The sequence below is a fragment of the Clostridium sp. OM05-6BH genome, assembly GCF_003481635.1.
In the GTDB taxonomy this organism is placed as follows: Bacteria; Bacillota; Clostridia; order Lachnospirales; family Lachnospiraceae; genus Butyribacter.
In genome coordinates, this window is record NZ_QULH01000002.1 from 230,686 (window position 1) to 288,356 (window position 57,671).

At 40.9% G+C, this 57,671-nt stretch carries 51 protein-coding genes and 1 other RNA gene (2 of these 52 only partly in view); 35 read left to right on the forward strand and 17 right to left on the reverse strand.

The genetic code is table 11. The features are described 5' to 3' along the window. Positions 1-2,382, forward strand: the 3' portion of a protein-coding gene (locus tag DXB73_RS03560) for an InlB B-repeat-containing protein (RefSeq protein WP_118690170.1). 1,959 nt of this gene lie to the left of the window's left edge; only the last 2,382 of its 4,341 coding nucleotides appear in the window; the start codon falls outside the window, past its left edge; the stop codon is at positions 2,380-2,382. 208 nt (positions 2,383-2,590) lie between these two features. On the opposite strand, the gene rpsT is transcribed toward DXB73_RS03560, so the two are convergent. Next, positions 2,591-2,854, reverse strand: a complete 264-nt coding sequence (gene rpsT / locus DXB73_RS03565) for a 30S ribosomal protein S20 (RefSeq protein WP_022026205.1) — start codon at positions 2,852-2,854, stop codon at positions 2,591-2,593. Between the two features lie 212 nt (positions 2,855-3,066). On the opposite strand from rpsT, the gene gpr reads away from it, so the two are divergent. From gpr to DXB73_RS03675, 22 genes are all read left to right on the forward strand, one after another. Next, positions 3,067-3,945 (forward strand): GPR endopeptidase, encoded by an 879-nt coding sequence (gene gpr / locus DXB73_RS03570; protein ID WP_182448188.1) that lies wholly within the window; start codon positions 3,067-3,069, stop codon positions 3,943-3,945. 64 nt (positions 3,946-4,009) lie between these two features. Further along, complete coding sequence (gene spoIIP, locus DXB73_RS03575; RefSeq protein ID WP_118690172.1) at positions 4,010-5,344, forward strand: stage II sporulation protein P; 1,335 nt, start codon at positions 4,010-4,012, stop codon at positions 5,342-5,344. A gap of 180 nt (positions 5,345-5,524) precedes the next feature. Beyond that, positions 5,525-7,339 carry a translation elongation factor 4 gene (lepA, locus tag DXB73_RS03580; protein ID WP_118690228.1) on the forward strand — a complete coding sequence of 605 codons (1,815 nt, stop codon included), beginning with the start codon at positions 5,525-5,527 and terminating at the stop codon, positions 7,337-7,339. A 52-nt stretch (positions 7,340-7,391) separates the two neighbouring features. Further along, the gene (hemW, locus tag DXB73_RS03585; protein WP_118690173.1) at positions 7,392-8,549 is read left to right on the forward strand and encodes a radical SAM family heme chaperone HemW; all 1,158 of its coding nucleotides are present in this window, start codon (positions 7,392-7,394) and stop codon (positions 8,547-8,549) included. A gap of 35 nt (positions 8,550-8,584) precedes the next feature. Beyond that, a complete protein-coding gene (purE, locus tag DXB73_RS03590; RefSeq protein ID WP_118506423.1) occupies positions 8,585-9,097 on the forward strand; it encodes a 5-(carboxyamino)imidazole ribonucleotide mutase in 513 nt (170 codons plus the stop codon). A 3-nt stretch (positions 9,098-9,100) separates the two neighbouring features. Then, positions 9,101-9,370 (forward strand): DUF1294 domain-containing protein, encoded by a 270-nt coding sequence (locus tag DXB73_RS03595; RefSeq protein WP_118690174.1) that lies wholly within the window; start codon positions 9,101-9,103, stop codon positions 9,368-9,370. Between the two features lie 112 nt (positions 9,371-9,482). After that, an RNA gene (gene rnpB, locus DXB73_RS03600) (RNase P RNA component class A) lies at positions 9,483-9,826 on the forward strand. A 99-nt stretch (positions 9,827-9,925) separates the two neighbouring features. After that, positions 9,926-12,613, forward strand: coding sequence for a DNA mismatch repair protein MutS (gene mutS / locus DXB73_RS03605; RefSeq protein WP_347559509.1), 2,688 nt, complete (start codon positions 9,926-9,928; stop codon positions 12,611-12,613). 7 nt (positions 12,614-12,620) lie between these two features. After that, positions 12,621-14,672, forward strand: coding sequence for a DNA mismatch repair endonuclease MutL (mutL, locus tag DXB73_RS03610; protein ID WP_118690175.1), 2,052 nt, complete (start codon positions 12,621-12,623; stop codon positions 14,670-14,672). A gap of 31 nt (positions 14,673-14,703) precedes the next feature. Next, complete coding sequence (miaA, locus tag DXB73_RS03615) at positions 14,704-15,681, forward strand: tRNA (adenosine(37)-N6)-dimethylallyltransferase MiaA (protein ID WP_118690176.1); 978 nt, start codon at positions 14,704-14,706, stop codon at positions 15,679-15,681. Positions 15,682-15,738: 57 nt separating this feature from the next. After that, positions 15,739-17,040, forward strand: a complete 1,302-nt coding sequence (locus tag DXB73_RS03620; protein WP_347474468.1) for a methionine gamma-lyase family protein — start codon at positions 15,739-15,741, stop codon at positions 17,038-17,040. A 153-nt stretch (positions 17,041-17,193) separates the two neighbouring features. Further along, on the forward strand, positions 17,194-17,901 hold the full coding sequence (gene radC, locus DXB73_RS03625; RefSeq protein WP_118690177.1) for a DNA repair protein RadC: 708 nt from the start codon (positions 17,194-17,196) through the stop codon (positions 17,899-17,901). A 23-nt stretch (positions 17,902-17,924) separates the two neighbouring features. Continuing rightward, entirely contained in the window at positions 17,925-18,932 is a 1,008-nt protein-coding gene (locus DXB73_RS03630; RefSeq protein WP_118690178.1) for a rod shape-determining protein, read from the forward strand. Positions 18,933-18,959: 27 nt separating this feature from the next. Further along, positions 18,960-19,826, forward strand: coding sequence for a rod shape-determining protein MreC (mreC, locus tag DXB73_RS03635; RefSeq protein ID WP_118506369.1), 867 nt, complete (start codon positions 18,960-18,962; stop codon positions 19,824-19,826). Beyond that, a complete protein-coding gene (gene mreD, locus DXB73_RS03640; protein ID WP_147354454.1) occupies positions 19,823-20,353 on the forward strand; it encodes a rod shape-determining protein MreD in 531 nt (176 codons plus the stop codon). Before mreC ends, mreD begins: the two co-directional genes overlap by 4 nt. A 16-nt stretch (positions 20,354-20,369) precedes the next feature. Then, positions 20,370-23,225, forward strand: a complete 2,856-nt coding sequence (locus tag DXB73_RS03645; protein ID WP_118690180.1) for a penicillin-binding transpeptidase domain-containing protein — start codon at positions 20,370-20,372, stop codon at positions 23,223-23,225. A 28-nt stretch (positions 23,226-23,253) separates the two neighbouring features. Next, a complete protein-coding gene (minC, locus tag DXB73_RS03650; protein WP_118690181.1) occupies positions 23,254-23,919 on the forward strand; it encodes a septum site-determining protein MinC in 666 nt (221 codons plus the stop codon). A 152-nt stretch (positions 23,920-24,071) separates the two neighbouring features. Beyond that, positions 24,072-24,860: a septum site-determining protein MinD gene (gene minD, locus DXB73_RS03655; protein WP_022024681.1), complete on the forward strand. Its 789-nt coding sequence runs from the start codon at positions 24,072-24,074 to the stop codon at positions 24,858-24,860. A 34-nt stretch (positions 24,861-24,894) separates the two neighbouring features. Further along, positions 24,895-25,170: a cell division topological specificity factor MinE gene (gene minE, locus DXB73_RS03660; protein ID WP_022024682.1), complete on the forward strand. Its 276-nt coding sequence runs from the start codon at positions 24,895-24,897 to the stop codon at positions 25,168-25,170. A 79-nt stretch (positions 25,171-25,249) separates the two neighbouring features. Then, the gene (locus tag DXB73_RS03665) at positions 25,250-26,470 is read left to right on the forward strand and encodes an FtsW/RodA/SpoVE family cell cycle protein (RefSeq protein ID WP_118690182.1); all 1,221 of its coding nucleotides are present in this window, start codon (positions 25,250-25,252) and stop codon (positions 26,468-26,470) included. 52 nt (positions 26,471-26,522) lie between these two features. Further along, positions 26,523-26,936, forward strand: a complete 414-nt coding sequence (gene mgsA, locus DXB73_RS03670) for a methylglyoxal synthase (RefSeq protein WP_022024684.1) — start codon at positions 26,523-26,525, stop codon at positions 26,934-26,936. Then, positions 26,933-27,919, forward strand: coding sequence for a D-alanyl-D-alanine carboxypeptidase (locus tag DXB73_RS03675; protein ID WP_118690183.1), 987 nt, complete (start codon positions 26,933-26,935; stop codon positions 27,917-27,919). Before mgsA ends, DXB73_RS03675 begins: the two co-directional genes overlap by 4 nt. 682 nt (positions 27,920-28,601) lie before the next feature. Here DXB73_RS03675 and DXB73_RS03685 read toward each other — a convergent pair. After that, the gene (locus tag DXB73_RS03685) at positions 28,602-28,802 is read right to left on the reverse strand and encodes a DUF378 domain-containing protein (protein WP_022024686.1); all 201 of its coding nucleotides are present in this window, start codon (positions 28,800-28,802) and stop codon (positions 28,602-28,604) included. Positions 28,803-29,009: 207 nt separating this feature from the next. On the opposite strand from DXB73_RS03685, the gene DXB73_RS03690 reads away from it, so the two are divergent. The 10 genes from DXB73_RS03690 (at position 29,010) to DXB73_RS03735 (ending at position 39,203) form a co-directional block, all read left to right on the forward strand. After that, positions 29,010-30,398 (forward strand): HlyD family efflux transporter periplasmic adaptor subunit, encoded by a 1,389-nt coding sequence (locus DXB73_RS03690; RefSeq protein ID WP_118690184.1) that lies wholly within the window; start codon positions 29,010-29,012, stop codon positions 30,396-30,398. A 16-nt stretch (positions 30,399-30,414) separates the two neighbouring features. Continuing rightward, a complete protein-coding gene (locus tag DXB73_RS03695; protein ID WP_118690185.1) occupies positions 30,415-31,107 on the forward strand; it encodes a YggS family pyridoxal phosphate-dependent enzyme in 693 nt (230 codons plus the stop codon). Between the two features lie 94 nt (positions 31,108-31,201). Then, positions 31,202-31,741 carry a cell division protein SepF gene (locus DXB73_RS03700; protein ID WP_022024690.1) on the forward strand — a complete coding sequence of 180 codons (540 nt, stop codon included), beginning with the start codon at positions 31,202-31,204 and terminating at the stop codon, positions 31,739-31,741. Positions 31,742-31,743: 2 nt separating this feature from the next. Beyond that, positions 31,744-32,553, forward strand: a complete 810-nt coding sequence (locus DXB73_RS03705) for a YlmH/Sll1252 family protein (protein WP_118690186.1) — start codon at positions 31,744-31,746, stop codon at positions 32,551-32,553. Positions 32,554-32,565: 12 nt separating this feature from the next. Continuing rightward, a complete protein-coding gene (locus DXB73_RS03710; RefSeq protein WP_182448189.1) occupies positions 32,566-34,290 on the forward strand; it encodes a DivIVA domain-containing protein in 1,725 nt (574 codons plus the stop codon). A 92-nt stretch (positions 34,291-34,382) separates the two neighbouring features. Continuing rightward, entirely contained in the window at positions 34,383-35,477 is a 1,095-nt protein-coding gene (gene aroB, locus DXB73_RS03715; RefSeq protein ID WP_182448190.1) for a 3-dehydroquinate synthase, read from the forward strand. A 176-nt stretch (positions 35,478-35,653) separates the two neighbouring features. After that, complete coding sequence (lspA, locus tag DXB73_RS03720) at positions 35,654-36,133, forward strand: signal peptidase II (RefSeq protein ID WP_118690189.1); 480 nt, start codon at positions 35,654-35,656, stop codon at positions 36,131-36,133. Positions 36,134-36,136: 3 nt separating this feature from the next. Further along, complete coding sequence (locus tag DXB73_RS03725) at positions 36,137-37,072, forward strand: RluA family pseudouridine synthase (protein ID WP_118690190.1); 936 nt, start codon at positions 36,137-36,139, stop codon at positions 37,070-37,072. Positions 37,073-37,282: 210 nt separating this feature from the next. After that, positions 37,283-37,651, forward strand: a complete 369-nt coding sequence (locus DXB73_RS03730; protein WP_243103971.1) for a BlaI/MecI/CopY family transcriptional regulator — start codon at positions 37,283-37,285, stop codon at positions 37,649-37,651. Positions 37,652-38,129: 478 nt separating this feature from the next. Then, positions 38,130-39,203 (forward strand): tyrosine-type recombinase/integrase, encoded by a 1,074-nt coding sequence (locus tag DXB73_RS03735; RefSeq protein WP_118690191.1) that lies wholly within the window; start codon positions 38,130-38,132, stop codon positions 39,201-39,203. A gap of 89 nt (positions 39,204-39,292) precedes the next feature. Here DXB73_RS03735 and DXB73_RS03740 read toward each other — a convergent pair whose 3' ends face one another. Further along, a complete protein-coding gene (locus DXB73_RS03740) occupies positions 39,293-41,005 on the reverse strand; it encodes a M56 family metallopeptidase (RefSeq protein WP_118690192.1) in 1,713 nt (570 codons plus the stop codon). A gap of 6 nt (positions 41,006-41,011) precedes the next feature. Continuing rightward, positions 41,012-41,410 carry a BlaI/MecI/CopY family transcriptional regulator gene (locus DXB73_RS03745; RefSeq protein ID WP_022026165.1) on the reverse strand — a complete coding sequence of 133 codons (399 nt, stop codon included), beginning with the start codon at positions 41,408-41,410 and terminating at the stop codon, positions 41,012-41,014. Positions 41,411-41,811: 401 nt separating this feature from the next. On the opposite strand from DXB73_RS03745, the gene DXB73_RS03750 reads away from it, so the two are divergent. Beyond that, complete coding sequence (locus DXB73_RS03750; RefSeq protein ID WP_182448191.1) at positions 41,812-42,939, forward strand: acyltransferase; 1,128 nt, start codon at positions 41,812-41,814, stop codon at positions 42,937-42,939. A gap of 28 nt (positions 42,940-42,967) precedes the next feature. Then, positions 42,968-43,723, forward strand: coding sequence for a hypothetical protein (locus DXB73_RS03755; protein ID WP_118690194.1), 756 nt, complete (start codon positions 42,968-42,970; stop codon positions 43,721-43,723). Here the strand turns inward: DXB73_RS03755 and DXB73_RS03760 are convergent. The 13 genes from DXB73_RS03760 to DXB73_RS03815 form a co-directional block, all read right to left on the reverse strand. Then, positions 43,720-44,031, reverse strand: a complete 312-nt coding sequence (locus tag DXB73_RS03760) for a LysM peptidoglycan-binding domain-containing protein (RefSeq protein ID WP_118690195.1) — start codon at positions 44,029-44,031, stop codon at positions 43,720-43,722. The genes DXB73_RS03755 and DXB73_RS03760 overlap by 4 nt on opposite strands. Before the next feature lie 216 nt (positions 44,032-44,247). Beyond that, a complete protein-coding gene (locus DXB73_RS03765) occupies positions 44,248-44,778 on the reverse strand; it encodes a DUF3877 family protein (RefSeq protein ID WP_118690196.1) in 531 nt (176 codons plus the stop codon). A gap of 109 nt (positions 44,779-44,887) precedes the next feature. After that, on the reverse strand, positions 44,888-45,898 hold the full coding sequence (locus DXB73_RS03770; RefSeq protein WP_022026170.1) for a GGGtGRT protein: 1,011 nt from the start codon (positions 45,896-45,898) through the stop codon (positions 44,888-44,890). Positions 45,899-45,919: 21 nt separating this feature from the next. Next, the gene (locus DXB73_RS03775) at positions 45,920-46,627 is read right to left on the reverse strand and encodes an iron-sulfur cluster assembly scaffold protein (protein WP_118690197.1); all 708 of its coding nucleotides are present in this window, start codon (positions 46,625-46,627) and stop codon (positions 45,920-45,922) included. A 163-nt stretch (positions 46,628-46,790) separates the two neighbouring features. Further along, entirely contained in the window at positions 46,791-47,462 is a 672-nt protein-coding gene (locus DXB73_RS03780; protein WP_022026172.1) for a hypothetical protein, read from the reverse strand. 10 nt (positions 47,463-47,472) lie between these two features. After that, the gene (locus DXB73_RS03785; protein WP_118690198.1) at positions 47,473-49,497 is read right to left on the reverse strand and encodes a DNA topoisomerase; all 2,025 of its coding nucleotides are present in this window, start codon (positions 49,495-49,497) and stop codon (positions 47,473-47,475) included. Between the two features lie 26 nt (positions 49,498-49,523). Continuing rightward, on the reverse strand, positions 49,524-49,655 hold the full coding sequence (locus tag DXB73_RS15060) for a hypothetical protein (RefSeq protein ID WP_022026174.1): 132 nt from the start codon (positions 49,653-49,655) through the stop codon (positions 49,524-49,526). A 46-nt stretch (positions 49,656-49,701) separates the two neighbouring features. Beyond that, the gene (locus tag DXB73_RS03790; protein ID WP_118690199.1) at positions 49,702-51,132 is read right to left on the reverse strand and encodes an SHOCT domain-containing protein; all 1,431 of its coding nucleotides are present in this window, start codon (positions 51,130-51,132) and stop codon (positions 49,702-49,704) included. A gap of 41 nt (positions 51,133-51,173) precedes the next feature. After that, positions 51,174-52,415 carry a serine hydroxymethyltransferase gene (gene glyA, locus DXB73_RS03795; RefSeq protein WP_118690200.1) on the reverse strand — a complete coding sequence of 414 codons (1,242 nt, stop codon included), beginning with the start codon at positions 52,413-52,415 and terminating at the stop codon, positions 51,174-51,176. A 15-nt stretch (positions 52,416-52,430) separates the two neighbouring features. Continuing rightward, positions 52,431-53,702, reverse strand: coding sequence for a phosphoribosylamine--glycine ligase (gene purD, locus DXB73_RS03800; RefSeq protein ID WP_022025384.1), 1,272 nt, complete (start codon positions 53,700-53,702; stop codon positions 52,431-52,433). 58 nt (positions 53,703-53,760) lie between these two features. Continuing rightward, positions 53,761-54,387 carry a phosphoribosylglycinamide formyltransferase gene (gene purN, locus DXB73_RS03805; RefSeq protein WP_022025383.1) on the reverse strand — a complete coding sequence of 209 codons (627 nt, stop codon included), beginning with the start codon at positions 54,385-54,387 and terminating at the stop codon, positions 53,761-53,763. A 26-nt stretch (positions 54,388-54,413) separates the two neighbouring features. Then, a complete protein-coding gene (gene purM / locus DXB73_RS03810; RefSeq protein ID WP_118690201.1) occupies positions 54,414-55,445 on the reverse strand; it encodes a phosphoribosylformylglycinamidine cyclo-ligase in 1,032 nt (343 codons plus the stop codon). A 183-nt stretch (positions 55,446-55,628) separates the two neighbouring features. Then, positions 55,629-57,671 carry the 3' portion of a DNA internalization-related competence protein ComEC/Rec2 gene (locus tag DXB73_RS03815; protein ID WP_118690202.1) on the reverse strand. Its footprint extends 336 nt past the window's final position, so only the last 2,043 of its 2,379 coding nucleotides appear in the window; its start codon lies beyond the right edge, outside the window — the gene reads right to left on this strand; its stop codon occupies positions 55,629-55,631.

Here is a 57,671-nt window from a genome sequence, read left to right on the forward strand (position 1 = left end):
CTGTCCGTATATTATCGTCGTAATTCCTATTCACTGCAGTTTCATTTGGAAGGTGGAAGCCTGCCGGCAGAATACAGGGAATTGAAAGGGAAATATGAAGAGACGATCACAATTCCTAAGGAAACACCGAAGAAAGAGCGTTGCGAATTTTTAGGATGGACAGCAGATCGCGGTAGTACACAAATATACATCAAGGCAGGAGAAACGTATCATATACCAAATCATGATCAGATTTTGTATGCGGTATGGAAACCGGATAGTTATAAGGTTAAGTATATGTTGGACGATCATTCCAATGAAGTTGTTATAGAAAAAGAATATGCATATGATGAAGAATTGGATATGCCGGAATGTACCAGTGACAAGAAAGGGTATCAGTTTGTTGGCTGGAAATTTATGGATAGAGAAGATGCAGGCTGTTACCAGGCGGGAGATCGATTAGAAAGCCTTTATCGGGTTAAAGATGAGGTGATCCGAATGTATGCTGTTTGGAGACCGGTACAAGGTAATATTATATTCGATGCCAATTTTGAGGAGGAAGAAGATGCAGTAAGCGGAACGATGAATCCCATTTTTTACCAATATGAAAGTGAATGCTTGATTCCAGACAATAAATATAAGTTGGCAGGTTATACGTTCGCGGGTTGGAGTATGAAGCGTGATGGAAGTGGCAAACGTTATCATACCGGAGATGACCTTAAGAATGTATTTGATACAGAAGGAGATCATACGTTATATGGAATGTGGAAAACAGCAACCGATACACCGTTTCGGATTCGGGTATGTAAAACAAATGTTGCAGGCGACAAAGAAATCGAAGAAGTGCTTCATCTGCGGGGAGAGACTAATTGTTCGGTCAGACAGGCTTTGTTTGACTTTTATGAAATGGATTCACTGGAGAAAGTATTTCATGGATTTAAGGTGGTTGATAGCAATGCTCTTAATACAACAATCCGACGGGATGGTTCCACAGAGGTGACCATTCATCTCCAAAGAAAAACATATCGTGTTATTGTTATGTCTGAAACTGAGAAACCATATTATGAGAAAGAGTGTATTTATGAAGAGGAGATTACTCTTCCTACAGAACTGGAAGGTGTAGGAAATGTTGCCAGATATTCCAGTGAAAACGGTATGAATTATTCTGGTGACCTCCCTTTTTCGGTGATGGATGATATGACACTAGTTCCTCAACATAGTGTATGTTATTGGTTAGATGGTCAGATTGAAGAACAATTTGTAACTCACGGCAAAGAAACAGAAGCGTTCACTCCGGAAGAAAAAGGATATTGCTTTGATGGCTGGTATACATCAAAAGAACTGGATGCGAGATTCTGTGATGCGGGAGAACGAATTTCTGTATCTGAAAATATGACGTTGTATGGAAAATGGACCACCAATAAAAAGAGTTATACGATCACATATGATTTTGGAGATTACGATGATGTTATTGCATTGGAAGAGTTGACGCCATGTTATACATATGGCGGGACAGTTCTGCTGCCGACAGCAGAGCAATTAGATATACCGGATCGTTATGAGTTTGTCGGATGGTACGAAAAGGGAGATGAGACACATAAAATAATCCGCCGTATAATCGGTTCTATGTACGGAGACAAAACATTTTGTCTATATTTACGTGAACGGACAGTTTTGCCAACGCCAACACTTCCATCAGCTTCTGAGATTCCGTCACCAAGTGTAGAGCCGATGGATCCTTCGACAACAGACGATCCGTCATCAAGTGATACACCGTTAGAACCATCTGTATCTGCTGCACCAATGCCAAGTAATGTTCCAAACAATTCAGCATCGAATCCGCCTCAGACACCGAATAAAACAATTATTCAGAATCCTCTTCAAGGATCGGATAAGAAGTTAGGAAAGGCGCAAAATGATACCTTTACCGTACGTAAGATCACGTATCGGGTTTTATCGGTGAAGAAGAAGACAGTAACGGTTACCGGAGCAGATAAATCTATATCGGTGTTGCGTATTCCGGCTAGTGTCACAAAGAATCGTGTGAAGTACCGTGTTGTGAAAGTCTCTTCCAAAGCTTTTTATAAACACAATAATCTTCGAAAAGTGATCATTGGTAAACATGTTACAGCTATCGGAAATAAAGCATTTGCTTATAACCGAAAGCTAAAATTTGCCTCATTGGGCAGATCGGTGACGAAGATCGGTACAAAATCTTTTTATGGAAATAAAAAGTTAAAGAAACTGGTGATTTCCGGTAAAAAATTGCGCACAGTTGGAACAAAAGCCTTTTCATCTGGCAAATCCGGAAAGATTATTGTTAAAGCGGTGAAAGGAAAACAGAAAAAATATTGTCGTTTATTGCGGAAAGCGGGCATGAAAAGTAAGATTCGAGTCTTGTGATCAAAGACAAAAAGTAAGATTCGTTTTTAAGGATTAAAAGTGTTGCAGATTAAAATTTAAGTTTGATAAGCCGGATCGTTCTTGATACATGGAGTAGTATAGTGAGAAAATAGGAACGAAAAAATAGTAGTAAGAAAACTGCAACGAAAAACGGAGAAAAACCATCCACACCATTGATGGCTTTTCTCCGTAATATTTCTAAAAAGAATTATGCAATTTTATTTACTGCAATTGTTAAGCGAGAGATTTTTCTGGAAGCATTCTTCTGATGATAAACACCTTTGCTTGCAGCTTTATTAATCTCAGAAATTGCAGCCGTTAAAGCTGTTGTTGCTGCAGCCTTATCGTTAGCAGCGATTGCAGCATCTACCTTTTTGATAGCAGTCTTAACTTTGGAGCGGATTGCTTTGTTACGCTCAGCATTTCTGCGCTCAACTAATATTCTCTTCTTTGCTGATTTAATGTTAGCCATTTCTTTTACACCTCCCAATCGTGAAATCTTTGTGTTTCATCAAACCGGACACGGTCGGCTTTGAGTAAACATACTCATATATAATAAAGAATATAGCAAGGAATGTCAATACATAAATTTCAAAAAAGTGGAAAAATTAAGAATAACTCAAACTTCCGGTATGGAAAGTTTGAGTAAGAATAATTATAGCATTGTTGTGAGGAGGAATGGCGTTGGATAACAGGGTAATGGCGAAACATACGGATCTGGCGATTGAAGTTCGAGAAAGTTTTCCGGAAGATTCCGTGGAGATTGATGGGGTATGCTTGGAAAAGCATACTTTGGCTGGTGGAGAACTTTTGGTGACACGTGTCATTATTAAAGATCAGCATGGGGCAGAACAAATGGGAAAACCGGTTGGAGATTATTTTACGCTGGAGTTTCAATCTTTGGAAGCACAGGAGACGATCCAAAAAGAAATATATGAAATTTTAGATTGTCTGCTGCCGGTGAAAGATCATTTATCAGTGTTAGTGACCGGTTTAGGAAATCGTTTCGCAACTCCGGATGCACTCGGCCCTTATGTTGTAGAACACATTCAAGTAAATCGTCATCTGGAAACAGACCCTGCTGTTATGTTCAGTGCAGTGATTCCAGGGGTTATGGCACAGACCGGAATTGAGAGTGGTGAAATACTAGGTGGTATTATTAACACGGTCAAACCCGATGTGCTGCTTGTCGTTGATGCTCTGGCCACCAGCAGTGTGCGTAGATTATGCCATACGATACAGATTACGGACACCGGAATTTCGCCGGGAGCAGGTATTGGAAATCATCGTTTTCCGGTAAATCAGGAGACAATGGGAATACCTGTAATCGCAATTGGCGTACCTACGGTGGTTGATGCTAATACTATTGTTATTAACACAATGGAAGAATTTCTCCAAAAAGAAGGTCTGGCTGAGCAGGATATAGATACGTTTCTAAGGGATATTAGTAAACAGTCCATTCAAGATCTTTTTGTTACACCTAAAGATATTGAAATGCAGATCCGTGAGATCGGAAAACTGATCGCCGGAGGGATTGATCAATTCCAGTCGGGGATGGAATAGTTTCTTATGTTGCATCATAAGCTAGGATAGAAACCCTTGGAAACTTGCATAGAAAAGAGGAAACATGGATCGGACGAGTTGGCAGACCATTAAATGCGGGATTAAACTTACCATACTTTTGTCGATTCTGCTTTGGAGCGGGATTTTGGTCGTTGGACTGCATAGACAGTATCAATTGCTTGCCAAAGCTAAGGATCAGGTGGAAAAGGATTTAGTTGGATTTGGCTTTTCCGGCAGTAAGATGGCCGAAAAACAGTCCGGTAGTTCGCTGCTTACAGGACAGACGGCGCTATTACACTATCTGCAGGATCAAAGGAATGGAGAGGATAATGCGGCAACAGTGGCAGCATGGAAACAGCAAAAAGCGGGGAAAAGCTCATTAGTTAAGATGAAAAATACGAAGACATCATCACAGAAAATATCTGCGTCCAAAGCCGGTGCCACAGGGAAAGTATTATATGTATTTAATAATAAAAGCAATGACATTACAAAGTATAACAGAGCAGTCTCACCGTCAAGGCAGACTGCCGTCAATAGTACATCAAAAGCACCAAAACGCAGGGAAGTACAAAAGAAAGAGTTGTTCACTGCTTATAAGGGAAACAAAACGTCAGAACAAAAAAAGGTTTCTAAACTATACCAAAATATGGACCTGAAGTATCTGTTGAAGAATTTTTATATTATCGATTCTTCGACTTCCGTAGATAAGAAGATATTTCAACCAAAAACACTATTAAAGATGTCGATGCAAATAAAGAAAAAAAAGACACCACAAATATTGATCTATCATACGCATGCGGCATCGGAACGATTTGCAAATAGCCGTGCAAATAAAGATGAAGACAGCATTGTGGGAGTTGGGGAAGAGCTGGCACAGATATTAACGCGTAAATACGGATATCATGTGATTCATGATGAAACAAAATATGATATGGTGAAAGGAAGTATTGATCGCAATAAGGCGTATAATCAGTCTGGCGATGGAGTGAAGAGATTGCTTCAAAAATATCCGGATATACAGGTGATCATTGATCTTCACCGGGATGGTGTGGGCAATAAAGTGCACAGATTAACGTCTATTAGAGGAAAACGCACCGCACAGGTCATGTTTTTTAATGGATTGTCCCGTAATCAAAAGGGAAACATCGCATATTTACATAATGATAATCTACAGGCAAATCTAGCCTTTAGTCTTCAAATGAAGATTGCCTGTATGAAAACATACCCGGGTTTTGCAAAGCCGATCTATCTGAAAAATTATCGCTACAATCTACATATGAAGCAGCGATCTCTATTGATAGAGCTTGGTAATGAAAATAATACCGTGGAAGAAGCCAAAAATGCAATGACACCGTTAGCAGATGTGCTGCATCAGGTGCTTTCCGGAAAAAACAAATAACGGTTCCCATTTTTTGACAGAGAAAACGGTATTTTCACTAATTTATGGGTACAAAAGGAAATGGAAGCCGCTTTTTGCAATTTTGTTTGCGGGAAACAGGGTAACTGTGCTATACTTTATGCGCAAAAGAAAATACAGAAAGCACATGTTACAAAGCTTTCCGGCAGAATGGAGATAATAATGGAGAGAACGAATCAATCACATATTAGAAATTTTTGTATCGTTGCGCATATCGATCATGGGAAAAGCACATTGGCAGACCGGATTATTGAGCGTACAGGACTTTTGACCAGCCGAGAGATGCAGGCTCAGGTGTTAGACAATATGGATCTGGAGCGGGAGCGTGGAATTACGATCAAGGCGCAGACGGTTCGCATTGTTTATAAGGCGAAAAATGGCGAGGAGTATATTTTTAACTTGATCGATACACCGGGACATGTAGATTTTAATTACGAAGTTTCACGTAGTCTTGCGGCATGCGAAGGTGCGATCTTAATCGTGGATGCAGCGCAGGGAATTGAGGCGCAGACGCTTGCTAACTGTTATTTGGCACTGGATCACGACCTGGAGATCATGCCGGTCATTAATAAAATTGATCTGCCGAGTGCAGAACCGGAGCGGGTAAAAGAAGAAATTGAAGATATTATTGGTTTGGATGCATCAGATGCACCATTGATCTCAGCAAAAATGGGAACGAATATCGATGAAGTGCTGGAGCAGATCATTTCAAAGATCCCTGCACCGAATGGTGATCCGGACGCTTCATTACAGGCTTTGATCTTTGACTCTATTTATGATGCGTATAAAGGTGTTATTATTTTTTGCCGCATTTTTGATGGAACCGTTCGAAAAGGGCAGCAGATATTAATGATGGCAACAGGTGCCAAGGCAGAAGTGGTAGAAGTTGGTATTTTTGGTGCCGGTCAGTTTATCCCAACAGACGAATTGTCGGCGGGAATGGTTGGATACATTACAGCCAGTCTGAAAAATGTACAGGATACAAGAGTGGGCGATACGGTTACGCTTGCCAGTGACCCTTGCAAAGAGGCGCTTCCGGGATATAAAAAGGTTCAGCCAATGGTTTATTGCGGACTTTACCCATCCGATGGAGCGAAATACCCGGATCTTCGGGATGCTCTAGAGAAACTTCAGCTTAACGATGCTGCATTGCAATTTGAAGCAGAGACTTCCGTGGCATTGGGATTTGGATTCCGCTGTGGATTTTTAGGACTGTTACATTTGGAAATTGTACAGGAACGTTTGGAACGTGAATATAATCTGGACCTTGTGACGACAGCACCGGGTGTTATCTATCACGTATATAAAACCAATGGCGAGATGATCGAAGTGACCAATCCGTCTAATCTCCCGGATCCTTCTGAGATTGAACATATGGAGGAACCGGTTGTGACAGCAGAGATCATGGTTACGACAGAATATGTTGGAGCGATCATGAATCTTTGTCAGGAACGTCGAGGTGTTTATCTTGGAATGGAATATTTGGAGGAGACTCGTGCGGTCTTAAAATATGAGCTGCCGTTAAACGAGATTATTTATGATTTTTTTGACGCACTGAAATCCCGTTCCAGAGGCTATGCATCGTTAGATTATGAAATGAAGGGATATGTTCCGTCGAACCTAGTGAAGTTAGATATTTTGATCAATCGCGAGGAAATTGATGCGCTATCCTTTATTTTGCATGCAGATACGGCATATGAACGCGGCCGTAAAATGTGCGAAAAACTCAAAAAAGAGATTCCGAGACAGTTGTTTGAAATTCCAATTCAGGCGGCGATCGGCAGCAAGATCATTGCCAGAGAGACGGTAAAGGCGATGCGTAAGGACGTATTGGCAAAATGTTATGGTGGTGATATTTCCCGTAAGAGAAAGCTGTTAGAGAAACAGAAAGAGGGAAAGAAGAGAATGCGTCAGTTTGGCAATGTAGAAATTCCGCAGCAGGCATTTATGAGTGTTTTGAAATTGGATGAAGAATAAATTCAAACCGGCATATTTTGTGGTGTGTACTGTGAGAGCATAGGAGAACATTATGACAAAGAAAAAAGTAGCGATATATCTACATATACCGTTTTGTGTACAGAAATGCTACTATTGTGATTTTTTGTCGGCACCGGCAGAGGAACGGACCAAAACGCTATATGTAGAGGCGCTGCTTCGTGAATGCGAATACTGGAAAGAGCGGATATCTGATTATGAAGTAACGAGTTTGTTTGTGGGTGGAGGAACACCGACAAGTCTTTCTGTCGGGCAATTACAGACCCTGCAAAAGGCGGTTATGAGCTTGTATCAGCCGGATAAGACTCGCCATGTTGAATTTACGGTGGAGATGAATCCGGGAACAGTGGATGCAGACAAGCTTAGTGTACTAAAGGAGATGGGAGTAAACCGGGTAAGTGTGGGCCTGCAGTCTGCGGATGACGCAGAATTGCAGCGGCTAGGCAGGATACATTCGTTTGCAGATTTTTTGCGGACCGTAGATCTGCTGCACAAGGCTTCCTTAACAAATTTTAATGTTGATATCATGGCTGCGCTTCCGGGGCAGAATATAGCAAGTTACCGCAGGACACTGCAGGCGGTCACGGCCGTTTCTCCGGCACATATATCAGCATATAGTTTGATCTTGGAAGAGGGGACAGCCTTTTTTGCACAGGCTAAAAAAGGTCTTTTGGACTTGCCGGATGAAGATACCGAGCGCAAAATGGACGAAATAACGGAGGAATATCTGGCTGATTGCGGTTATCACAGATATGAAATTTCGAATTATGCGAAGAACGGCCAAGAATGTGTACACAACACAACCTATTGGCGTATGGGGGATTATTTAGGTTTAGGGCTTGGAGCATCGTCTTATTTTGAAGGGACAAGATTTCAAAATGAAACAGAGTTGTCCGTCTACCTGCAGGAATTGCCGCAAGATCATTCCGGTTTACGACATGTTGTGACGAAAAAAGAGCAAATGGAAGAATTTGTATTTTTGGGACTTCGAATGACTTCCGGGATTTCGTTGACAGAATACAATAAGCGGTTTAGCACTGATTTTCGGAAACAATACCAAACGGTTCTGCCGATGCTTTTGGAAAATAACCTATTGGCAGAAAATGAGAATCGTGATAGAATTTATCTGACAAAGCGGGGACGGGATGTCAGCAATGCAGTGCTGGCGGAGTTTTTGCTAGAGGAAGAATAACAGTTATGACTGAACGAGAAAGGCATGGTGTAGAAATGGCAAAAGTAGGAATTTTAATGGGTAGTGATTCAGATCTTGAGATTATGAGCAAAGCTGCAAAAATGTTGGAAGATTTCGGAATCGATTATGAGATGAATGTTATCTCAGCACATCGAGAGCCGGATGTTTTTGTAGAATATGCAAAAACTGCAAAAGATAGAGGCATTGATGTTATTATTGCAGGTGCTGGTGGAGCAGCGCATCTTCCGGGAATGTGTGCAGCGATCTTCCCACTTCCGGTCATCGGCGTTCCGATTCATACAAAATCACTCGGTGGAGTAGATTCTCTGTACTCTATTGTACAGATGCCTTCTGGAATACCGGTTGCAACGGTTGCTATCAATGGAGCAGCAAATGCAGCAATTTTGGCAGCAAAGATGTTATCAATCTCAGATACTGCGTTGCAGGATAAACTGGCTGCTTATAAAGAAGGCTTAAAGGATCAGGTGGTTGCCAAAGATGAAAAATTAAATAAACTTGGTTATGCAGCTTATTTGGAGCAGATGTAAGCGATGGAACCCATTGTGGTCGGCGGCTATCTGCTGCTTATGAATATAGTCGGATTATATGTGATGTATTCTGACAAGAGGCGAGCGATCAAGCATCGTTTCCGTATCCCGGAACGCACGTTATTCATTGTGAGTCTGCTTGGGGGGAGTATCGGAACATGGGCGGGAATGTATTTGTTTCGCCACAAGACAAAACATTGGTATTTTGTTGTAGGAATGCCTTTGATCTTGTTGTGTCAGTGCGTGGGTGCAGTATATTATCTGTTCATCTAATAGGATCTTGAAGTCTCTTGTCAAAAGGATGGCAAATAAGAAATTTTGCTTGTTTATCCGGATGGCAGGAGACTTTACTTTTTAGGAGCTACGTGCTAAAATATGCTCTGAATGAGTAGCACAGACAATCGCGGCTGCAAGTGCCGAAAGGCCGCAGGTGAGGAAAGTCCGGGCTTCATAGGGCAGGATGCCGGATAACGTCCGGTGGAGGCGACTCCCAGGCAAGTGCAACAGAAAATAACCGCCTTTATAGGTAAGGGTGAAACGGCGAGGTAAGAGCTCACCGCATTTTTGGTAACAAAAATGGCAGATGTAAACCCCATCCGAAGCAAGACCGAACAGGGATGATACGGCGGCCCGTCGTGTTCCGGGTAGGTTGCTTGAACCTGTTGGCAACAGCAGGTCTAGATAGATGATTGTCAAATACAGAACTCGGCTTATCGTGCTGCTCATTATTTCAAATAGAGTCGAACGGGGAAGATGCCTGTAAGCTGCAGGATTCGTGCTGCGGATTTTGAAGCGCAGACCATAATAGACAGATAAACGGAGGATATCATGCCACTTACACCAATGATGCAGAAATATATGGAAACCAAAGAAGAATACAAAGATTGTATTCTCTTTTATCGTTTAGGGGATTTTTATGAGATGTTTTTTGAAGATGCCAAGACCTGTTCGCAAGAATTAGATCTGACATTAACCGGCAAAAGCTGTGGCCTAGAGGAACGCGCTCCTATGTGTGGTGTTCCTTTTCATTCTGCAGATATTTATATTGACAAATTGGTGGGCAAGGGCTATAAAGTGGCGATTTGTGAACAGGTGGAGGATCCGAAGTTAGCCAAAGGTTTGGTCAAACGTGAGGTGATCCGCGTGGCAACGCCAGGAACAAATTTGAATACTAATACACTGGATGAGTCGAGAAATAATTATCTGATGTGTATTGTATATACGACCAATGCGTATGGTGTTTCGTATGTAGATGTTACAACCGGAGATTATTACGTGACAGAGTTTGATACAGAAAATAAACTGTTGGATGAGATTGGTAAGACAATGCCGTCGGAGATCATCTGCAACGATAGTTTTGTGGTATCCGGTATTGATCTTGAAGATCTGCGGGGGCGACTCGGAATAACCGTGTCAGCGATCGATCACTGGTATTTTGATGAGGACGGCTGCCGCAGAGCGCTGCAGGAACATTTTGGTGTCAGTACTTTAAGTGGATTGGGATTAGATGATTATTCAATTGGAATAGTTGCCGCAGGCGCAGTTATGCAGTATCTGACGGAGACGCAGAAAATCTCTTTGGATCATATTCGAACGATCAAACCATATGCAGCCAACCAGTTTATGTTACTGGACCGTGCCACCAGAAGAAATCTCGAACTTTGTGAAACAATGCGCGAGAAAGCGAAGCGCGGATCTTTGTTTTGGGTATTGGATAAGACGAAAACGGCTATGGGTGCACGTTTGTTAAGAAATTCGATCGAACAGCCATTGGTCGATCCGGAGGAGATTGACCGTCGGTTAGACATGGTAGAAGAATTAAATGAAAATATTATAAACCGCGAAGAATTGCGGGAGTATCTGGCACCAATCTATGATCTGGAGCGTTTGATCAGTAAGATAAGTTACCGTAGTGCAAATCCAAGAGATCTTGTTGCATTTCGGCAGTCGCTTTCCATGCTTCCGTCGATTAAATATATTTTAACGACGTTTGAGCATTCACACCTAAAACAGTACGGTGAGGAGTTGGACGATCTTAAAGATATCTGTAATCTGATACAGGCGGCTATAGAGGATGAACCTCCGCTTGCTATGCGGGAGGGAGGTATCATTCGTGAGGGTTACAACGAGGAAATTGATAAGTTACGGGCAGCTAAACGAGATGGCAAGGAGTGGCTCAGTGAACTGCAGGAGACAGAAAAAGAGCGCACAGGTATCAAAAACTTGCGGATCAAATTCAATAAAGTGTTTGGATACTATTTAGAGGTAACTAATTCTTATAAGGAGCTGGTTCCGGAGGAATGGACCAGAAAGCAGACGCTTGCTAATGCCGAGCGCTACACGACGCCCAAGTTAAAAGAACTGGAAGATATGATCTTAGGCGCAGAAGATAAATTAAATAATCTGGAATATGATGTATTTAATGAGGTGAGAGAACGTATTTATGCGGAAATCGGAAGGGTGCAGTTCGCTGCTAAGATTGTTGCGGCTGTCGACATGTTTACTTCATTAGCTCTTGTTGCAGAGCAAAATCAATATGTCCGTCCGGTGATCAGTCGTTCAGGGGCAATATCTATTAAGAATGGAAGACATCCTGTGGTGGAAAAAATGATTCCAAATGACATGTTTGTGGCCAATGATACGGAACTGGACGAGAAAAAGCACCGCATTGCCATAATTACCGGCCCGAATATGGCGGGTAAATCAACTTATATGCGACAGACAGCGCTTATTGTTTTAATGGCACAGATCGGATCTTTCGTACCGGCAAGTTCTGCCAAAATAGGTGTAGTAGACCGTATATTTACCCGTGTCGGGGCTTCGGACGATCTGGCGAGTGGTCAGAGTACCTTTATGGTAGAGATGACAGAGGTAGCCAATATACTGCGTAATGCGACGAAAGAGAGTTTGATCATTTTGGATGAAATTGGCCGTGGAACAAGCACGTTTGACGGCTTAAGCATTGCGTGGGCAGTGATCGAACATATTGCCAATACCAAACTTCTCGGTGCTAAAACATTGTTTGCAACGCATTATCATGAATTGACAGAATTAGAGGGAAAACTGGCGAGTGTAGATAATTATTGCCTTGCCGTTAAGGAACAGGGAGAGGATATTGTATTCTTACGTAAAATTGTAAAAGGGGGTGCAGATCGCAGTTATGGTATTCAGGTAGCAAAACTTGCGGGGGTGCCGGAGACGGTGCTTCGCCGTGCCAGGGAACTGGTGGAGCAGTTGTCGGATAATGATATTACAGCAAAGGCAAAAGAGATCGAGGTAGAGACGGAGGAGCTGCCGGAGTATCCATATGGCGTGGAACAGCAGACAGCCCATAAACATAAACGCAAAAAGAAAGAGAACATGGAACAGATTTCTTTGTTTGATGCCTCTAATACTAATATCAAAATGGATGATATTATTTTGGAACTGCATGATCTGGATCTGTCCGAGATAACGCCGATCGATGCGATGAACATATTGTATCGTATGCAAATGAAGTTGAAGGAAAGAATGTGAGGTACTTATGCCGAAAATTCATGTATTAGATCAAAATACGATCAATCAGATCGCTGCCGGGGAAGTGATAGAACGGCCGATGGCAGTGGTAAAAGAATTGGTTGAAAATGCGATTGATGCGCAGGCAAATGCGATTACGGTCGAGGTGAAGGATGGCGGAAAAGAGTTGATCCGTATCACTGATAATGGAACCGGAATTGCCAAAGAGGATATTGTGCTTGCCTTTACGCCGCATGCGACCAGTAAGATCAAGGGTGTTGAAGATCTTTTGGGAGTTTCCAGTCTGGGATTTCGCGGTGAAGCGTTGGCCAGCGTGGCAGCAGTCTCGCAGTTAGAGATGGTGACTAAGACAAAAGAAGCATTAATGGGAAATCGATATGTGATACAGGGTGGTGAAGAGAAAACGCTAGAAGCAGTTGGCTGTCCGGAAGGGACAACGTTTTTGATCCACAATTTATTTTATAATACGCCGGCCAGACTGAAATTTTTGAAATCATCGCCGACAGAGACCAGTTATATCAGCACGGTATTAGAGCGCCTTGCATTGTCTCATCCGGAGGTGGCGTTTCGTTTTATTGCACAGAATCAGACCAAACTCAGCACGCCGGGTAATGGCAAATTAAAAGATGTGATCTACCATATTTATGGGCGGGATATCGCATCAAATCTCTTGGAAGTGCATAGGGAAGAAGTGTTTTGTGAAGTTGAGGGATTCCTTGGTAAGCCTGTTATTTCCAGAGGAAACCGTAATTATATGAATTACTTTATTAATGGACGATTTATTCAGAGCAAAGTGATACATCGCGCGATTGAGGAGGCGTATGCACCGTATTCAATGCAGCATCGCTATCCATTTACAGCTCTGCATTTTACAATAGATCCGGCTTATATTGATGTGAATGTGCATCCTCAGAAGATGGAGATTCGTTTTACCAGAGAAAAAGAAATTTTTCAGAGCGTGTTTCATGCAGTTTCAGAGGGGCTTAAGCAAAGGGAATTTATTCCGGAGGTTTCCTTAGTTACTGAAAAAAGTAAAGTATCAAATAGCGAACGTGGCGCAGAATTTTTTGAAAAAAAACGCAGGCAGGAAGAAAAAGTGCAGGTTGGCGTAATTGCTGCCGACGAACGGGGATCCAAACAAAACGCAATAGGTGCGGATCTGACAGAAAGAGAAAAGAAAGAAGCGGAACAGTTAGGAATCATGCATGCTCAAAAAATTGTGAGCGAACCGATATCGCAGCAATCTGTTGAAAAATCCGAGAGTGTGCCGAATCTTCAGGCGGTTCTTCGTGAGGAGGCACCGGTCTATTCTGCGGAGCAACGATCCAAGGACGATCCACAGGTCTCTGTGACAGCAACGGAATCTGAAAAACAGACCGACGAAAAGCCACAGGCCCCTGCGGTGGAAGCGGCGGCAACGATCGAAAATGTCAAGCAGGCAAGCATGTTTGAAGAGCAGGGAGCATTAGAAGATCAAGCACTGCGGGAACTTCGCATTGTTGGACAGGTATTTCAGACCTACTGGATATTACAGTATGAAGATGCGATGTATTTGGTAGATCAGCATGCGGCGCATGAAAAAGTGTTATACGAACGCTTTATGAAACAACTCCAAGAGAAACAGCCGATGATCCAAATGATGCAGCCACCGATGATCTTAAGCTTGTCGATGCAGGAAGAGCAGGCATTAAAGGAGCATCAGGAATTGTTCCGTGAGCTTGGTTTTGAAATCGAATCTTTTGGTGGAAGAGAGTATGCGATCAGCGGTATACCGGCACATTTGCCATCAATAGAAGTTCAGGCATTGTTTGTAGAAGCTTTGGCGCTTTGTGGAAGGCAGCGTGGTGTCGACACCCCGGAAATCCTGCTTGACAAAATAGCATCCATGTCCTGCAAGGCGGCTGTAAAAGGAAATAACGAACTGGATTTTAGGCAGGCAGAAGAGCTGATGAGAGAGCTAATGTCTTTGGATAATCCATATCATTGTCCGCATGGCAGACCGACGATGATACGAATGACCAAAAGAGAACTCGAAAAGAAGTTTAAACGAATCGTCTGATCTTTTGATCTGACAAGTTGGAGGAAAAAGAATGACAGCGAAGGACAACACAGGCACAAAAAGACCGCTTATTATATTGACAGGACCGACCGCGGTTGGCAAAACAGCATTATCGATCGGTCTTGCCAAAGCAATACAGGGTGAAATTATATCTGCAGATTCGATGCAGGTTTATCGCGGAATGGATATTGGCACGGCGAAGATCACAAAGGAACAGATGGATGGAGTACCGCACCATTTGATCGACATTATGGATCCCTCAGACAGCTTTCATGTGATGGCATTTCAACAGAAATGCAAAGAGGCAATGGAAGATATTTATGCCAGACATAAGATCCCGATATTAGTGGGTGGTACCGGATTTTATATTCAATCTGTATTGTATGATATATCTTTTACGGAAACAGATACGGACATAGAGTATCGTCAAGAACTGCAAAAGATTGCAGAAGAACAGGGGGGTTATGTGCTGCATGCCAGATTGGCCAAAATCGATCCGGAGGCCGCGGACGAGATTCATCCTAACAACGTGAAACGTGTGATACGTGCGCTGGAATTTAATCATCAGACGGGGGAAAAGATATCAATACATAATGAACAGGAGCGGCAAAGAAAATCACCGTATCAGTTTCGATATTACGTACTCAGTCTGCCACGGGAAATCTTATATGATCGTATCAATCGCAGAGTTGATGTGATGCGGCGGGACGGTTTAGTGGACGAAGTGAAAGGATTATTGCAGCAAGGGATCACTCCGAATATGGTTTCGATGCAGGGACTTGGTTATAAAGAAATTATTGATGCACTGCAGGGGAGCTGTTCTTTTGAGGAAGCATTTGAACGGATCAAGCGTGAAACCAGACATTTTGCAAAGCGTCAGTTTACCTGGTTTCGGCGTGAACGGGATGTAACTTGGATTGATAAAGAAACGTATGAAAATGAAGATGCTATTTTGCAATATATGATAGAGGATCTGAAGAACGCTCATATTTTGCCGGCAGATCAGTAACAGCGTTTTAATATTCGAATTAAATATATAGGCTTAAGAAAGGAACATGCAATTACAATGGATACAATGAATTTACTGAAAAAAAGTTATATGGACGCGGGGATTTCTCCAGAGGTCTATGATTACTGTCACGGGATCAGCAGCAGAATGAAAGATCGTTTTGCGCAGATCGATCAAGTGGCGGAACTAAATCAGATCAAGGTGCTTCGAGCAATGCAGAAAAACAGAGTGAGTGCTGCCTGCTTTGAGTCATCAACAGGGTATGGTTATGATGATCTTGGCCGTGAGACCTTAGAAGCAGTTTATGCAGATGTTTTTCGGGCAGAATCTGCATTGGTACGTCCACAGCTTACTTGTGGAACACATGCGCTTACGGTGGCATTGTCGGCAATGCTTCGTCCGGGCGATGAACTTCTTTCACCGGTGGGCAGACCCTATGATACATTGGAGGGCGTGATCGGGACCAGAGAAGTGAATCCACCGGGATCTCTCAAAGAATTTGGTATATCCTATCGACAGGTAGATCTGCTGCCGGATGGAAGCTTTGATTTTGAAAGGATCAAGGCAGCGTTACGGGATAATACAAAGTTAGTCACTATTCAGCGTTCCAAGGGATATGATCCGAGACCGACACTTTCTGTGGAACGCATTGGCGAATTGATCGCATTTATTAAATCCATTAAACCGGATGTTATCTGTATGGTTGACAACTGCTATGGAGAATTCGTCGAAACGATAGAACCAACTGAGGTCGGTGCTGATCTCTGTGTAGGATCTCTGATCAAGAATCCTGGTGGCGGACTGGCTCCGATCGGCGGATATATTGTCGGTAAAGAAAAGTTAGTGGATCTTTGTGCGTATCGGTTGACTGCACCGGGACTTGGCAAAGAGGTCGGTGCGACGTTGGGGGTAAATCAAGCATTTTTTCAAGGATTTTTCTTGGCACCAACGGTAACGGCAGGCGCATTAAAAGGCGCGATTTTTGCGGCAAATGTATATGAAGGATTAGGTTTCCCGGTTGTCCCGGATGGCACAGAGAGCCGTCATGATATCATTCAAGCGGTTACACTTGGATCTCCGGAAGCAGTTATTGCTTTTTGCAAAGGGATACAAGCCGGCTCTCCGGTTGACAGCCATGTGGCACCGGAGCCGTATGCTATGCCCGGCTATCATAGTGATGTTATTATGGCGGCAGGTGCATTTGTACAGGGTTCTTCGATCGAGCTTAGCGCAGATGGGCCGATCGAACCGCCGTATGCGGTCTATTTCCAAGGGGGGCTTACATGGTATCATGCTCGTTTTGGCATTACAATGTCTTTACAGTACCTTGTACAGGAAAACCTTGTGAAATTACCATAAAAGACAGGTTTAGTTCTGATCCTGCATAGGATTTGGCGTCGAAAATTCACGAAAAAGTCATTTCTTTTTTGAGGTATGCTTCTATACAAAGAAAATAATTTATGCTAAGATGAAGAGTGTGCAAAGGAGAGCCTTCTGACAACAGGAGGTACTATGGGAAAAACAATACAAACCATGAAAGAATTGCCGGCTTCGGAACGACCATACGAAAAATGTGTTATGTATGGTCCACAAGTGTTGTCGGATGCGGAACTATTGGCAGTCATTATTCGAACCGGCTGTGGTGGATTGCGGTCTACGGAATTGGCACAGAAAGTGTTGCAGCATATTCCGGGTAAAAGGATTGGCGGACTATTTCAGATGTCGCAGGAACAACTGCAGGAATTGGAAGGAATCGGGAGAGTCAAAGCGATACAGCTGCGTTGCCTGACTGAGATCACGAAACGCATGATGAGATCGTTAGACGGCGAAGAAATCCTGCTTTGTGATAATCCTGCCATAGTAGCAAGAGCATATTTATCGATGCGTTTTTTGGAGACGGAGCAGGTTCGGCTTTTGATCTTAGATGGGAAAAATGCGGTGCAGGATGATTTGGAATTATCCAATGGGTCATTTAACGCATCATTAGCAGCTCCACGTGAGATCTTTTACAATGCGCTAAAGCACAAGGCGGTCAGTATTTTACTGTTACATAATCATCCGTCTGGAGATCCGACACCGAGCAAAGACGATATTATTTTGACAAAACGAATCATAGAAACGGGAAATCTGATTGGTATCCCGCTGGTTGACCATATTATCATAGGGGACAACCGCTATGTTAGTTTCCGCGAGAGCGGATATATGGACAAACCCGTTTAAGGGATGGGAAGGAGAGAATTTCCATGGCACAAAAGACATATGGTATTGATTTTGGAACCGGTACCATCAAAATCTATAAAAAAGGAAATGGCATTGTAATATTGGAACGCAATGTAGTCTCTACTGTTGGCAAAGAGAATAAGCCAATCGCCATTGGCGAAACAGCTTATGAAATGTATGAAAAAGAACCGCCAAGCATTCATGTTTCTTTTCCACTGCAGCATGGCGTGATCGCACATATGCAGGATATGATCGCCTTGTGGAATTACATGAACTATTCTTTGTCCGGTAAAAAGAAGATCAAAGGCTGTGAGTATTATCTGGCAGTTCCGGCTGATATCACGGAAGTTGAGAAACAAGCATATTCCCAGATCATTTCCCGCGGTGAAACGAAACCAAAGAAAGTTTTTTTAGTAGATAAACCGGTTGCTAATGCATTTGGACTTGGTTTGGATGTAGAGAAGCTGCGTGGGGCAATGATCATCGATGTAGGTGCTGACACAACAGAAATTTCGGTACTTTCTCTAGGTGGAATTGTAGTCAGTAAGCTTTTGCCGTCCGGTGGAAATGAATTGGATATGCTTATTCGAAGTTATGTGCGCAAGGAATACAACTTTTTGATCGGCTGTAGGACTGCAGAGCAAGCAAAAAAAGAGCTGATTGCCGCGACAACACTGGATCGATCCATGAAGTTGGTAGGCAGAGATGTTGTGAAGGGACTTCCTGGTGAGATTACGCTTACGAGTGCAGAGGTTGCACCACTTGCAACTACGTTTTTTGAGACGATCATAACGCAGGCGCGTTCCATTATGGAACATACACCTCCGGAAATATCCATGGACATAAAGGAACGTGGCATTTATTTGACAGGAGGCTCCTCTGAGATTCATGGACTGGCGGCACTGCTTCAGACAAAAACCGGAGTGGCTGTCAATATCTCGGACAAGCCGCAGGAAACGGCAGTTTCCGGTTTGGGGTATTTTGCAGAGCATAGCAAACAGGCAGCAAAATATGTAACTCTTATGAAATAAGAATGCAGTTTGAGGAAGGATCAGAAAATGCGTAAAAAAACGAAAATTACCATTGACCCTAAATATATATTAGCAGTGATCGCAGTGGTCAGTATTTTGATGATTGTTGTTTCATTTCGTTTCAATGACAAAATGGCACCGGTACAGTCAGCAGTTGGCGGTGTGATCACACCGATGCAGAGGGGTATTAATACGATAGGACGTAAGATTGCTAAACAGACAAAGCATATTACCACAATGAATAAACTGTTGAAACAAAATGATGCTTTGCAAAAAAAATTAGATGAAATGTCAGCAGAAAACCGCTTGCTGCAACAGGATAAGTATGAGCTGGAAGATTTCCGTAAGCTGTACAAGTTAGACGAGCAGTATGCAAGTTATCCGAAAGTAGCTGCAAGAGTTATCAGTAGTGATCCTGATAATTGGTACAACACTTTTATTATTGATAAAGGATCGGAAGATGGACTGGCCGTTAATATGAATGTAATGGCAGGAGACGGACTGGTTGGTATCATTACAGATGTTAAAAAGTCGTATTCTACTGTTCGCTCGATCATTGATGATGACAGTAACGTATATGGTACCTTTTTAAAAACATCAGATAGCTGCATTGTAAGCGGAAATCTGCAGTTAATGAATGATGGTGTGATAGAGGTTAGTAGTATATCCGGCAATGCTAAGATCGAAGATGGTTATGAAGTTGTCACATCTCAGATCAGTGATAAATATCTTTCAGGAATCCTGATCGGATACGTGCATGATCTGAAAAAAGATGTATCCAATTTGACACAGACGGCATATCTGACGCCTGCAGCAGATTTTCGCAAATTGGATATGGTGCTGGTTATTACTAAAGTGAAAAATTCAGACGAATTAAAGGAGATGTTGAATTGAGGCGTTACATAACAATATTTATGCTGCTTATCATAAATTTCTTGCTGCAAACAACCGTTTTTCGTTATATAGAGATCGCACATATGGTGCCAAATCTGATCTTGGTAGTGACTGTTGCTGCAGGATTATTATATGGACGAAAGTGCGGTATATTCGCCGGAGTGATCAGCGGATTGCTTACTGATGCCTTATACGGCAGTGTGATCGGTATCGGAATATTGATCTATTCTGTTGTTGGATATTTGTGTGGTGCTGCCAGCAAATTGTACTTTGAGGAGGATCTGACTGTACCTATTGTTGCCATTGCCGGCAGCGATGTCATATACGGTGTGTTATATTATGCCTGTAATTTTATGTTACGCGGCAGATTAAACATACTTTTCTATGTGAAAAGTGTGATATTGCCGGAGATGATCTATACGGTCATTTTAGGTGCGGTGTTATTCCGCATTATTCATAAGCTGGATGCCAAGATCAATCCGCCGGTAGAAGTATTGTTGAAACCAAAGAAGCCTTTTGAGGGATAGAAAGAGAGGTAGCATCATGTTAGATACCATAAAACGATATTTAAAGGTGTTTTTTTCAGTGCGCCTGCTGCCTGTTTTAGTGGTATACATATTATTGTTTGCCTTGTTGATCAATCGCATGTTTCAGCTTCAGATTGTGAAAGGGGATGAATATGAGAAGGAATCCCAGCAACAGGCAACAAAAACACGCGAGATTAAAGCAACACGTGGAAATATCTATGATTGTAATGGAAAGTTATTGGCCTATAATGCACTATCGCATAACGTGATCTTTGAGGAAAATGATAAGACCAAAGGTCTGTCGTCCAAAGATAAAAATGCAATGATCTACCGTTTGATCCAATTAATTGAGAAAAATGATGGTACATTATCCGTAGAATTTTATATTCATAAAAACAAGAAAGGCAACTTAGAATACACATTATCCGGAAACGCTTTGCTTCGTTTCAAAAAAGAAATCTTTTCCGCTAAAAGGGTGGAAGAGCTTACACAGGAGCAGCGTGATATGTCTGCCAGGGAGTTATTTGAGTATCTTCGTTATGATGAGGGATCGAACAGCCCAAAGTTTTTGATCGATAAAAAATATGATGAAGATACTGCATTAAAAATTATGGCTGTACGATATGCAATGTTTATGAATCGCTATAAAATGTATGAAACGATCACATTGGCAAACGATGTCGATGATGTTACTGTTGCAGCGATCAAAGAAAACAGTGCTGATCTTCCCGGCGTAAATATTTCAGATGATACAACACGTGTATACAAAGATAGCAAATATTTTGCACATATATTAGGCTATACCGGAGCTGTGACAACGGAGCGACTGGAGGAATTAAAGCAGAAAGACCCAAATACAGATTATACGACATCTGATCAGATTGGTATCTCCGGTCTTGAGAGTAGTTGTGAAAATTATCTCAAGGGCAAAAAAGGCAGTGAAACTTTGTCGATCAATAGTGGAACAAGCCGTGTACTGGATGTGACGAAAAAATCAGATCCTGTTGCGGGAAATAATTTGTATCTTACGATTGATGCAAAGCTTCAGAAGGAGTGTTACAATCTCTTGGAGGAGCATATTGCCGGAATTTTGTTATCAAAGATCAGCAATGGATCTGATGCAGGAAGTCGTGGCCGCAGTGCTTCTGAAATTCGAATCCCAATTTATGATGTATACAATGCATTGATCCAGAATAATGTGATCGATGTCACCAGATTCACAGAGAAAGATGCGTCTGATCTGGAAAAAGCAATATATAAAAAATATAAGACAAAATCCAAACGTATTATGAGCAGATTAAAGACATATTTGGCAGCGGACAGCAAAAAAACTTACAAACAGCTTCCGGAAGACATGCAGGATTTCGTTTCATATTTTTATACTGCGTTGAAGAATGAGGGGACTGTTTTGACGGATGACATAGATACGTCAGATGATACCTATAAAAAGTACCAAAATGGGAAGATTAGTCTCAGTCAATATTTGCAGTATGCAATTTCTGCCAATTGGATTGATCTGAGTGTGCTAAAGATTGGTGATTCCTATTACAGTACGGAAGAAATATACAAAAAATTGGTCGATTATGGATTAAAACTGTTGGAAGATGATACAACATACAGTAAGATGGTATACAGTTATTTGATCTATCATTATGAAATATCAGGGCAGGACTGCTGCCTACTGTTATTTGATCAAGGTGATATCAAATACAATGCTCAGGAATACAGTAAGGTTAAGCATGGTATTACATCACCGTATTCTTTCTTGACCGGTAAGATCCGTAAACTGGAGATTACGCCGGGACAGCTTGGCCTGGATCCGTGTTCGGGTTCCATCGTTGTAACAGATACTAAGACTGGTGATGTAAAGGCTATGGTTTCTTATCCGAGTTACGATAATAATAAGATGGCAAATCAGGTTGATTCGGATTATTTTTATTCATATTTAACACAGAATACTTCATCTCCGCTGATGAACCGACCAACACAGCAAAAGATCGCACCGGGGTCTACCTTTAAGGTCGTATCTTCTGTAGCGGGATTAGAAGAAGGAGTGATCAGTACCGGAACAATGATCCATGATAATGTTACGTTTGATAAGATCACACCGTCTCCAAAATGTTGGAGTACGGCAGGTCATGGAAGCATTAACGTATCTGGTGCGTTGGAAGTGTCTTGTAACTACTTTTTCTATACCGTAGGATATAAACTGAGCGGTCTTACACACGGGCAGGTAAATAATGCGCGCGGTTTATCGCGGCTAAAAAAATATGCGGATATGTTTGGATTGACAGATAAATCCGGTGTCGAACTTCCGGAAAGTGAGCCGAACTTCTCCAAGACAGATGCTGTGCGTTCTGCAATTGGACAGGCAACACATAGTTATGCGCCGATCCAGTTATCCCGTTATGTTACAACGGTTGCCAACAGTGGTACCTGCTATGATCTGACCTTGATCGATCAGGTAAAGGATGTCAATGGCAATGTGATACTGGATAATCATGCAAAGGTTCGTAATAAGGTGAATATTGCTAACTCGACATGGAAAGCAGTTCATAACGGAATGTATCGAGTGGTCAATGGAAGCAGAAGCTCCATTGGATCTATGTTCAGCGGAATGAAAGTAAAGATCGCCGGCAAGACAGGAACGGCTCAGCAGAGTAAATTGCATGCTAACCATGCATATTTTGTCTCTTATGCACCGTACAAGAATCCTGAAATATCTGTAACTTGCGTAATACCTAACGGTTTTACATCATCCAATGCTGCACAGACGGCAAGAGATGTTTATAAATATTACTTTAGTAAGAACAAAAAGAAAGTATCCGGTAAGATTAAAATGCCGGAATCCAATACAACGCATACGGATTAATCTATCGTATGAGGAATGGAGGAGATCTATGAGTGAATTAGTAGCAATGAAAGGCACCAAGTCAGGCATTGTTATTGTACTGAACGAGGAAGCTGCGTTTGAAGAACTTAAGCAGGCGGTCAGCGAGAAATTTAAGGAGTCAGCAGCCTTTTGGGGAGAAGCGACGAAAGCAGTATCTTTTCAAGGGAAAAAGCTGAGCGATGATGAGAAGATGCAGCTGGTAGACTGTATTCAGGAAAATTGCCATTTACTGATTCCGTGTATCATGGAAGAGGACGAGGCTTTGGAGACAGCATTTCAAAATAGCATAGAAAACAGACAGGAAGAGATTGACTACAGTACAGGACAGTTTTTCAAAGGAAATCTTCGCTCCGGACAGGTGTTGGATGTGGAAACCAGCATTATCATCATTGGAGATGTCAAAGCAGGGGCAAAAGTAGTTTCTAAGGGGAATGTGATCATTCTTGGATCCTTAAAGGGCAATGTATATGCAGGATCTTCCGGAAATACGAATGCGTTTGTTGTTGCACTGGATATGGATCCGGTGCAGATCCGTATCGCAGATACGATTGCACGTTCCTCGGATAAGCCAAGAAAGAAGAAAGAAAAAGAAACCAAGATTGCATTTTGGGAAGATGGAAATATTTATATTGAACCATTGGATAAAGATGTGATGGGGGATATTCGATTGTAATTTCGTGATTTTTCACGAAAAAAGTGGATTTCCTTATTGCTTTTTGGTACAATATAATTTGCGAGATTGTGTCAGCATACGGGCATGATCCGAAATTATAGAAGTAATAGAGTAATCAAGACAGAGTGGCGTATGCAGAAATGAGGTAAACAATGGGTGAAGTAATCGTAATTACATCCGGTAAAGGTGGTGTAGGTAAGACAACAACTACGGCAAATGTCGGAACCGGTCTTGCTATGTTGGGCAAAAAGGTAGTATTGATCGATACGGATATAGGACTTCGTAACTTAGATGTAGTTATGGGACTGGAAAACCGTATTGTGTATAATCTGGTTGATGTTGTTGAGAACAACTGCCGTATTAAGCAGGCGTTGATCAAAGACAAGCGCTATCCAAATCTTTACCTGCTGCCATCCGCACAGACTAAGGATAAAACAGCTGTTACACCAGAGCAGATGAAAAAACTTGCGGACGATCTGAAAGAAGAATTTGATTACATATTAATGGATTGCCCGGCGGGTATAGAGCAGGGATTTAAAAATGCGATTGCAGGAGCAGACCGTGCATTGGTTGTAACGACACCGGAGGTGTCTGCTGTCCGTGATGCAGATCGTATCATTGGTCTGTTAGAGGCAAATGAGATTGGATCTACTCACTTGGTAGTTAACCGTTTGCGTACCGATATGGTCAAAGAGGGAAATATGATGTCAAGCGAAGATGTTGTTGAAATCCTGGCTGTTGATCTGATCGGCGTTGTGCCGGATGATGAAAATATTGTTATTTCAACCAATCAAGGTGAGCCGCTCGTTGGTAAAGACTGTCAGGCAGGACAGGCATATATGAATATTTGTCATCGTATTTTGGGCGAGGAAGTGCCTTACTTGAATCTGGAAGCAACTAATGGATTGTTCCAAAAGTTAAAGGCAATTTTTAAGAAATAATATTACTGCGCATATAGCGTATGGAGGAGAAGATATGAGTATTTTTTCAAATTTTTTTAAGAGTTCCGGTTCGAGCAGTGATATTGCTAAGAATCGACTAAAAGTTGCCATTACTTCTGATCGCGCTGTTTGCTCTCCAGAGTTAATGGATCAGATGAAAAATGACATCATTCAGGTGATATCCAAATACTTGGATATTGATACGGATGAGCTGGATATCAAAATGGCAAAAACAGAAGTTGGGTCAGAGACAGTCAATGCATTGTTGGCTAATATTCCGATCAAAGGATCCAGAAATTTCCGCAAGTAAAGAATCTGAATAGGTTCGGCTGCGGATAAACTGTTGACACAAAATTGAAACATGCTGGGTAAATGGGGATGAATTTAAGATGATAAATCGTATCAAACAATATGACTGGAAGCGTTACAATATTTCTCTTCTTGGTGTTGTACTGGTGTTATGTATGATCAGTGCATTTGCAGTTCGACTGGCAGGTGGAGAAGATGATGGAATGTCTTATATGAAGGGCCAGATCATGGGAATCTGCATGGGAATCGTGATCATTGCCATTTTGTCGGTATTAGACTATCATTTTATCTGTCAGTTTACAGCAATATTTTATGTAATAGGTGTTATACTTGTTTTGGCAACGTATACGCCGCTGGGAACTAACAATGGTACAGATGCCAAGCGCTGGATTCGTATGCTGGGACTGACATTTCAGCCGACAGAGTTAATGAAGATTATATTTATTTTGACGCTGGCAGTTTTCTTAGTAAGGCGGTCCAGTAAAATGTTCCAGGTTAAAACATTAGTATTGACGTTAGTAATAACAGCAGTTCCAATGTTATTGATCTTAAAACAGCCTGACCTAAGTTCCAGTCTGGTCGTTGCATTTATCATGGTCGTAATGATATTTGCAGCGGGGTTGTCCTATCGCATTATAGTGCCGATCATATTGCTGTTTGTTCCAATTGGTATTGTAGGTGCTTGGTATATTCAGCAGCCACATAATGGACTGTTGATAGGGTATCAGTATAATCGAATCATGTCATGGTTGTATCCGGATACCTTTCCAAACTCGGAGAAATATAATTATCAGCAGCTGCACTCTATTCGAGCAATAGCCTCGGGCAAAATATATGGCAAGTTTTTGCAAGATGGCGGAGATGCTAAAGTCGGTAGAAACTATAGCAGCGTAGGTGTACGTGAGAGTGATTTTATTTGGTCCGTCATTGGAGAAGAGTTTGGTTTCCTGGGCTGCTGTTTGATTTTGATACTGCTTGCGATTGTGATCTTTAAGTGCTTTAGTGTGGCTGGAAAGGCACAGGATTTATTGGGGAAGATGATTGCAATGGGAGTAGCATCTATGTATATGTTTCAGGTTTTTGCAAATATAAGTGTTGCAACTTTTATGTTCCCAAATACCGGACTTCCATTACCGTTTCTGAGCAATGGACTGAGTTCGATGTTATCATCCATGATCGGAATAGGTTTGATCATGAATATCAGCATACAACCTGCCAAATCCAGCAAAGGTGGATTTTCTATGCGTAATATGTATGGAAGTGATGCAGAGCGGGACATTGATATGGATTTAGAATTATAGCGGGATATATTTCCTAAAAATACTTTGATAGAATTAAAGGGGTGAACAACATATGAATATTGGGTTGGTAGCGCATGATGCAAAGAAAATATTAATGCAGAACTTTGCAATTGCTTATCGCGGAATATTGAGTAAGCATGATATATATGCAACGGGAACGACAGGTCGGTTGATCGAGGAGGTAACAAATCTGTCGGTGCATAAATATCTTGCCGGTCACTTGGGTGGTGAACAGCAATTGGCATCACAGATCGAACATAACGAGATAGATATGGTGATCTTTTTGCGGGATCCGTTATCTCCAAAGTCACATGAACCGGATGTAAATACAGTGATCCATTTGTGTGATACCTATAATATTCCGTTTGCAACGAATTTGGCAACAGCAGAACTACTTGTCAAAGCATTAGACCGCGGAGATTTGGAATGGCGCGAAGTGCTTAGAAAAGAAGGGTTGGCAGAATGAGAAATACAATACAAAAATACGGCAGATTGACCGCATTATTTTTAGCGGTTACATTGTGTGTTTCCGGATGCGGTTCATCCGGAGAGAGCAGCTTGAATTATCGCCCTCAAATGCAAACAGGTACTGTAGTGGCAAGTGGCGGTGCATACTCTTTGGATTATCTTTCACAAGATATCTGTGTGATCCCTAAAAATAAACAGTCCAAAGAGGGCAGTGATAGTGTTATGACAGCGGGAGCATCAATGATCGTAAATGATACGAAGCAAAAGATGCTATTTTCCAAAAATATTTATGATAGAATGTATCCGGCAAGCATTACTAAGATTGTTACAGCACTTGTTACTTTGAAATACGGTAATTTAGATGATACAGTCACATTTAGTCATGATGCAGCCAATATTACGGAATATGGTGCTAAGTTGTGCGGTTTTAAAGAAGGAGATAAGATCGTATTGCGTGATCTTTTGTATTCTTTTTTGGTCTTTTCGGGAAATGATGCAGGAGTAGCCATTGCAGAACATGTTGGCGGCAGTGTAGAAAAGTTTGTTGACATGATGAATGATGAAGTGAAAAATCTTGGTGCAATTGATTCTCATTTCGTCAACCCGCACGGACTGCATGATGATAAGCATTATACTACCGTATATGACCTGTATTTGGTTTTTCATGAATTATTGCAGTATGATACATTTATGGATATTATTAATCAACCAAATTATAAGGCAAAATATACTGACAAAGACGGCGAAAAACATACGAAATATTTTAAGACGACAGATCGCTATTTGATCGGAACAGCAACAGCTCCGAAAGGTGTAAAGGTCATTGGAGGTAAGACCGGAACAACGCAGAAGGCGGGTTCTTGTTTGATCTTGTATTCAAAGGACAAAGAGGGCAATGGCTATATATCTGTTGTCTTGAAAGCAGTCGGTGGCGAAAGCCTATATCTGCAAATGAATAAACTGTTAGAATATATAAAATAACACAACAGCAGCTTCGCACATCCGAAGCTGCTGTTGTGTTACATATTGCTTATTATGTCAGCAATATGTAATGGTATTTTGCAGCCGATAAGCTAACTTATTCTGCCAGCAGCGAACTAAGATAATTGCCGAAGAACGCAGAGTTTTTACGTGATTTCTTATTTTGTTATGTCTCTGATAAATACATGCCTGAAGGAATGTCTGAGATGTCCCGGTTTAGCAAGGTATCATCCATTTTTGGACGGGACGCTTTCGCTACGATGCGCTACGTCACGTTACTTAATGTCTCTGAAATACGAGACATAAGTAACGACGAGCGCAAAGTCCCTTTCAAAAATGATGATTACCTTGCTTCCGGGACTTCGAGTTTCCGCAAGGCATGTAAATCAATTATCAGAGACAACAAAATCTAGAAATCACTAAAAACGAAAATGCGGCAAGGCAATTACTATAGTTCTCTGCTGGCAGAAATCACTATGTTGTGGCTGCAAAATGCTTAGTATTCTTTGACATAATAAGCAATATGTGACAATATGATAATTTTGATGTGCAGAGTATGAGTAGAATAAGTTAGAGTAGTTTCTCAAAGAAACTATTGGAATGGGAGTATGTACAGAACACGTTTTCAGAAATTGGAAATGTGTTCTGATTTTTTGGGTAAATAGAATTTCTTTGCCACAAATTAAGACTGGGAACGGATCCTACCATAATAGCTGATCGCATATAGTCCGCCAATGCCCACTGCCGCATAGATGATACGTGACAACAAACTCATATCGCCAAATAATACACGGACCAGATCGAACTGTAAGAAGCCGATCAGTCCCCAGTTGATCGCACCGATGATCACTAACGTTAATAAAATATAATCCAATGTCTTCAATGTAGTAACCTCCTTTTTATTATGGTTATTCTAAGTATTACCAGAGAGATTCAAATTATACACTCAAACTTTGCACTCATTGTTGCTTTAATCTTTATTGGAAAAATATACATAAGCGTCAAAATATGGACAAAATCTACAAAAAAGATTATAATAAAGAGTAATTTGTAAAAATAAAGTGAGAATGTGAAGAGAGGTGACAACTCCATGGCAAATAGAAAAAAAACAGGTAATATCGTATCGATGAAACGACGCAGATCTAAAACCCTTGGAGTTATTCTCTGCTTATTTTCACTGTATCTTTTAGTTATGTTTATTATGTCCATGACAAAAGATCATCTATCTATCTATGAAGTGAACGAAACGCAGATTGCAGATGATGAAACGATCCGCGGATTGATCTTACGAGACGAAGTATTGGTGAATACGCAAAAGGCCGGATACATTAATTACTATGTGGGCGAAGGTGATCGTGTTGGTCTGCGTACAAATGTATATTCAGTAGATGGAACAGGAGACATTGCACAGAAATTGTCGGAGATGGATACTGGAAGTGTGGAGCTTAGTGCGCAGGATACTAGAGAGATACGCGACAGCATTTCTAATTTTCGTGAAGATTTTACGTTGTCTTCCTATAACAAAATATCAAATTTTCGCTATGATATTGATAATACCGTGTTGCAGCTTTCAACCGTTAATTTCGAATCTCGATTGCAGAAGCTGATTAAGGATAATACCGATCAGGCGGTTGGCTTTGAAGTTGTCAAGGCAAAGCAGACAGGTGTTGTGTCGTTTGTAACGGATGGAATGGAAAATGTTTCCTATCAGGATGTTAAGGAAGATTATTTTAAGGATACGACAGATCATTGGAAACAGCTTCGTCCTTCTTCTAAGGCAGCGAGTGGGACGAACGTATATAAGCTTGTAAAAAGTGAAAATTGGTCGATCATATTGCCGCTTACAAGCAAACAGTTTCAAAAGCTTAGCGGACAGAAGCAGATTAAGATCACCTTGCAAAAAGATGATCTGTCGATGAGTGTTCCGGTAACGACGTATACAAGCAACGGCGGGCAATATGCCAAATTAGATCTTAATCAATATATGATCCAATATTTGGAAAATCGTTATATTGATGTTCATATTGAATTCAATCATGCGCAAGGCTTGAAAATACCGAATTCCTCCATTATAAAAAAGGAATGCTATGTATTCCCGAAGGAGTATTTATCAAATGGACCAAACGATGATAACGGCACTTATTATTTAAACTCGGTTACCGATAATAAGCTTGTGGCAATTGATGTTTATTACATCGATGATAACGATATGGCGTATATTGACAAGGATTCCTTTGAGGCAGGCACGGTGATCCGTAAGGCTACTGATTCGTCGAAAGAAACGACGCTGTCACAGACAGACACGTTAAACGGCGTATATAATTGTAATCAAGGGTATTGCCGCTTTCAATTGATTGACAAATTGTATGAAAATGAAGAATATACAATTGCAAAAAATAATACGGTATATGGATTGTCAACATATGACCATATTATTTTGAATCCAAAGCTGATGAAAGAAAATCAGATCATATATTAGAAAGGAATGAAAGACTATGGTACGTGAAAATTTGATCAAGGTACAGCAAAAGATTAATGAAGCTTGCGAACGCAGTGGGCGTGATCCGAAAGAGGTTACGCTGATCGCTGTGAGTAAGACAAAGCCGATCGAGATGATCGAGGAAGCGATAGATGCCGGTAAAACACAGTTTGGTGAAAATAAAGCACAGGAAATGAAAGAAAAATATGAGGCGCTTCCTAAAAATCTGGAATGGCATTTCATCGGACATTTACAGACGAATAAAGTGAAATATGTGGTTGGACGAGCCGGTTTGATCCATTCCGTGGATTCGCTCCATTTGGCTGAGGCAATCGAAAAAGAATGTGAGAAAAAGGACGTTCATGCAAATATTCTAGTAGAAGTTAATGTTGCTGGTGAGGATAGTAAATTTGGAATCAAGCCTGAAGAAACCGAGAGTTTGATCCGACAGATTGCCAAATTGCCACGTGTTCATGTGCGAGGCTTAATGACGATAGCGCCATTTGTCGAAAAACCAGAAGAAAATCGTCCGATTTTTCATAAATTACACAAATTGTTAGTTGACATTAGTGCGAAAAACATTGATAATATTGATATGAATGTTCTTTCTATGGGAATGACCAACGACTACGAGATTGCTGTTGAAGAAGGTGCAACTCATGTGCGCGTTGGTACCGGGATTTTCGGAGAAAGGAATTATGCTGTTTAAGCAATCAGCGTATGATAGATATTTTATGATCACAGAGATTGTTTGAGCACAAAATATATGTATGAAGTTCTTCATACAGAAATGAGGTTATAACATGGGAATTGATTCAATTTTAAATTGGTTCAAACTTGCACCGGAAGATGAAGATTATGATGACGATTTTGCGGATGATTATGTTGAGGAAGAAGAAGTAAGACCGCGCTATCGAGAGGAGAAGCGAGCTGCTAAACAGGAAGCACCATCTTTTGATGATTATGATGAGCCGGCACCACAGCCGAAACGAACCAGTTTTCGGACATCGACCAATAAGGTCGTTCCTATTCGTACGGCACCAAATGGTTTGGAAGTATGTATTATCAAGCCAAGTAATTTCGGAGAGTCACAGCAGGTGTGCGAAGTTTTGATGGATGGACAGCCTGTCGTTGTTAATCTCGAGGGCATTGATATTATGGAAGCACAGCGTATTATGGACTTTATTTCCGGCTGTATTTTTTCAATCTCCGGAAATATGCGTCAGGTTTCCCGTTACATATTTGTGTTTTCACCTAAAAATATTGATATATCAGGCGATTATATTAAAAATATGGCTGAGGGAGATGGATTTAATATCCCGACGCTGAATAAGGAATTTTAAGAATGCCACGTTCAAAAGAAGACCAAATATTATACAAGCGTTTTCGTGATTTGGGCAATATGGCATATCAACGTGGAATTTGTGTTTATAGTGATTTCGTAACGATCACACAGCAGGAGTTAGCCTGTCAGGCATTGGCAGAATTATATCCGGATACACATGCGGAACAACTGCCATTATATTCTTATGGAGGATATGAAGAGGCTGATCGTCGAGTTCTTATGTTTATGCCACCGGAATATATGAATCGAATATCTGATACACAGTTTCCTATATCATGTATCAGGATCGCACCGGTAAACCGGAAGTTTGGCGAAGCATTGACACATCGTGACTACTTGGGGACGGTCATGGGGATGGGATTGGAACGAGATCAGATAGGAGACATTCTTGTACGGATGGAGGGACCGGAAGGTGCTTCGGCGGCCGTTGGATATGTTTTTTGTAAATCCAATATGGAGAGTTTGATCTTGGAATTAGATCGAATCCGTCATACTACCGTGAAGACAGAATGTATCCCATTAAACCAACTCCACTGGGAACAAAAATATAAAGACATTTCGGGAAGCGTAACAACGCCGCGGTTAGATGCAGTGTTGTCAGTTGCAATTCGCACTTCGCGTACACAGGGGTTGCAACTGATCCGGGATGGCAATATATATATTAACGGAAAGTGTTGTACTGAGAATGCAAAACTTCTGAGAGAAGGAGATATTATATCTGTCAGAGGATATGGAAAATACCGATTTCGTCAGACAGGTGTACGATCAAAAAAGGGAAGATATCACATCATGGTACAACAATACATTTAGGGAGGTATGAGTATGCTTACACCAATTGATATCCAGAATCGAGAAATTAAATCGAAGATGGGAGGATACGACAAAAAGGATGTAGATGACTTTTTGGAGGAAATTCGTGGCAGTTATGAGGAGTTGTACAAAGAAAATCAAAGCTTAAAAGAGAAGATCAGTTCTTTGAGTGAGGGAATCCAGTATTACAAGAAAATGGAATCCACACTCCAGAAGGCTCTGGTGCTTGCTGAGAAGACATCGACAGAAACACAGGAGGCTGCTAAGACACAGGCCGACTCTGTTATGTCTGAAGCAACTGCAAAGGCAGAAGCAATGACAAGAGAGGCTAAAGCAGAGATTGAATCACTGCGCAGAGAGGCACAGGCACAAACGGAGATTACAAAAGCAAAAGCTAATCGTGAGTTGGAAGAAACAAGAAATCATGTGCGTAAACTGGTACAGAGCTATGAAAATTATAGATTACAGTTTAAGAAACTTGCAGAGGCACAGATTGAGATGCTGGACAGCGAGAGCTTTTCTATTTTTGTTCCTGAATTAGAGGAATTGATGAATGAGGCGCCAAGTGCTGATATGGTAATGGATGATCCTGGAATCATTCCGATCAATATTGGTTCTCCGGCTCCATTTGTTGAATTGCCAGATGATAATGCTGATGCACCTAAGGTTGAGGAAGTGCCTGTTGAACCGGTATCCTTTACAGTTCCGGTTTCATCAGAGGGATCTTTTAGCAATCTTCCGTCAGACAATACAGAAAGCGCAACAGGTTCGATCGCTGATGTTGCAGGAGTTAATGCAGAGCAGGAGGTAGCTGGTACCTTGAATGAGGGAATCACTCTGAATGTATCTTCAGATATTACATCGGATACAGCACCTGCAGCGGAGGATAATGGAGTTAGTTTGGATGTTTCATCCGTAGATATGTCACCGGTAGGTGATATATCGTTAGACATTTCATCGGATTCACCTGCACAAACAGAGGCTGGAAGTTCAGTTTCCCTAGATTTGGGCTTAGATATTCCGACTGTAGAGGCAACTGCACCATCAACGCCGGCGGCAGATCCGATGCTGATGGATATTCCTGGGATCACAACGCCTGCTGAAGAACCAGCAGTTCCAGTGGATAATGGATTGATTGGTGGCGGTGAGTCTGCATCGAATGATCTTCTCGGTGGGGCAGATATGTTCGCTAATAACGATCTGATTGGCGGAACAGAGCCTGTAGCAAGTGAACCGGTAGCAAACGATTTGCTCGGTGGAGTAGATATGTTTGGTGGCAATGACTTGATCGGTGGAACAGAGCCTGTAGCGAGTGAGCCGGTACCGAATGACATTCTTGGTGGTAACGATCTGATCGGTGGTAGTGAGCCGGCAGCCGATAACTTGATTGGTGGTGGAACGGATATGTTTGCTACAAACGATCTGATCGGTGGCAGCGAAACGACAGCCAATGATCTGATTGGTGGAACAGAACCGGCAGCGAATGATCTTCTCGGTGGAGCAGATATGTTCAATACAAACGATCTGATCGGTGGAATGGAAACTGTTGCGGAGACACCTGCAGCGGCTGAACCGGCACCAGCAGCAGACGGAGCAAGTAATGGCATTATTGATGATCCATTAATGGATCTTGGTGGAATGTTTGAGACACCGGGTGTTACACCGGCACCGACAGCGCAGCCTCAGGCTCCTGCAATGGATGCCAATCCATTCAGTTTTATTGATCCGGAATTATAATCACAATGATTCTTATATGAATGCGAGAGGGGGCCGAATAAGCCCTCTTTCCTTTTGTGGAATAGAGAATGCAAACATGGAGGTTCTTTACTATGACAAAACAAAAAATGACAGTACATTATGATGGCAAACCCTTGTATGATATTACTTTGGCAGACAATTATGATGGATTAGAAGAGGTATTACAGAACTTTGCACTTCAGTCGCATAAAATATGTATTGTAACCGATGATACAGTGGGAGCTCATTATGCAGAAAAAGTGAAGACTATTGCCCAAAAGGCAGCTGCATATGTTTGCGTATTTTCATTTCCGGCTGGGGAATCTTCGAAAACGTTGGATGTCATTGAAGATTTATATGAAGTATTGATCAAGGCACATTTTGATCGCAAAGACATTTTGCTTGCGCTTGGTGGTGGTGTTGTAGGTGATATGACCGGATATGCTGCTGCAACTTATTTGCGAGGGATTCGTGTTATCCAGTTGCCGACTTCTCTACTTGCTATGGTAGATAGCAGTATTGGCGGAAAAACCGGCGTTGATTTCCGTGGATATAAGAATATGGTAGGTGCATTTCATCAGCCATCGGCAGTTTATATGAATGTTTCTACATTGAAGACATTGACAAAAGAACAATATTTTTCGGGGTTTGGTGAAATTATTAAACATGGATTGATCAAGGATATGAATTATTTTGATACCATTCAAAAGAATATTATGGCATTGAATGATAGAGACTTATCCGCATTAGCGGAGATTATTTACGGAAGTTGTGATATCAAGCGGCAAGTTGTCGAAAATGATCCGAAGGAACAGGGAGAGCGTGCTCTGCTGAATTTTGGTCATACCCTTGGTCATGCCATTGAAAAATTAAAGAATTTTGAACTTCTTCATGGAGAATGTGTTGCCATCGGTATGGTTGCAGCATCGTATTTATCTTATTTGAGAAATATGATTACAGAAGCACAGTATCGAACTATTTGTGAGATGATCCAGCAGATGCAGTTGCCAACAACAGTTGAAGGCTTAACAAAAGAAGATATTATTCGTGTGTCAAAGAATGATAAAAAAATGAATGCAGGGCAGATTCGTTTTATTTTGTTGGATGACCTTGGAAATGCAGTAATGACAGATGATGTCACCGATGAAGAGCTATCTCAGGCACTTGATGCTGTGATTACGGCGTGACCCAGCGAAAGAAATAACGTGAGCGTAATCATGAGCGTAATCAATTGAAGAAATAGTCATGAGTGTTGGCTGTGGTAATTTGCGGCATAATCATATATAAGAGTTTATGTAGGTGGTAGACGCAGTAATTACAACATAATCAACTGATTTTGTATAGATGGAAATGAGGAACAAGAATGAAAAGACAACATGTTTTAGGAGTGATTGCCCTGTTTCTTTTGCTGGCAATTGATCAGGGAAGCAAATATCTTGCTGTGCATTTTTTGCAGGGACATCCGGATGTTATGCTTATTCCCGGAGTGTTTCAATTGGAATATTTAGAAAATAGAGGCGCTGCGTTTGGAATTTTGCAAAATCAAAGAGTTTTATTATTGATCGTCACTCTTAGCATATTTGGTGGGCTGTGTTATTTTTATTGCAAGATGGGCAGTGGCAGGAAATGGAGACCGCTGCAGAGTGCCATTGTTTTGATCGCAGCTGGGGCAATTGGTAATATGATCGATCGCTTTGCACGGGGATATGTTGTCGATTTTTTTTACTTTTCATTGATTCATTTTCCTGTATTTAATGTTGCAGATTGTTATGTTGTGGTCGGAGCCGTGATCGCATTACTATTATTGTTATTTTATTACAAAGAAGAAGATTTTGCGAGGTGAGCTATGTCAGGCAGGAATGAAAACATTTGCTTTCGAGTAACGGATCAAGATGTGATAGGACTTCGGCTAGATAAATATTTGTCAAAAATGCTATCGGATTATTCGCGAGCAGCACTTCAAAAAGCAATTCAAAATGGAAGAGTATTGATAAATGGTAAGGCAGTAAAAAGCAGTTATAAAGTGATGGAACATGATGAGGTTTACTTTGAGCCTGAAGAACTTCGTGAACCGGACATTATAGCACAAAATATTCCGATTGATATTTTATATGAAGATCAGGATATTATTGTTGTAAATAAGCCAAAACAAATGGTGGTACATCCTGCACCGGGACATTATGAGGGGACGTTGGTTAATGCACTCTTGTACCATTGTAAAGATTCGCTCTCCGGGATCAACGGTGTGATGCGACCGGGAATTGTTCATCGTATCGATCAAGATACTACAGGAGTGCTTGTAGTCTGCAAAAATGACAAGGCACATCAATTTATTGCAGAACAATTGGCGGTCCATTCTATTACACGCACCTATCATGCCATCGTATGGAATAATTTATCAGAAGAACAAGGCACAATAACAGGTGCAATAGGACGGAATCCAATTGATCGCAAAAAAATGGCGATCAACGAAAAAAACGGAAAGCCGGCAGTTACACATTATCAGGTATTAGATCATCTAAATCGAAAATTTAATTATATAGCCTGCAATTTGGAAACAGGCCGTACTCATCAGATCCGTGTTCATATGTCCAGTATCGGACACCCGATTTTAGGAGATACCGTGTACGGACCACAGAAGAGTCCCTACGCATTAACAGGACAGACACTTCATGCAAAAACACTGGGTTTTATCCATCCAACCACTAAGAAATATGTGGAATTTGACGCTCCATTGCCGGATTATTTTCAAAAATTACTGAAAAAACTAAAAGAAGACTAAAAAATTGTAATTTATTAAGTCAGGCAAGGCCTATAATTAGTGGTTTCTACATCGGTAGAATCAAAGATATTGTGGTCTACAATTGTAGTATTAAAAGTTACACAATTGTAGACTGCTTTAATTGTGCAGTTTTGCCATTGACGATTTTATTCTTAATATGTAGAATTAATTTGTTGTCGGATGAAATCGACAGGAAACGAGGTAGCGATTATGAAAGATTTACGTTTGCATGAGGGAGAATTAAATGTTATGGAGTTATTGTGGTCTAATAAGGCGCTGGCTGCAAAAGATATCTCCAAGATCATCAAAGAATATATTGGCTGGGAGAAAAATACAACTTATACAGTAATCAAACGTTTGATCGAAAAAGGTGCGATCACCAGAGAAGATCCTGGCTTTATATGTCGAGCAAACGTATCTAAGAAAAAAGTGCAGGAAATCGAAACGAAAGCTTTATTGAATAAATTGTACAATGGATCGGTCTCACAATTTATTACAGAATATTTGGTCAATCAGAAGTTAAGTTCTGATGATTTGGCTGCGTTAGAATTTGCGATCAGCAGGCGAATGCCGAAATAATTTTATACATACATGATAAAAGATGTTGAAGGCTATGAAAGCTGTCAACATCTTTTTTTACTTTATAGGAAACGAGAAGTTTCCTATAAAGTAAAAAACGCTCCGCGAGGATGTGCATCTCGCGGAGAAGAAGTTAGCTGTAAACAGCATCACTCGAGCGTGAAAGAGTCGCAAGCGACTCTTTGTTCCTTAACAAGATTAGGGTGTCAAAAGGTCTGAGTTCTAAATTTCTGTCATAATAAAATGGAGAGAGAAGAGCAGTATTTGCTAAAATCAATCTCTTGGATAAACCCCAGTTTATCAAAAAGATATTGTCAAAACGACATATTTCGGGTATAATATATGTATGTTTCCGAATATTAAAGCCTTTTCACTTAATGAGACTTTTGGCAATGTTAAATGTCGTCTGTGAATGCTTTGCAAGTTATAGTTTGCTTTATGGTTTTTGGCAAACTTAGAAAGGAATTTGTGATTTTTTATGGGTACGAAACGTACAAAAACATATCATCAGCAATTAAAAGCGACGAACATTAATAGGCTGCGTGATCTTTTGCAGGAGCTGCCTAAATATTGTAAAAATTTTTTTCATGGTATAGAACCGACAACATCAATCAAAACTCGGATTGGCTATGCTTATGATATGCGCACTTTTTTTCGCTTTTTACAAAGTGCGAATCCAATGTTTGCATCCAAGCCAATTTCTGATATAGAATTGTCGTATTTGGATCAATTAGAGCCGGTGGATATTGAGGAATATATGGAATATTTGAAGCTATATACATACGATGGACAGGAATTTACAAACGATGAACGAGGTATTCATCGTAAAATGGCTTCCTTACGTAGTTTTTATCTATATTATCAAAAACGTGGACAACTTCAAAATAATCCTACCGTTGTTGTAGATATGCCCAAATTACATGATCGGGAAATTATTCGATTGGATTCTTCCGAGGTAAATGAACTATTAGAATTGGTGGAACATGGTGGCGATAATTTAACCGGGATCAAGAAAACCTACTATGAAAAAAATCGATTAAGAAATATTGCTATATTTACGTTGTTTTTAGGAACAGGTATCCGTGTTTCTGAATGTGTTGGTCTGGATATTGAAGATCTAGATTTTCGAGATAATCGAATTCGCATTATTCGAAAAGGTGGTAAGGAGGAGTTTGTTTATTTTGGAGCAGAAGTTCGGGAAGCTTTGATGAATTATATTGAAGATTCCAGAAGTAAAATTATTCCGAAAGAAGGTCATGAACATGCACTCTTCTATTCCATCCAGCGACGCCGTATTAGTATACAGGCCGTTGAGAATCTAGTAACGGAATATGCGAGTCAGGTAACAACGTTTAAGCATATTACGCCGCATAAATTACGAAGCACCTATGGTACTTCGTTATATCGCCAAACAGGCGACATTTATTTGGTTGCAGAGGTCTTGGGACATAATGACGTAAATACAACGCGCAAGCATTATGCGGCATTAGATGATGATAAGAAACGGCAAGCTGCTTCAGCGGTACAATTGCACCAAAAGAAGCAGCGGTAATCAATATCTGTTACAAAATAGCGATTATTTTACTGACATAATAAGCAATATGTGGTTTGAACAGCAACTTCCAGTATGGGAAGCTTAGGTTATTCAATATCAGACATTTCTGTGATAAACCATTGGCCGTCAATCTTTTCGCAGGTATAGCGGTAACGTTGTTTGATTAGTTTTTGTGTTTGATCTGCATAACGTACATATATTTTTTCGTTGGATAGTACGTACACTTTTTGATCTGTTGTCTGTTCAGAGGTTACTTCCAAAGATTTAGCATTTTCGCGAATACCGCGTTTGTAGTAGTTTTTGGTAAGTGAACTCTGTTGATGGTATGCATCTGCTGCAAGTACTGTTTTTAAAAATTTTGTATTACCGGTATTTATAGCATTTGTAAATGCGGAAACATAACGGCGGAACAAAGATTCGCACAGTTTATAATCTGTGGCATCTATAGTATCTTCTACGGTTATTGTATTTGAAACATTGTTGCTTGCCAGCAATACATTTGCGAAGGAGGCATTTGATTGATTGCAGGACGAGGTGTTAATAGTCAATGCCTGCTCTGCAAAGCTTTTTTCCGACAAAGAATTCATCACAAAATTATGCGAATAAAAATTTTGAGCATATACTTGTGCTAAAGTCTCGCTTATAGCTGCAGAAGATGTTTCTGATGCTTTGTTTTTTGCTGCTAAGCCAGTGCCCGTGCTGCAGGTGATGACTGTTCCAAATAGCAGCAACAGAAACATTGGAAATATCAACCATTTGTAGCGTTTCTGTGGACAGCTTAGCTCTTTGATTCGTCGTTCCATCTCCCGCCCTTTGCGACTCATTGGTACAACGGAATAACAAAAACCGCCAATCATTGGTTTTGTAGCAAGTTTGATCAATAGATTACCATATTCAAAACGCTGTTTCGAGCCAATCTGCTGCAATACCGTTTCGTCACAATATAGTTCTGCATCTTTTTTAGAACAGCTGCTTGCAATCCATGCCAGCGGATTGAACCAGTAGACTGTTAATAATGCCATGCGTAGAATCGACCAGATATAATCTTTATGCTGGTAATGTACGGATTCGTGAGCAATAATATGTCGAAGTTCGTTTGGTGAGATATGGCGTGGATCCTGCTCATCCAACAAAAATGACGGGATGTAAATGGCTGGATGTCTCAAGCCGTATAAGCATGGTGTTGGAATAGTATCAACAGCAAATATATCGAGATTGCTAACTCGTGAAATAAAAACACGATATTTACGCAGCTGTTTAGTCATATGTCGATTAGACAATACAAAACACAACAACAAGAGAACCGTTCCAATTCCCCATATGGTCATGGCTATTTGCTTTATTGGAAGTGCAAGTAATAGCAATGAAAGTGAGTTGTCACGACTTCTCTCCTGCTTCTGCGGCGTATTTAAGCTATGCGTTTCTTCAGAGTTTGTCATAACATTATTATGTTCGACGGTTGTGTCTTTTGTATTGTTAGCAGTTATTTCTGTATCACCAATGCTTTTGTTGGCAGATTTTTGTAACGTGAAATTTGGTGCTTTTTGCGATATCGCTGCGGGGTTATTCGCAGCGGTAGAAAGTTCTAGCTCAAGATGATCAATCGATTTTTTCATGTTATCTGCAAAGCCAAAAGGGGTTGGGATAATATTTACCGGGATCATGAAGCGAAATACAACAACAAGCCATAATGCATAAATAGCACGATAGCTGATTTTTCCACTGAATATTTTGCGTATTCCCAGTACAAATAATATTAACAAGGAAGATTCTAAAAACCATAACATAAAATCTACCATTTTCAGTTACTCCTTACTTTTTTTCGCTTTTGATTCTGCGTCTTTCAGAATCTGTTGTAATTCGTGAATGTCATCCAAAGACAGATCGTTTTGGCGTACAAGTGCACTCATCATTGTTCCTACACTTCCATCATAAATACGCTGTAAGAAATCTTTGGTTTCTTGAACAACAACATCTTCTTTGTTTACCTTTGGGAAAAAATATTTTGTTTTACCTTGCTCGTTATATCCGATAAGTCCTTTTTCACTCATACGACGAACCATTGTTGCACTGGTACTTTTGCTCCAACCATTACTTTGCTTTAACAAAGGAACTATCTGCATTAAAGGCAATGATTGTTCGGCTGTCCAAAGACAGTTCATGACATACCATTCGCTATTTGTTACTTTAATTTTATCGTTCACGCTATAACCAAACCTTTCTTTCCTATAATGAACATTATAGTTAATGTCTATTATTTTAGACTACTTAGTTTATGTTGTCAACCAAAATTATTATGCATAACAATGTATAAAGGATTCCGAAAGCGTCCCGTCCCAAAATGGATGATGCTTTGCTAAAACGAGACATCTCAGACAATCTTTCAGGTATGTATTCATTAGAGAGTTAACAAAATAAGAAATCACATGGATAGTTTGAGCGCAGTGAAAAAAAGTGGTTGACATTGTAAATCACATCGTGTATAGTATGGTTTACAAAGTAAAATTCATGTTTGACCACAGCAAGATCATAGTTGAGAACGTAAGTAAATACTTGCACTATGACAAATTGGTTGTTGGTTTATGAGCAGAAAAGGGGGTTCGTTATGGTATTACAAAACCAAATGGTATTACAAAATCGAAAGACATTGCAAAATCAAATGGCTTTACAACAAAATAACCTATCTTTATTTCAGCAGGATAAGACACGGGAGTGGGATAAGACACGTATTCCATTGGATGCATTAAAGGGGATTGCGATTCTGGGGATTGTTTTATATCATGCCTTTCCGAGCTATGTTCCGGGTGGTTTTTTGGGAGTACCGTTGTTCTTTGTGTTATCAGGTTATTTGATGTTTACTACTACCCTACAAAAGTGGCGTAGCGGTTCCTTTCATATATGCGATTATTACCAAAATAGAATAAAAAAAATTATGTTCCCATGTTTTGTAATGGTAATGTGTGTATGTGCATATATGACAATACGTAACAGTCCACAGATGATCGGAATCCGTCAACAGGTAGCGAGTATATTTTTGGGATATAACAATTGGTGGCAGATTGCACAAAATGCATCTTATTTTGAAAAACACACAGCAAGTTCGCCATTTACACATTTATGGTATTTGTCGGTTGAAATGCAGTTTTATTTGATATGGCCACTGTTATTCTGGGGTTACTGCAGATTGAGTAAGCGTAAATATAAGGGAGATATCGTTGGTAACGCAAAGTACAGGAAGCTGGGCAAAGAGGTTTACCAAAATGCAAAACGGAATGATCAGAGGAGAGGGATTGCAGGTGTGTGTTTTGGGGGACTTGCATTGTTATCGGTGTTTGCGATGATTTTACGGTATGTCCCGGGGCAGGACCCATCGCGTGTATATTATGGTACGGATACCATGGCATTTAATGTGCTCTTGGGAATACTGCTTGGCGCCCTGCGACAGAACTATTCCTTTTGGCGTGTACAATTTCCGGCATTCTGGCGTCGGATTTGTAGTGTGATCACGTTGTGCACGATCGTGGTTCTCTTCCACTTTGTTTATGGGACAGATCCGTTGTTATATCAAGGTGGGATGTTTGTGATCAGTGTGTGGTATATGTTATTGATCAACTTTATTGAGAATCATAAAAAAGCAGTCACGAATAGTTTTTGCGCAAATTGTCTGGCGGTGGTTGGAAAATACAGCTTTTACTTGTACTTATGGCATTATCCAATTTTAGTTTTATTATAGAAATATCATTAAGTAGATTGGAGGAAAAATGAAATACACAGGAAGAACATCACGAAATATAAACATAAAGGCTTTGGGGTTGCTTTTATGTATACTGGTTGCATCTTATGGAATTATAAAAGCTCCGGCTTCCGATACCAGAAAATTAGAAGCGGATCTTCGTAAAAAACAGCAACTTATAAATGAGGAGAAGGGGAAAAAAGTTGATGGTACATCTACTCTTCCATCGCAGTCAACATCTGCATTACATACTACGGTTCCGGCAAATAATATGCCGGCAGATACAGGCAAAGATATCACCATAAAGAAACATTTTGTTACCGTGATTGGAGATTCTGTCTTTTTAGGAGCATCTGTAGCGTTTCAACAACAGTGTGAAAATGCAGTTGTGGATGCGAAAATTTCCAGACAAGTGGTACAGGCTTTGGATGTTGCAAAGCAATTAGACAAGAAACACAAATTAGGGGATATTGTCATTATTGCATTGGGAACCAATAGCAACTTCAATTCAAAGAGCGGTCAAAAATTGATTGATTATTTAGGCAAGGATCGAACAATTTATTGGATCGATACTTATGGAAAACATTTAGACATTCAAAAAGATGTCAATAATACGATCCAACGGGTTGTTGCAGCCAATAAAAATGTACAGCGCATTTATTGGTCCAAAGAAGGAGAAAAACATCCGGATTGGTTTTATCAGGACGGAGTACATCTTAATCCGCACGGCGAGAAAAAATATGCTCGTTTCATTATGCAGATGATACAATCTTCTTTGGATTAATTGGCTTGATATACAGGAACCATAAGATGGTTTCCGGCGTAGATCAGATCGCTGTCTAAACTGTTATATTCTTGAATGACTTTGGCATAATCCTGAACAGAGCCAAACGCATCGCAATAATATTCGTTGGCAATGCTTGACAATGTATCAGAAGAATGAATCAATACAGAGACATAACTGATTTTTGATTGATCCACAGAGGCTTGTGCGGTACTCTCAGAAGAATTACATACTCGCACTAGTCCAAATACAAGCAGACAAGCCAAAGTTAATGTGATAAGGATTCTTTTTCCATTGTATGTTCTCATAGTACACCTCGTTTCTGCATCGCTACGATGCAATCTGGTAAATGTCAGTAATAAAGGTTTTGTATATACAGAACGCTTGTTCTGTATATAATATACTATACGAACAAATGTTTGTCAACAAAAAACGAACATATTTTCGAATTATATCGAAAAATATGTTCGTTTTTTAGATAGCGATGTCAAAAACTATGAATTTCCATGTTTAGAAATCTGGTCTTAAAAGTTGAAATCCTCATAGTCTTCCGGTAGAAAACGATGATATATAATATGGATCTCCTCGTCCTTAAAACAATAATAATAAGGATCGTCGCCTTCTAGAAAACGGATGCGATAGTCAAATTCTCCGCTTTTGATTTGCTTAATTTCAACAGGTTGTTCCTGTGCACGAAATAATGCAAAGATATCTTCCATTGTACATCCGTGACGACTGACAAGATCAACAAGAGATACGATAAATTCTGCCGGTTGCATATGATCGTGTACCCATTCGGATCCATCGACAGGTATACCAATGCAGAATCGTTCGTTTTGACAGGATATATCCAAAGTACCTAGTGAATCTTTGGCAAAATTTGCTTCTTTTTGCAATTTTTCTATTAATTGTTCTGCAGAGTCTGTTGTGCCTAATATATGCTGCAAGCTGCTTAAAGGGTAATATAAACGGATGGCTTCTTTTCGATAGCCGAGTTTTGCCTGTTCTTCTTTTACCAGGTCAATTAAGTTGTTCGTTAATTTTGTATAATTCATTCGAAACACCATACCTTTCTGTCTATCTTGCCAAAAGCAAAGCAGACCAAACAACGATTGTCTGATCTGCTCTTCTATTATTGTACATTATTATTGAACAATTACAAGATTAGAACTTGCCAGCGTCAGCAGCTTCCTGTACAGAAACAGCTACAGCAACTGTCATACCAACCATAGGGTTGTTACCAGCACCGATCAGTCCCATCATCTCAACGTGAGCAGGAACGGATGAAGAACCGGCAAACTGAGCATCGCTATGCATACGTCCTAATGTATCTGTCATACCATAGGAAGCAGGACCTGCTGCCATATTATCTGGATGAAGTGTACGACCTGTACCACCACCGGAAGCAACGGAGAAATATTTCTTACCCTGCTCTAAGCATTCTTTCTTGTAAGTACCAGCTACCGGATGCTGGAAACGAGTTGGGTTGGTTGAGTTACCTGTGATAGATACGTCAACACCCTCTTTGTGCATGATAGCAACACCCTCTGGTACAGAGTTTGCACCGTAGCAGTTTACTTTAGCACGAAGACCCTCAGAATAAGATTTGCGGAATACTTCTTTTACTTCATTTGTGTATGGATCAAACTCAGTTTCAACGAATGTAAAACCATTGATACGAGAGATGATCTGAGCAGCATCTTTACCAAGACCATTTAAGATAACGCGAAGAGGCTCTTTACGTACTTTGTTTGCCTTTTCTGCGATACCGATAGCACCTTCGGCAGCTGCAAAAGACTCATGTCCGGCTAAGAATGCGAAACATTTTGTCTCTTCCTCAAGGAGCATTTTACCAAGGTTACCATGTCCTAAACCTACCTTACGAGTATCAGCAACAGAACCAGGGATACAGAAAGACTGGAGTCCCTCACCGATTGCTGCTGCAGCGTCTGCTGCGCGACGGCAGTTTTTCTTAATTGCAATTGCTGCACCTACAATGTATGCCCAGCATGCATTCTCAAAACAAATTGGCTGGATGCCCTTGATCTGGTTATATACATCAAGTCCAGCATCTTTTGTGATTTTTTCTGCTTCTTCAAGAGAAGAAATTCCATAACTGTTTAATACAGCGTTGATCTGGTCAATTCTTCTTTCATATGATTCAAATAATGCCATGTTATGTTTGCCTCCTTTATATTATTTTGCGATTTCTTCATCTGTTCTTGGATCGATGAGTTTCACTGCGTCGTCAACACGACCGTACTGTCCGGCAGCTTTCTCCCAAGCTGTATTAGGATCATCACCCTTCTTGATGAAGTCAGTCATTTTACCAAGGTTTACAAACTTATAACCAATGATCAAATCCTCTTCATCCAAAGCGATAGCGGTTACATAACCCTCAGCCATCTCTAAGTAACGAGGACCTTTCTTTAAGGTTCCGTACATTGTACCAACCTGAGAACGAAGTCCTTTACCAAGGTCTTCCAAACCAGCACCAATAGCAAGTCCATCCTCAGAGAATGCACTCTGTGAACGACCATAAACGATCTGTAAGAAGAGCTCTCTCATTGCTGTATTAATTGCATCGCATACAAGGTCAGTATTCAGTGCCTCCATAACCGTCAGACCCGGAAGGATCTCTGTTGCCATAGCAGCAGAATGTGTCATACCTGAGCAGCCGATTGTCTCTACTAATGCTTCTTGAATGATACCCTCTTTAACGTTAAGAGACATCTTACAAGCACCCTGCTGTGGTGCACACCAGCCTACACCATGTGTAAAACCAGAGATATCTTTTACTTCCTTTGCCTGAACCCATTTTGCTTCCTCTGGGATTGGCGCTGCACCGTGATGCACACCCTGAGCAACTGGGCACATGTTTTCTACTTCCTGTGAATAAATCATGTTTATGCTCCTTTCGATTTGCTTTTTCTCTGCAGAAATATTTCCACAGTTCTATGACCATTTTCGCACAAATTTATCAATTAGTCTACACTTTTCGCCAATATTTCTTAAAAAATCTGACGAAAAAGATGGTTAGAAATAAATGACAACGACTATATTCGCATTATATGTCTTTCTGTACGATATTTGATTGTTTCTTAAAAATACAGCCCCTTGGAATAAAACCACGAACACTGGACAATGGGTAAACATTAGTATTGCTTCCGATCACTGTTCCCGGATTAAGAACACTGTTACATCCTACTTCTACATAATTTCCAAGAATTGCACCCATTTTTTTCAGTCCGGTATTAAGTTTTTCGCCCTGATAATTGATCGTAACTTTGGTTTTGTCTGATTTTACATTAGAAGTGATGGAGCCGGCACCCATATGCGATTTAAATCCCAAAATTGAATCACCGACATAATTATAGTGTGGAACCTGGACATTATTAAACAAAATGACATTTTTTAATTCGGTAGAATTACCAACAACGCAGTTTTCGCCGACAATTGCTTTGCCGCGGATAAATGCACATTGTCTTACTTCCGTATTTTTACCAATGATGCATGGTCCTGTGATCGATGCAGTTGGTGCGATTGTTGCGGACTTAGCGATCCAGATATTGCCATCAATGCAGTCATACTCATCTTCCGAAAGAGTTTTACCCAGTTCCAAAATAAAAGCTTCGATCTTTGGAAGCACTTCCCACGGATAATCGCAGTCTTCAAAGATATCTTTTGCTATCGTCTCCTCCATATTAAATAAATTTTTGTTTTTCATTGAATCATACATATGAAACACCTCATTTCTTATAATATACAGCTGCTTTGTCAAATTGTTGACGAAGAGCCGTTTGATTAGCAGTTTGTTTGACATATTGAACACGACGGGTAATAAAGCCGTTTAATTTGGCCATGTATTGTTCCTCTGTGATCTGTCCTTCAGCAACTTGTGTCAAGCCTAATTCCCAACTTGCAGTCAGTTCGGGATTTAGCAAAGAACGTATGGAACCATCAACAACGTCATATACCATTTCACCGAGTAATTCCGGTGTGATGATCTGTGTTTTTTTATTTAATTTCAGATATTTGATCTTGACTAGTTTACTCAAGATCTCGGCACGTGTGGCACTGGTGCCGATTCCACTTCCCTTTATCTGTGCTCGCAGTTCCTCTTCTTCAATCAGTTGTCCTGCATTTTCCATAGCCAAAATGATCGAACCTGAGTTATAGCGCTTTGGTGGAGATGTTTCTCCTTCTTTAATAAAGAATTCTTCCACCGGAAGTGCCATTCCTTTTTTTAGATTTTGGATTGACGTGATCAGATTCTCGTCAAAAGTGACAGTTTCCATAGAATTCTCACTGTTTTTGGAAACAGATGCGTTAGTGGACATATTTTTCTTAGCAAAAGATGCAGTCGCAAGTTCCAAATAACCTTGTTTGACTAAAATCTTAAAATTTGCAAAAAATGTTTCTGTATCACGTTTTGCAGTTACCCCGATCTTTAGATATTCTGCAGGCGGATAAAAGATACAGAGAAATCGACGGACGATCACTTCGTATACTCGTTGACTTGTCACACTTAAGTTGCCAAGTGCATTTAACCCCTGTCCGGTTGGAATGATCGCATAATGGTCCGTAATCTGCTTATCGTTTACATAACGGCTTTTGGCAATCCCGGCATAGGCTTTTTGCTCCATGATCTTTGTAGCATAGGGAGCAATCAGGGAATAATTTTGTAAACCACCGATATTTTTGTAAATCTCTTTGGCTACAGCAGTAGAAAGTACACGTGCATCCGTACGGGGATATGTAACAAGCTTACGTTCATATAACTCTTGTACAATTTTTAGTGTTTCATCCGGACTGATCTTAAATAATTTGGAACATGTGTTTTGTAATTCCGCTAAATTAAAGAGCAAGGGTGGATTTTTACGTTCTTTTTTGCGTTCTACTTTTTGAATGATCACCTGCAAAGGATCATAGGTTAAGGTTTTGCAAAGCTGTTCGGCATCTTCGCGGTTTTTGAACCCATTTTCCTTATAAAGTTTCGGTGATTGGTAAAACTGGCTGCCTTCAACCGCACGCCATTCACCTTCAAATTGTTTCCCTTCCAGATTACATTTCATCAAAATACGATAAAATGGTGTCTTTACAAACTCTCTAATCTCACGTTCCCTTCGAACTACCATTCCAAGAACACAAGTCATGACACGACCGACTGAAATGGCAGACCACTTACCGGTGTTAAGGTAATCCATTACGGGACGTCCATATTTCAGTGATAATACGCGCGAAAAGTTTATGCCCATCAAATAATCTTCTTTGGCTCTTAGATAGGCGGAAGCGGAAAGATTATCATATTCAGAAAGTGGTTTTGCTTCGGTAATGCCGCGCTTGATCTCCTCTTCCGTTTGGGAATCAATCCATACTCTGCGTTTGTCCTTGGTATCCGGAACATGTGCCATCTGATCTACTAAGCGGTAGATATATTCCCCTTCGCGCCCGGAATCAGTGCATACATAAATGGTAGATACATCTTCGCGATTTAAAAGACCAGCCACAATATTGAATTGTTTTTTTACATCTGGAATAAGTTCGTATAGAAATTTTTCCGGCAAAAAAGGCAGGGTTTGTAGAGTCCACTTTTTTAATGCTTTATCATAAGCATCCGGATAACTCATTGTAACCAGGTGCCCAACACACCAAGTAACAATGTAATCCTGTGACTCCATATAACCCTGTCCTGCATTGCCCGAGACGCCAAGTGTCTTAGCAAATTCCTTTGCGACACTTGGTTTCTCAGCGATAAATAATTTTTTACTCATATGCTGTTGTTACAGAAACAAAACGTTTACTGTTCCTCCCTATTTTTCGCATGAATATACTCTGCATATGTTTTTTGTCCAAATATGATCGCAACAATAACTGCTCCGGTTACGCAAACATATTTAACAATTTTTGTAACATTAATCTCAATGTTCATGGTTGATTCTCTCCAATCTTAAGCAATAAATATGTAATATATTATATTATTCATTGCTTTCTGCGTTTTCCGCATCAGAAGCAGCTTCCTCTTCCGGTTCTTCTTCTGTTGGTAATAATTCATGCATTTTCGTATTAAACTCATCTTGTGTCATAATGCCCTTTTTCACAAGTTCTTTATATTTGCGGTTAGCACGCACAATAGCAACATCGGAGTAGTTGTTTTTCTTTAGATCTTCTAAAATCTGATCTTCGATGTTTGACTTAAGAGTTGCTGCATTCTGCGCTGAGTTATCAACAGCTGGTTGAGCCGGTTGTGTTTGCACCGGATTTTGCTGCTGAACAGGTTGAGCCGGTGTCGGCTGAACAGGTTGTGCCTGCACTTGTGGCTGTGCCGGTTGAACCGGAGCCTGCTGTTGAACAGGTTGAGCCTGAACCTGAGATTGAACCGGAGTCTGTGCTGTAGCCGCAACTGGTTCTTCATCATCATAATCAATAAATGGCGACTCTGGTTTTGCTATTGGCTGAGCCTGAATTTTAGGTTGAACCAGTGTAGCTGCCTGCTGTACTTTGGCAGGCTGAACCGGTGTTGCAGAAGTGGCTTGAACCTGAGGCTGAGCCTGCTGTACTGATGCTCGCTGTTGAACAGGTTGTGCCTGCACTTGTGGCTGAACCGAAGCCTGCCGTTGAACAGGTTGAGCCTGAACTTGAGGTTGAACCGAAGCCTGTGGCTGAACAGGTTGAGCCTGAACTTGAGGTTGAACCGAAGCCTGCGGCTGGACTGCCTGAGCTTGTGGCTGTACCGGTCTAGCCTGCGGTTGTGCACCAGACTGAACTGGTGTAGCTGTATGTGCGGCCTGAGAAACTGTAGCCTGCGTAGGCACTGCCTGTGGAGTTACCGGCTGTGAAGCTGGAGTTTCTGTTGCTGCAACTTCATCCTCTTCCTCATAGTACTCGTCATCCTCATAATATTCGTCCTCCGGATCCACATATTTACCAAGATGCTTGAGATCACTATCGTCTTTGTTGTGACCACAGGCACATGAGGTAATATAATATGCGTTGATACGGCGGCAAAATCCACACTGCCATCCTCCATCGTCAATTAAATCCTGCTCGTATTCTCCAAGCTCTGTATCTTCATAAATATATTTATTTTTGACAGGCTTTGGAGCTTCCGGCTCAGGCTGAGCCGGCTGTGAAACAGTAGTCTCTACTGACGCAGCATCCTCTTTAGCCTCTTCTGCAGAAGCCATCTGTGCTGCCGGAGTCTCTAATTTCTGGCCGGTTTTTTCTACATATTCTTCATATAAACCAAGACGATTTAAATCGCTGTCTTTTTTGTTGTGTCCACATGCGCAAGAACCAACATAATTGGCGTTGACACGTTCACAAAATGAACACTGCCATCCTCCATCTAAAAGCAATTCTTTTTCATAATCGCTAAACTGTGGCACATTTCCTTGTTTGTCACTCATACGTACACCTCATTTCTTTCATACCTTTGTTTCCTTCTCGTTTATTCGTACAACGGATAACGGTCTGTCAAACCTTTTACGATTTCCGTTGCTTTTGCCTTATTGCCTTCCGGATCTGCAATGATCATTGCAATCGCATCAGCAACCATATCAAGATCAGCTTCGTTAAAACCTCTTGTTGTCACTGCGGCTGTTCCCAAACGGATACCACTCGTTACAAAAGGTGACTGTGGATCATTAGGAATTGTATTTTTATTACATGTGATATGTGCTGCATCCAACCATTTTTCTACGTCTTTACCTGTTAGATTTTTATCTGCAAGATCAACAAGCATCAAATGGTTATCTGTTCCGCCGGAAACAATCTTAATGCCGCGGTTTTGTAACCCCTTACAAAGTGCCTGTGCATTTTTAATAATATTTTTACCGTACTCTTTGAATTCCGGCTGTAACGCTTCTTTGAAGCAGACAGCCTTTGCTGCGATCACATGCATCAAAGGACCACCCTGAATACCCGGGAATAACGCTTTGTTAAAATTGATCTCTTTCGCAAATTCTTCGCTGGAAAGAATCATTCCACCACGAGGTCCACGTAATGTTTTGTGGGTTGTCGTCGTGGTAACATGAGCATATGGAATTGGGCTCTCGTGAACACCTGCTGCTACTAAGCCGGCGATATGAGCCATATCAACCATCAAATAAGCTCCCACAGAATCTGCGATTTCGCGAAAACGCTTGAAGTCAATTTTACGAGCGTATGCACTTGCACCGGCAATGATCATTTTTGGGTTGCATTTCTTAGCAATACTTTCTACTTCATCATAATCAATGAAACCATCGTCATTTACACCATAAGGTACACAATGGAAATATTTACCGGACATATTGACCGGACTTCCATGTGTCAAGTGTCCGCCGTGATCAAGATTCATGCCCATATAGGTATCTCCCGGCTGCAGCAAAGCAAAAAATACTGTCATATTTGCCTGTGCACCGGAATGCGGCTGTACATTGGCATATGTACAATCAAATAACTTCATAGCACGATTTCTTGCAAGATCCTCAACAATATCAACGTATTCGCATCCACCATAATAGCGTTTGCCAGGGTAACCTTCCGCATATTTGTTAGTCAATGTGCTGCCCATGGCTGCCATAACCGCTTTACTTACTAAATTTTCAGAAGCGATCAATTCAATGTTATCACGCTGACGATTTGTCTCCTTGTCCATTGCTGCTGCAACTTCCGGATCAAAACGTTCTACTTCTTCAAATGAGTACATATATTATCCTCCTTTTTATATTTCATCAATTGCTTTTCCAATATCGTTACGCATATATTTATTATCAAAAGTAACCCATTCGGTTGCCTTATATGCATTTTTACGCGCTTCCTTTAATGTAGCACCTTTGGCAGTAATGCCCAATACTCTTCCACCATTGGTTACTAAACCGTCTTCCGTCAATTTTGTTCCGGCATGGAATGCATAATAACCGTCTTCCGAAGCAAAATCTTTCAGAAATGTAATCTTTTTCCCTTTTTCATAATGTTCCGGATAGCCATCAGAAGCTAATACAACACAGACAGCCGCATTATCTTCAAATTGAAGATCCACCTGGTCTAACTTCCCGTCAATACAAGCCTCCATAACATCGATAATATCGTTTTTCATGCGAGGCAGAACAACCTGTGCCTCCGGATCGCCAAATCTTGCATTGTATTCCAATACTTTTGGACCGTCCTGTGTCATCATAAGACCAACAAAAAGTATTCCTACGAAATCTCTTCCTTCTGCTTTCATAGCATCCATTGTTGGCTGATATATTTGTTCTTCACAGAACTTCTGAATCTCCGGTGTATAAAACGGACTCGGTGAAAATGTTCCCATTCCTCCGGTGTTTAATCCCTGATCTCCGTCTTTGGCACGTTTGTGATCTTGTGCACTGGTCATCGGTTTGATATGTGTACCATCACAGAAGCAAAGTACAGAAGCTTCTCTACCAACCATAAAGTCTTCTATGACGATAGTGTTGCCGGCATCTCCAAATTGTTTATCTAACATTAATGAGGTAACACCTGCCTCTGCTTCCTGCAGATTTTGACAGATCAATACACCTTTTCCAAGTGCCAGACCATCTGCTTTCAACACAACCGGAAAAGTTACATTTTCTAAATAGATCAACGCTTCCTCCGGAGAATGAAATGTTTCATAATGGCAGGTTGGAATGTTGTATTTTTTCATGAGATCCTTTGAAAAACTTTTAGAGCCTTCGATGATCGCAGCATTTTTACGTGGACCAAATACGCGAAGTCCCTGCGCTTCAAATACATCGACAATGCCACCAACCAAAGGATCATCCATGCCGATGATCGTCAGATCGATCTCATTTTCTTTGGCGAATGCAGCAAGTTTATCAAATTCCATAGCAGTAATATTTACGCATTCTGCAATTTCTGCGATTCCACCATTACCAGGTGCACAGTAAATTTTATCGACACGTTTGCTCTGGGAGACACTCCAGGCAATTGCATGCTCTCTTCCGCCGCTTCCTACAATTAATACTTTCATCTTGTTTCCTCATTTCTGCATATCCTGCGATGCGTTTATTTATTCCGTGGAAATGATACTAACGGCTTACAACAGCTATACCATTCTGTACGGAAACTTTTCCTGCGCCAATCAGATCAATTGCTTCCGGAAGAATGTTCCATTCAGCTTGTTCCATCACACGTCGCTGTAGAATTTCCGGAGTATCTCCATTTTTTACTTCAACAGCTTTTTGTAAAATAATAGGACCATGATCTGCCTTTTCGTCTACAAAATGCACTGTGGCACCAGTTATCTTATTGCCACATGCCAAAACACTTTCGTGCACTTTCAATCCATAATACCCCATCCCGCAATGAGCCGGAATCAAGGATGGATGAATGTTAATGATCTTATTTGGGTAGGCTGCGATCATTTCGGATGGAACGATCACCAGATAACCTGCCAGCACAACAAGATCAATATTATATTTGTGTAGAGCATCAACCATTGCTTCGCCAAAAGCACTCCGGTTTTCGTATTCCTTTGGGGAAATACATAACGCCGGGATACCTGCATTATTTGCACGCTCCAGTGCATAAGCATCCGCTTTATTACTGATCACAACAGCAATTTGTGTGTTGTGAATTTTACCGGAATGGACGGCATCTATGATTGCCTGCAGGTTCGTTCCACCACCGGATACACATACTGCAATTTTCTGCATACTAATCCTCGTTTCAATATGTATTATTAGGACAAAAGAGAAATTCCCTTTTCACCCTCTGCGATCTCGCCTATAATATATGCTTTTTCTCCAGCCTGCTCTGCTAAAGCTACTGTCTTGTCTGCATCAGCAGCATCTACTGCAAGAAGCATACCGATACCCATATTATAAGTGTTATACATCATCTCTTTGGAAATGTTGCCTTCTTTTGCCAACATGTCAAAGATCGGTGGGATCTCGTAACTTCCCACTTTGATATTTGCATGTGCATTTTCAGGAAGCATACGCGGAATATTCTCATAAAAACCACCGCCTGTAATATGGCTGCAGCCTTTGATCGTTACGCCACCCTCTTTGATCGTGCGCAGTGCCTTCACATAAATCACAGTAGGTGTTAATAATGTTTCACCAAGTGATTTTCCGCCAAGAGACTCGTATGTTTTATTCAAGCTTTCTTTTTTCATTTCGAACACTTTGCGAACCAAAGAATATCCATTGCTGTGAATACCGGAAGAAGCAATTCCAACCAGCACATCACCTTTTGCAATTGTTTTACCTGTGATCATATTTTTGCGGTCAACAACACCAACCGCAAAACCGGCAAGATCATACTCATCTACCGGATAAAATCCAGGCATTTCTGCAGTCTCACCACCGATCAAAGCTGCACCGGACTGTTTGCAGCCGTTTGCCACACCGGATACGATGGAAGCAATCTTTTCCGGTTCATTCTTGCCACAGGCAATATAATCAAGGAAGAATAACGGTTCACCACCTGCACAGGCGATGTCATTAACACACATTGCGACACAATCAATACCAACGGTATCATGGCGATCCATTTCAAATGCCACTTTCAATTTGGTGCCAACGCCATCTGTTCCGGATACTAAAGTAGGCTGTTCCATTGTCTTGAACGCCTCCATAGAAAATGCTCCTGAAAATCCACCGATATCAGTAAGCACTTCACTGCGCATCGTTCCGGCAATATGCTCTTTCATCAGTTCTACCGCTTTATATCCGGCTTCAATGTCTACTCCCGCATTCTTGTAATCCATGTTTTCCTCATTTCTGCGTTGCAATCGTAATAGTATTATATAAATCGGGAAATATCCCATAATGCAATTCATCGCAGGCAACGCACTACAACAAATGTATTGCATAAACATAGCAAATCTACTTTATTGTAGCACAATTCCTACTGTTTGTCATTGGAATTTTCCAAAAAATTCTCAAAAATATCACTTGTTTTTGTCAAAATAGCCCAATACGCTAACGGAATCCCTGCCGGCATAAACTGTAATTGCACCTTGTTCGGTAGTGGATAATATATGTGCAGATATGCTGTTTAGACGAGATAATAATTCCCGATGCGGATGGCCGTAACGATTATTTTTACCACAGGAAATGATCGCATATTGCGGTTGCACTTGCGCTAGAAATTCAGCACTGGTTGAATTTTTGGAACCATGATGTGCTACTTTTAGAATGTTAAATCTGGTGCCGGAACGCTTTAACTGTTCTAAGACATACTGCTCTCCGTCACCTTCCAGATCACCACATAATAGCATCTTTGTTGAATAATACGTAACTTCTAAAGTCGTAGAATATGCATTTGCAGAAGAAGCATCAAAAAAAGGTTTTGGATGCAGACAAGCAACAGATAATGCGCCTTTTTGCAGATGATCGCCGGCACATATTGTTTGAATCGGAATATCTGCCTGCTTGGCAGCAGTGATCATCTGGCGATATCCTTCTTCACTCTGCATTTCTTGCGATGGCAATGGTAAAAGAAGTTTGCGGATTTGGATATCCTGGCGGTCTGCAACATACTTCATTAATTCCAGCTGACCGGATATATGGTCTTTGTCAGCATGAGTCATGATCATATAATCTATGCAGTGAATTCCTTGTGATTTGAGATATGGAATCAAACAATACTCTCCTATATTGTTTTTGCTGGTGCTTCCACCATCAATTAAAAATGTAGTGCCATCGGTGTGCTGCAGTAAAATACCATCCCCCTGCCCCACATCCAGAAAAACAGCCTTAAAGTATTTTCGCGGAATGGGAAAAAGCAGAAGGATAACTGCAGCAGTCCAGATCAGCAAAGGATAAGGCTTGATAATCGTGCGTTTATTGATCCATAGTAGAGATAAGGCAAGAATAATGTAATATATCACGATGCGAGATATTTGTGGTTGCCCGAGAATCAGTGAATGAATTGGCAATCGTTGGAACAGCCTGCACAAATATTCATAAAACGACAGAATGCAGTAGGTGGTGCCGAACAAAAAATGCGACATAAACGGCAGCCACAGACCTAGTATACATGCAACGCCGCCGATCAGCACCAGATAAGAAACCAGTGGCAGCACTAAGAGGTTCAGAAATATCCCGTAGACCGGAATCTCATAAAAAAAGAACAGTACGATTGGCAGTGTAGTTAGTTGAATGGCGGCACTGGCCAATAACGATTGTGTTGTTTTTTCCAGGAGAAGAAAGAGTTTACATTGGCATTTATCCAATAGCGTACCTTGCTGTTTTTCTCGTATCCAACGCCTCTTTTTGCGGAGTTTGGCGCGGCGCTTTTCGGAATCACCTACTATGATCATCTGCAGAGCGGGTAAAATAGCAGCAATGCCGAGCACAGCGAAATAAGATAATAAGAAACTGCAGGAATAGACAGCATAAGGATTTTGCAGTGTAATGATGCAGGCACTGATTGCCAGTGATGAAAGTAAATCGTAACTTCGATGCAGCAGATCTGCTGCGAATAACAAGAGCATCATGATAACGGCACGACTGGTTGAAATGCTAAACCCCGTCATTAGTCCATACGATATTAAAAATGATATGGTTGCAAGAATACTGATACGCCTCGGCAGCCGGCAGATAAGCAGCAGGCGAAAAATACCGAAACAAAAGATCGTGACATGAAGTCCGCTGATCGCTAACAGATGACCAATGCCATTTTGCTGATATAGCTGTTTGATGTCTGAAGGAAGTTCTGTTTTTTGACCCAATAAAACAGCTTGCATTATACCAGCTTGCTTATCAGGCAGGCCGGATTCTATCGAAGTTGATAATTGATGTCTGATTTCATCCAATTTTGTAAAAAATATGTTAGAATGGCCGGACACCACTTCGATCTGGTCAGCGTATAATTGATAATAGAAGTTTAGCTCCCGATAATATTGTTTTTGGTCAAATTCGCCCGGATTGGATGCCGTGGCAAAATTTTTCAGGGTGCCGAAACACTGTATCGTATTACCGGGAATAAG

What these genes read in the sequence shown, in the direction of transcription:
- rpsT (WP_022026205.1), bottom strand. Translation starts at nt 2,854, where the DNA reads ATGGCTAACATTAAATCAGCAAAGAAGAGAATATTAGTTGAGCGCAGA.
- spoIIP (WP_118690172.1), top strand. Translation starts at nt 4,010, where the DNA reads ATGGATCGGACGAGTTGGCAGACCATTAAATGCGGGATTAAACTTACC.
- lepA (WP_118690228.1), top strand. Translation starts at nt 5,525, where the DNA reads ATGGAGAGAACGAATCAATCACATATTAGAAATTTTTGTATCGTTGCG.
- hemW (WP_118690173.1), top strand. Translation starts at nt 7,392, where the DNA reads ATGACAAAGAAAAAAGTAGCGATATATCTACATATACCGTTTTGTGTA.
- purE (WP_118506423.1), top strand. Translation starts at nt 8,585, where the DNA reads ATGGCAAAAGTAGGAATTTTAATGGGTAGTGATTCAGATCTTGAGATT.
- DXB73_RS03595 (WP_118690174.1), top strand. Translation starts at nt 9,101, where the DNA reads ATGGAACCCATTGTGGTCGGCGGCTATCTGCTGCTTATGAATATAGTC.
- mutS (WP_347559509.1), top strand. Translation starts at nt 9,926, where the DNA reads ATGCCACTTACACCAATGATGCAGAAATATATGGAAACCAAAGAAGAA.
- mutL (WP_118690175.1), top strand. Translation starts at nt 12,621, where the DNA reads ATGCCGAAAATTCATGTATTAGATCAAAATACGATCAATCAGATCGCT.
- miaA (WP_118690176.1), top strand. Translation starts at nt 14,704, where the DNA reads ATGACAGCGAAGGACAACACAGGCACAAAAAGACCGCTTATTATATTG.
- DXB73_RS03620 (WP_347474468.1), top strand. Translation starts at nt 15,739, where the DNA reads ATGGATACAATGAATTTACTGAAAAAAAGTTATATGGACGCGGGGATT.
- radC (WP_118690177.1), top strand. Translation starts at nt 17,194, where the DNA reads ATGGGAAAAACAATACAAACCATGAAAGAATTGCCGGCTTCGGAACGA.
- DXB73_RS03630 (WP_118690178.1), top strand. Translation starts at nt 17,925, where the DNA reads ATGGCACAAAAGACATATGGTATTGATTTTGGAACCGGTACCATCAAA.
- mreC (WP_118506369.1), top strand. Translation starts at nt 18,960, where the DNA reads ATGCGTAAAAAAACGAAAATTACCATTGACCCTAAATATATATTAGCA.
- DXB73_RS03645 (WP_118690180.1), top strand. Translation starts at nt 20,370, where the DNA reads ATGTTAGATACCATAAAACGATATTTAAAGGTGTTTTTTTCAGTGCGC.
- minC (WP_118690181.1), top strand. Translation starts at nt 23,254, where the DNA reads ATGAGTGAATTAGTAGCAATGAAAGGCACCAAGTCAGGCATTGTTATT.
- minD (WP_022024681.1), top strand. Translation starts at nt 24,072, where the DNA reads ATGGGTGAAGTAATCGTAATTACATCCGGTAAAGGTGGTGTAGGTAAG.
- minE (WP_022024682.1), top strand. Translation starts at nt 24,895, where the DNA reads ATGAGTATTTTTTCAAATTTTTTTAAGAGTTCCGGTTCGAGCAGTGAT.
- DXB73_RS03665 (WP_118690182.1), top strand. Translation starts at nt 25,250, where the DNA reads ATGATAAATCGTATCAAACAATATGACTGGAAGCGTTACAATATTTCT.
- mgsA (WP_022024684.1), top strand. Translation starts at nt 26,523, where the DNA reads ATGAATATTGGGTTGGTAGCGCATGATGCAAAGAAAATATTAATGCAG.
- DXB73_RS03675 (WP_118690183.1), top strand. Translation starts at nt 26,933, where the DNA reads ATGAGAAATACAATACAAAAATACGGCAGATTGACCGCATTATTTTTA.
- DXB73_RS03690 (WP_118690184.1), top strand. Translation starts at nt 29,010, where the DNA reads ATGGCAAATAGAAAAAAAACAGGTAATATCGTATCGATGAAACGACGC.
- DXB73_RS03695 (WP_118690185.1), top strand. Translation starts at nt 30,415, where the DNA reads ATGGTACGTGAAAATTTGATCAAGGTACAGCAAAAGATTAATGAAGCT.
- DXB73_RS03700 (WP_022024690.1), top strand. Translation starts at nt 31,202, where the DNA reads ATGGGAATTGATTCAATTTTAAATTGGTTCAAACTTGCACCGGAAGAT.
- DXB73_RS03705 (WP_118690186.1), top strand. Translation starts at nt 31,744, where the DNA reads ATGCCACGTTCAAAAGAAGACCAAATATTATACAAGCGTTTTCGTGAT.
- DXB73_RS03710 (WP_182448189.1), top strand. Translation starts at nt 32,566, where the DNA reads ATGCTTACACCAATTGATATCCAGAATCGAGAAATTAAATCGAAGATG.
- aroB (WP_182448190.1), top strand. Translation starts at nt 34,383, where the DNA reads ATGACAAAACAAAAAATGACAGTACATTATGATGGCAAACCCTTGTAT.
- lspA (WP_118690189.1), top strand. Translation starts at nt 35,654, where the DNA reads ATGAAAAGACAACATGTTTTAGGAGTGATTGCCCTGTTTCTTTTGCTG.
- DXB73_RS03725 (WP_118690190.1), top strand. Translation starts at nt 36,137, where the DNA reads ATGTCAGGCAGGAATGAAAACATTTGCTTTCGAGTAACGGATCAAGAT.
- DXB73_RS03730 (WP_243103971.1), top strand. Translation starts at nt 37,283, where the DNA reads ATGAAAGATTTACGTTTGCATGAGGGAGAATTAAATGTTATGGAGTTA.
- DXB73_RS03735 (WP_118690191.1), top strand. Translation starts at nt 38,130, where the DNA reads ATGGGTACGAAACGTACAAAAACATATCATCAGCAATTAAAAGCGACG.
- DXB73_RS03740 (WP_118690192.1), bottom strand. Translation starts at nt 41,005, where the DNA reads ATGGTAGATTTTATGTTATGGTTTTTAGAATCTTCCTTGTTAATATTA.
- DXB73_RS03750 (WP_182448191.1), top strand. Translation starts at nt 41,812, where the DNA reads ATGGTATTACAAAACCAAATGGTATTACAAAATCGAAAGACATTGCAA.
- DXB73_RS03755 (WP_118690194.1), top strand. Translation starts at nt 42,968, where the DNA reads ATGAAATACACAGGAAGAACATCACGAAATATAAACATAAAGGCTTTG.
- DXB73_RS03760 (WP_118690195.1), bottom strand. Translation starts at nt 44,031, where the DNA reads ATGAGAACATACAATGGAAAAAGAATCCTTATCACATTAACTTTGGCT.
- DXB73_RS03765 (WP_118690196.1), bottom strand. Translation starts at nt 44,778, where the DNA reads ATGAATTATACAAAATTAACGAACAACTTAATTGACCTGGTAAAAGAA.
- DXB73_RS03770 (WP_022026170.1), bottom strand. Translation starts at nt 45,898, where the DNA reads ATGGCATTATTTGAATCATATGAAAGAAGAATTGACCAGATCAACGCT.
- DXB73_RS03775 (WP_118690197.1), bottom strand. Translation starts at nt 46,627, where the DNA reads ATGATTTATTCACAGGAAGTAGAAAACATGTGCCCAGTTGCTCAGGGT.
- DXB73_RS03780 (WP_022026172.1), bottom strand. Translation starts at nt 47,462, where the DNA reads ATGTATGATTCAATGAAAAACAAAAATTTATTTAATATGGAGGAGACG.
- DXB73_RS03785 (WP_118690198.1), bottom strand. Translation starts at nt 49,497, where the DNA reads ATGAGTAAAAAATTATTTATCGCTGAGAAACCAAGTGTCGCAAAGGAA.
- DXB73_RS15060 (WP_022026174.1), bottom strand. Translation starts at nt 49,655, where the DNA reads ATGAACATTGAGATTAATGTTACAAAAATTGTTAAATATGTTTGCGTA.
- DXB73_RS03790 (WP_118690199.1), bottom strand. Translation starts at nt 51,132, where the DNA reads ATGAGTGACAAACAAGGAAATGTGCCACAGTTTAGCGATTATGAAAAA.
- glyA (WP_118690200.1), bottom strand. Translation starts at nt 52,415, where the DNA reads ATGTACTCATTTGAAGAAGTAGAACGTTTTGATCCGGAAGTTGCAGCA.
- purD (WP_022025384.1), bottom strand. Translation starts at nt 53,702, where the DNA reads ATGAAAGTATTAATTGTAGGAAGCGGCGGAAGAGAGCATGCAATTGCC.
- purN (WP_022025383.1), bottom strand. Translation starts at nt 54,387, where the DNA reads ATGCAGAAAATTGCAGTATGTGTATCCGGTGGTGGAACGAACCTGCAG.
- purM (WP_118690201.1), bottom strand. Translation starts at nt 55,445, where the DNA reads ATGGATTACAAGAATGCGGGAGTAGACATTGAAGCCGGATATAAAGCG.